The sequence below is a fragment of the Kitasatospora papulosa genome, assembly GCF_000717245.1.
In the GTDB taxonomy this organism is placed as follows: domain Bacteria; phylum Actinomycetota; class Actinomycetes; order Streptomycetales; family Streptomycetaceae; genus Streptomyces; species Streptomyces papulosus.
The window spans coordinates 56,359-114,029 of sequence record NZ_JNYQ01000012.1; the positions used below are offsets into that span (position 1 = coordinate 56,359).

General features: G+C 71.6%; 46 protein-coding genes (1 of these 46 running past the window's edge). 21 read left to right on the forward strand and 25 right to left on the reverse strand.

The genetic code is table 11. The annotated features are described in order from the left end of the window. Positions 1 to 68 precede the first annotated feature (68 nt). The 3 genes from glpK to IA22_RS0125920 form a co-directional block, all read right to left on the reverse strand. A complete protein-coding gene (glpK, locus tag IA22_RS0125910; RefSeq protein ID WP_014152467.1) occupies positions 69 to 1,586 on the reverse strand; it encodes a glycerol kinase GlpK in 1,518 nt (505 codons plus the stop codon). Positions 1,587 to 1,613: 27 nt separating this feature from the next. Beyond that, on the reverse strand, positions 1,614 to 2,459 hold the full coding sequence (locus IA22_RS0125915; protein ID WP_014152466.1) for an MIP/aquaporin family protein: 846 nt from the start codon (positions 2,457 to 2,459) through the stop codon (positions 1,614 to 1,616). 254 nt (positions 2,460 to 2,713) lie between these two features. After that, positions 2,714 to 3,412 (reverse strand): class I SAM-dependent methyltransferase, encoded by a 699-nt coding sequence (locus tag IA22_RS0125920; protein ID WP_030125001.1) that lies wholly within the window; start codon positions 3,410 to 3,412, stop codon positions 2,714 to 2,716. A 177-nt stretch (positions 3,413 to 3,589) separates the two neighbouring features. Here IA22_RS0125920 and IA22_RS0125925 point away from each other — a divergent pair, with 177 nt between their 5' ends. Next, positions 3,590 to 4,693 carry an AI-2E family transporter gene (locus IA22_RS0125925; RefSeq protein WP_386311768.1) on the forward strand — a complete coding sequence of 368 codons (1,104 nt, stop codon included), beginning with the start codon at positions 3,590 to 3,592 and terminating at the stop codon, positions 4,691 to 4,693. 72 nt (positions 4,694 to 4,765) lie between these two features. Beyond that, on the forward strand, positions 4,766 to 5,833 hold the full coding sequence (locus IA22_RS0125930; RefSeq protein WP_245229603.1) for an NtaA/DmoA family FMN-dependent monooxygenase: 1,068 nt from the start codon (positions 4,766 to 4,768) through the stop codon (positions 5,831 to 5,833). Between the two features lie 124 nt (positions 5,834 to 5,957). Here the strand turns inward: IA22_RS0125930 and IA22_RS0125935 are convergent, their stop codons facing one another. After that, a complete protein-coding gene (locus IA22_RS0125935) occupies positions 5,958 to 7,829 on the reverse strand; it encodes a CocE/NonD family hydrolase (protein WP_030125004.1) in 1,872 nt (623 codons plus the stop codon). A 528-nt stretch (positions 7,830 to 8,357) separates the two neighbouring features. Next, complete coding sequence (locus tag IA22_RS0125940) at positions 8,358 to 8,705, reverse strand: VOC family protein (protein WP_030125005.1); 348 nt, start codon at positions 8,703 to 8,705, stop codon at positions 8,358 to 8,360. A 104-nt stretch (positions 8,706 to 8,809) separates the two neighbouring features. On the opposite strand from IA22_RS0125940, the gene IA22_RS0125945 reads away from it, so the two are divergent. Further along, complete coding sequence (locus IA22_RS0125945) at positions 8,810 to 9,247, forward strand: glutaredoxin domain-containing protein (RefSeq protein ID WP_014152461.1); 438 nt, start codon at positions 8,810 to 8,812, stop codon at positions 9,245 to 9,247. A gap of 87 nt (positions 9,248 to 9,334) precedes the next feature. Here the strand turns inward: IA22_RS0125945 and IA22_RS0125950 are convergent, their stop codons facing one another. From IA22_RS0125950 to IA22_RS0125965, 4 genes are all read right to left on the reverse strand, one after another. Continuing rightward, complete coding sequence (locus IA22_RS0125950; RefSeq protein WP_030125006.1) at positions 9,335 to 11,401, reverse strand: iron ABC transporter permease; 2,067 nt, start codon at positions 11,399 to 11,401, stop codon at positions 9,335 to 9,337. A gap of 6 nt (positions 11,402 to 11,407) precedes the next feature. After that, positions 11,408 to 12,391 (reverse strand): ABC transporter substrate-binding protein, encoded by a 984-nt coding sequence (locus tag IA22_RS0125955; RefSeq protein WP_030125007.1) that lies wholly within the window; start codon positions 12,389 to 12,391, stop codon positions 11,408 to 11,410. Further along, a complete protein-coding gene (locus IA22_RS0125960) occupies positions 12,388 to 13,287 on the reverse strand; it encodes an ABC transporter ATP-binding protein (protein WP_030125008.1) in 900 nt (299 codons plus the stop codon). Before IA22_RS0125960 ends, IA22_RS0125955 begins: the two co-directional genes overlap by 4 nt. Positions 13,288 to 13,513: 226 nt before the next feature. Next, positions 13,514 to 14,461: a methionyl-tRNA formyltransferase gene (locus IA22_RS0125965; RefSeq protein WP_030125009.1), complete on the reverse strand. Its 948-nt coding sequence runs from the start codon at positions 14,459 to 14,461 to the stop codon at positions 13,514 to 13,516. 245 nt (positions 14,462 to 14,706) lie between these two features. Here IA22_RS0125965 and IA22_RS0125970 point away from each other — a divergent pair, with 245 nt between their 5' ends. The 8 genes from IA22_RS0125970 (at position 14,707) to IA22_RS0126005 (ending at position 34,897) form a co-directional block, all read left to right on the forward strand. Continuing rightward, positions 14,707 to 16,050 carry a lysine N(6)-hydroxylase/L-ornithine N(5)-oxygenase family protein gene (locus tag IA22_RS0125970; protein ID WP_030125010.1) on the forward strand — a complete coding sequence of 448 codons (1,344 nt, stop codon included), beginning with the start codon at positions 14,707 to 14,709 and terminating at the stop codon, positions 16,048 to 16,050. A 181-nt stretch (positions 16,051 to 16,231) separates the two neighbouring features. Next, complete coding sequence (locus IA22_RS0125975) at positions 16,232 to 17,290, forward strand: FecCD family ABC transporter permease (RefSeq protein ID WP_030125011.1); 1,059 nt, start codon at positions 16,232 to 16,234, stop codon at positions 17,288 to 17,290. Next, positions 17,287 to 18,351 carry a FecCD family ABC transporter permease gene (locus IA22_RS0125980; protein ID WP_030125012.1) on the forward strand — a complete coding sequence of 355 codons (1,065 nt, stop codon included), beginning with the start codon at positions 17,287 to 17,289 and terminating at the stop codon, positions 18,349 to 18,351. Before IA22_RS0125975 ends, IA22_RS0125980 begins: the two co-directional genes overlap by 4 nt. 52 nt (positions 18,352 to 18,403) lie before the next feature. Beyond that, on the forward strand, positions 18,404 to 19,243 hold the full coding sequence (locus IA22_RS0125985) for an ABC transporter ATP-binding protein (protein ID WP_015580054.1): 840 nt from the start codon (positions 18,404 to 18,406) through the stop codon (positions 19,241 to 19,243). Between the two features lie 116 nt (positions 19,244 to 19,359). Then, positions 19,360 to 20,412: an iron-siderophore ABC transporter substrate-binding protein gene (locus IA22_RS0125990; protein ID WP_030125013.1), complete on the forward strand. Its 1,053-nt coding sequence runs from the start codon at positions 19,360 to 19,362 to the stop codon at positions 20,410 to 20,412. Positions 20,413 to 20,455: 43 nt separating this feature from the next. Beyond that, positions 20,456 to 22,246 carry an ABC transporter ATP-binding protein gene (locus IA22_RS0125995; protein ID WP_014152451.1) on the forward strand — a complete coding sequence of 597 codons (1,791 nt, stop codon included), beginning with the start codon at positions 20,456 to 20,458 and terminating at the stop codon, positions 22,244 to 22,246. Positions 22,247 to 22,305: 59 nt separating this feature from the next. Continuing rightward, the gene (locus IA22_RS0126000; RefSeq protein ID WP_030125014.1) at positions 22,306 to 33,210 is read left to right on the forward strand and encodes a non-ribosomal peptide synthetase; all 10,905 of its coding nucleotides are present in this window, start codon (positions 22,306 to 22,308) and stop codon (positions 33,208 to 33,210) included. Further along, entirely contained in the window at positions 33,197 to 34,897 is a 1,701-nt protein-coding gene (locus tag IA22_RS0126005) for an ABC transporter ATP-binding protein (protein WP_030125015.1), read from the forward strand. Before IA22_RS0126000 ends, IA22_RS0126005 begins: the two co-directional genes overlap by 14 nt. Before the next feature lie 42 nt (positions 34,898 to 34,939). Here IA22_RS0126005 and IA22_RS0126010 read toward each other — a convergent pair whose 3' ends face one another. Next, entirely contained in the window at positions 34,940 to 35,734 is a 795-nt protein-coding gene (locus IA22_RS0126010) for a helix-turn-helix transcriptional regulator (protein ID WP_030125016.1), read from the reverse strand. A 70-nt stretch (positions 35,735 to 35,804) separates the two neighbouring features. Here IA22_RS0126010 and IA22_RS0126015 point away from each other — a divergent pair, with 70 nt between their 5' ends. Then, positions 35,805 to 36,623: a phytanoyl-CoA dioxygenase family protein gene (locus tag IA22_RS0126015; protein WP_030125017.1), complete on the forward strand. Its 819-nt coding sequence runs from the start codon at positions 35,805 to 35,807 to the stop codon at positions 36,621 to 36,623. Continuing rightward, positions 36,620 to 36,910 carry a hypothetical protein gene (locus tag IA22_RS0126020; RefSeq protein ID WP_014152445.1) on the forward strand — a complete coding sequence of 97 codons (291 nt, stop codon included), beginning with the start codon at positions 36,620 to 36,622 and terminating at the stop codon, positions 36,908 to 36,910. Before IA22_RS0126015 ends, IA22_RS0126020 begins: the two co-directional genes overlap by 4 nt. A 176-nt stretch (positions 36,911 to 37,086) precedes the next feature. On the opposite strand, the gene IA22_RS0126025 is transcribed toward IA22_RS0126020, so the two are convergent. From IA22_RS0126025 to IA22_RS0126040, 4 genes are all read right to left on the reverse strand, one after another. Next, the gene (locus IA22_RS0126025; protein WP_015580062.1) at positions 37,087 to 37,623 is read right to left on the reverse strand and encodes an NUDIX hydrolase family protein; all 537 of its coding nucleotides are present in this window, start codon (positions 37,621 to 37,623) and stop codon (positions 37,087 to 37,089) included. A gap of 125 nt (positions 37,624 to 37,748) precedes the next feature. Then, on the reverse strand, positions 37,749 to 38,171 hold the full coding sequence (locus IA22_RS0126030) for a DUF6221 family protein (RefSeq protein ID WP_015580063.1): 423 nt from the start codon (positions 38,169 to 38,171) through the stop codon (positions 37,749 to 37,751). Beyond that, positions 38,168 to 38,494 (reverse strand): DUF6221 family protein, encoded by a 327-nt coding sequence (locus tag IA22_RS0126035; protein ID WP_030125018.1) that lies wholly within the window; start codon positions 38,492 to 38,494, stop codon positions 38,168 to 38,170. The genes IA22_RS0126030 and IA22_RS0126035 overlap by 4 nt, the downstream gene beginning before the upstream one ends. Positions 38,495 to 38,805: 311 nt before the next feature. Further along, the gene (locus IA22_RS0126040; RefSeq protein ID WP_030125019.1) at positions 38,806 to 39,903 is read right to left on the reverse strand and encodes an alpha/beta hydrolase-fold protein; all 1,098 of its coding nucleotides are present in this window, start codon (positions 39,901 to 39,903) and stop codon (positions 38,806 to 38,808) included. Positions 39,904 to 40,264: 361 nt separating this feature from the next. Here IA22_RS0126040 and IA22_RS0126045 point away from each other — a divergent pair, with 361 nt between their 5' ends. The 3 genes from IA22_RS0126045 to IA22_RS0126055 all read left to right on the forward strand — a co-directional run bounded on the left by IA22_RS0126045 (position 40,265) and on the right by IA22_RS0126055 (position 43,168). Then, positions 40,265 to 41,023 carry an IclR family transcriptional regulator gene (locus IA22_RS0126045; RefSeq protein WP_030125020.1) on the forward strand — a complete coding sequence of 253 codons (759 nt, stop codon included), beginning with the start codon at positions 40,265 to 40,267 and terminating at the stop codon, positions 41,021 to 41,023. Positions 41,024 to 41,264: 241 nt separating this feature from the next. Then, a complete protein-coding gene (locus tag IA22_RS0126050; RefSeq protein WP_030125021.1) occupies positions 41,265 to 42,188 on the forward strand; it encodes an adenosine kinase in 924 nt (307 codons plus the stop codon). Positions 42,189 to 42,277: 89 nt separating this feature from the next. Further along, the gene (locus IA22_RS0126055) at positions 42,278 to 43,168 is read left to right on the forward strand and encodes an endo alpha-1,4 polygalactosaminidase (protein WP_015580069.1); all 891 of its coding nucleotides are present in this window, start codon (positions 42,278 to 42,280) and stop codon (positions 43,166 to 43,168) included. Between the two features lie 52 nt (positions 43,169 to 43,220). Here IA22_RS0126055 and IA22_RS0126060 read toward each other — a convergent pair whose 3' ends face one another. After that, on the reverse strand, positions 43,221 to 43,964 hold the full coding sequence (locus tag IA22_RS0126060; RefSeq protein WP_038273008.1) for an AraC family transcriptional regulator: 744 nt from the start codon (positions 43,962 to 43,964) through the stop codon (positions 43,221 to 43,223). 54 nt (positions 43,965 to 44,018) lie between these two features. Here IA22_RS0126060 and IA22_RS0126065 point away from each other — a divergent pair, with 54 nt between their 5' ends. Continuing rightward, positions 44,019 to 45,233: an MFS transporter gene (locus IA22_RS0126065; RefSeq protein ID WP_030125022.1), complete on the forward strand. Its 1,215-nt coding sequence runs from the start codon at positions 44,019 to 44,021 to the stop codon at positions 45,231 to 45,233. On the opposite strand, the gene IA22_RS0126070 is transcribed toward IA22_RS0126065, so the two are convergent. Next, on the reverse strand, positions 45,205 to 47,220 hold the full coding sequence (locus IA22_RS0126070) for a heavy metal translocating P-type ATPase (protein ID WP_030125023.1): 2,016 nt from the start codon (positions 47,218 to 47,220) through the stop codon (positions 45,205 to 45,207). The genes IA22_RS0126065 and IA22_RS0126070 overlap by 29 nt on opposite strands. Before the next feature lie 97 nt (positions 47,221 to 47,317). Between IA22_RS0126070 and IA22_RS0126075 the strand changes: the two genes are divergently transcribed. Then, on the forward strand, positions 47,318 to 47,704 hold the full coding sequence (locus tag IA22_RS0126075) for an ArsR/SmtB family transcription factor (RefSeq protein ID WP_030125024.1): 387 nt from the start codon (positions 47,318 to 47,320) through the stop codon (positions 47,702 to 47,704). Between the two features lie 84 nt (positions 47,705 to 47,788). Then, entirely contained in the window at positions 47,789 to 48,796 is a 1,008-nt protein-coding gene (locus IA22_RS0126080; RefSeq protein ID WP_030125025.1) for an LLM class flavin-dependent oxidoreductase, read from the forward strand. A 2-nt stretch (positions 48,797 to 48,798) separates the two neighbouring features. On the opposite strand, the gene IA22_RS0126085 is transcribed toward IA22_RS0126080, so the two are convergent. From IA22_RS0126085 to IA22_RS0126095, 3 genes are all read right to left on the reverse strand, one after another. Next, positions 48,799 to 49,185 (reverse strand): DUF2267 domain-containing protein, encoded by a 387-nt coding sequence (locus tag IA22_RS0126085; RefSeq protein WP_014152433.1) that lies wholly within the window; start codon positions 49,183 to 49,185, stop codon positions 48,799 to 48,801. A 188-nt stretch (positions 49,186 to 49,373) separates the two neighbouring features. Further along, positions 49,374 to 49,565 (reverse strand): DUF6381 family protein, encoded by a 192-nt coding sequence (locus IA22_RS0126090; RefSeq protein ID WP_015580076.1) that lies wholly within the window; start codon positions 49,563 to 49,565, stop codon positions 49,374 to 49,376. A gap of 111 nt (positions 49,566 to 49,676) precedes the next feature. Next, the gene (locus IA22_RS0126095) at positions 49,677 to 50,297 is read right to left on the reverse strand and encodes an L-threonylcarbamoyladenylate synthase (protein ID WP_014152431.1); all 621 of its coding nucleotides are present in this window, start codon (positions 50,295 to 50,297) and stop codon (positions 49,677 to 49,679) included. Between the two features lie 172 nt (positions 50,298 to 50,469). Between IA22_RS0126095 and IA22_RS0126100 the strand changes: the two genes are divergently transcribed. Further along, positions 50,470 to 51,411, forward strand: coding sequence for a hypothetical protein (locus IA22_RS0126100; protein ID WP_030125026.1), 942 nt, complete (start codon positions 50,470 to 50,472; stop codon positions 51,409 to 51,411). 83 nt (positions 51,412 to 51,494) lie between these two features. On the opposite strand, the gene IA22_RS0126105 is transcribed toward IA22_RS0126100, so the two are convergent. From IA22_RS0126105 to IA22_RS0126115, 3 genes are all read right to left on the reverse strand, one after another. Further along, on the reverse strand, positions 51,495 to 52,088 hold the full coding sequence (locus IA22_RS0126105; RefSeq protein WP_030125027.1) for an HAAS signaling domain-containing protein: 594 nt from the start codon (positions 52,086 to 52,088) through the stop codon (positions 51,495 to 51,497). Then, the gene (locus IA22_RS0126110; protein ID WP_015580079.1) at positions 52,085 to 52,459 is read right to left on the reverse strand and encodes a PadR family transcriptional regulator; all 375 of its coding nucleotides are present in this window, start codon (positions 52,457 to 52,459) and stop codon (positions 52,085 to 52,087) included. The genes IA22_RS0126105 and IA22_RS0126110 overlap by 4 nt, the downstream gene beginning before the upstream one ends. A 175-nt stretch (positions 52,460 to 52,634) precedes the next feature. After that, the gene (locus IA22_RS0126115) at positions 52,635 to 53,996 is read right to left on the reverse strand and encodes an FAD-dependent oxidoreductase (RefSeq protein ID WP_030125028.1); all 1,362 of its coding nucleotides are present in this window, start codon (positions 53,994 to 53,996) and stop codon (positions 52,635 to 52,637) included. Positions 53,997 to 54,329: 333 nt separating this feature from the next. Between IA22_RS0126115 and IA22_RS0126120 the strand changes: the two genes are divergently transcribed. After that, entirely contained in the window at positions 54,330 to 54,773 is a 444-nt protein-coding gene (locus IA22_RS0126120) for a nitroreductase family deazaflavin-dependent oxidoreductase (RefSeq protein WP_030125029.1), read from the forward strand. Between the two features lie 125 nt (positions 54,774 to 54,898). Here the strand turns inward: IA22_RS0126120 and IA22_RS0126125 are convergent, their stop codons facing one another. The 3 genes from IA22_RS0126125 to IA22_RS0126135 all read right to left on the reverse strand — a co-directional run. Continuing rightward, the gene (locus IA22_RS0126125; RefSeq protein ID WP_030125030.1) at positions 54,899 to 55,828 is read right to left on the reverse strand and encodes a DUF6807 domain-containing protein; all 930 of its coding nucleotides are present in this window, start codon (positions 55,826 to 55,828) and stop codon (positions 54,899 to 54,901) included. Continuing rightward, complete coding sequence (locus tag IA22_RS0126130; protein WP_038273012.1) at positions 55,825 to 56,988, reverse strand: Gfo/Idh/MocA family protein; 1,164 nt, start codon at positions 56,986 to 56,988, stop codon at positions 55,825 to 55,827. Before IA22_RS0126130 ends, IA22_RS0126125 begins: the two co-directional genes overlap by 4 nt. Before the next feature lie 107 nt (positions 56,989 to 57,095). Then, positions 57,096 to 57,671, reverse strand: the 3' portion of a protein-coding gene (locus IA22_RS0126135; RefSeq protein ID WP_015580085.1) for an acetylxylan esterase. 399 nt of this gene lie beyond the right edge of the window; only the last 576 of its 975 coding nucleotides appear in the window; its start codon lies off the right edge, out of view — the gene reads right to left on this strand; its stop codon occupies positions 57,096 to 57,098.

Here is a 57,671-nt window from a genome sequence, read left to right on the forward strand (position 1 = left end):
GGGCCGGGGACGGCGTCCACGCTGCGTGGTCACCGTCCCCGGCCCGGCGTGGTGCAAGAAGGCGAGGCCTAGGAGACCTTCACCCAGTCGAGGGTGCGTTCCACGGCCTTCTTCCAGCCCGCGTAGCCTTCCTCGCGCTGCTCCTCGGACCACTGCGGAGCCCACCGCTCGGACTCGTGCCACTGGGCGCGCAGTTCGTCGGTGTTCTGCCAGAAGCCCGTCGCCAGCCCCGCCGCATAGGCCGCGCCGAGCGCGGTGGTCTCCGCGACGACCGGGCGGCTGACCGGGACACCGAGGACGTCCGCCTGGATCTGCATGCAGAGATCGTTGGCGGTGACGCCGCCGTCCACCTTGAGCACGTCGAGGTGGACGCCGGAATCCTGCTCCATGGCTTCGACGACGTCACGGCTCTGGTAGCAGATGGACTCCAGGGTCGCCCGCGCCAGGTGGGCGTTGTCGTTGTACCTGGCGAGCCCGACGATCGCGCCGCGTGCGTCGGAGCGCCAGTAGGGGGCGAACAGGCCCGAGAACGCGGGGACGAAGTACATGCCGCCGTTGTCGTCGACCGACCGGGCAAGCACCTCGCTCTCCGCCGCGGTCTTGATGATCTTCATCTGGTCCCGCAGCCACTGCACGGCGGAACCGGTCACGGCGATGGAGCCCTCCAGCGCGTAGACCACCGGGCTGTCGCCGAACTGGTATGCCACCGTGGTGAGCAGCCCGTGCTGGGAACGGACAAGTTCCGTACCCGTGTTGAGGACCAGGAAGTTGCCGGTCCCGTAGGTGTTCTTGGCCTCGCCGGGTGAGAAGCAGACCTGCCCGACGGTGGCGGCCTGCTGGTCGCCGAGGACCCCGCCGATGGGGACGGCCGCGCGCAACGGCCGTGAGGTGCGGGTCGTTCCGTAGGCCTCCGCATGGGAGGAGGGGTTGATGGTGGGCAGCATCGACCGGGGGATGTTGAAGAAGCTCAGCAGCTCCTCGTCCCAGTCGAGGGTCTCCAGGTCCATCAGCATGGTGCGGCTGGCGTTGGTCACGTCGGTGGCGTGGATGCCGCCGTCGGGGCCGCCGGTCAGATTCCACAGGACCCAGGCGTCCGTGTTGCCGAAGATCGCGTGACCGGCCTCGGCGGCTTCCCGTACGCCGTCGACGTTCTCCAGGATCCACTGGATCTTGCCTGCGGAGAAGTAGGTCGCCGGCGGGAGTCCCGCCTTCCGGCGGATGACGTCGCCCCGGCCCGACCGTTCGAGCTCGGCGGCGATGGCGTCCGTACGGGTGTCCTGCCACACGATGGCGTTGTAGTAGGGGCGCCCGTTGCGCGGGTCCCAGATCACCGTTGTCTCACGCTGGTTGGTGATGCCGATCGCCGCCAGGTCACCCGGCGCGATGCCCCCGAACCTCAGGGCGTTCTGCATCACGGAGTTCGTGCGCTCCCAGATCTCCACCGGGTCGTGTTCCACCCAGCCCGAACGCGGCAGGATCTGGGCGTGCTCCAGTTGGTGCTTGGCGACCTCGTTGCCGCCATGGTCGAAGATCATGAATCGTGTGCTGGTGGTCCCCTGATCCACCGCGCCGATGAAGTCCGCCATGATGTACCACCTCTCCGGCCGGTGTGGTCAGTCCTCGGGTGCCGGGACGCGTCCCGGTGGCTCGGGCTCCGCGGACGGCAGGAACCGTCCGACGAATGCCTTGTACAGTCCGGCGCCGAGCAGGCCGCCGACGAGAGGGCCGACGATCGGGACCCAGAAGTAGAGGTTCCCGTACTGATCCCGCCAGGCTCCGTTGTATCCGGTGATGAAGCTCGCCAGCCGGGGGCCGAAGTCCCGGGCCGGGTTGATCGCGTAACCCGCGTTGGTTCCCCATGCCATGCCGATGGCCACCACGACCAGACCGATGATGAACGGGGCCAGGTTCGCGCCCGGCGGCGTGTTCAGCATGTCGGTGATGGCCATGATCAACAGCAGCAGGATGGCGGTGCCGATGACCTGGTCACGGAACGCACCCCACTCGTGCACCGGCAGGGCCGGATTGCCGTTGGCGGGGAGAGTGGAGAACACCGTCTGTGTCTTGGTGGTGTGCCCGGGGTCGGCCTTCGCCAGTGCCTCCGTGTAGTTCCAGCGGACGAGAAGGGCGGCCACGAACGCGCCGGCCGTCTGCGCCAGGAAGTAGGGCGCCACCTTGCTCCACGGGAAGCCCCGGAACGTGGCGAGCGCGAGGGTCACCGCGGGATTGAGGTGGGCGCCACTCAGCCGTGCCGCCACGTAGACACCCAGCGTGACACCGAGCCCCCACGCCCAGGCGATGCTGTCGTGGTCCCCGAGTCCGCCGGGCGGATCGGTCAGGGCTCCGCCGGCCACCACCTGGGCCACCACGCCACAGCCGAAAAGAATGAGGATCATCGTGCCCGCGAACTCGGCGGACAATTCACCGAGCAACCCGGACCGTGTGCTCCGTTTCGCCATGGAAACTCACCCTCCGCCGGCTGACCGGCCATCGACTGCCTGCGATCCCGGTCAGGCTAGGACGACTCGAAGAAAGCCGCATATCAGGATGAAAGGATTTTCTGGGTGCGACGCGCCGCAGAGGGGCACCGGAGCCCCGGCGACGTGCCGGAGCTCCTCGGGGGCGTCGCCGCCGACGCGAGGGCGACTTTGGGCTGTTGGTGGGAAGCGCCCCTCGGACCGGCCGGCCCTGCGTGCGCCTTCCACGCCCTCGATCAGCCCCGACCCGCCTGGCGCCGTGCCTGGATCACCTGCATCACGACCGGACTCCCGGCCTCGGGCGCTTGCAAGAGGTGGGTGGCAGTCACGGTGAAGTGGTGAGCGGCGAGCAACTCCTCCCACAGACCTGGGTCCAGGACCCACATGTGCGTGGCGATGGGTTCCTCGTCACGGAGCCGGATGACCTCCGGACGCGATTCCACCGAACCGGACGGTCCATGGCCATCGCTGTCGGTGTGCAGTGCGGAGAAGACGAGCGGCGCGCCGCCGGTCAGCCCGTCGCGCAGGGCGGGCAGCAGGTGGTGGGGATCGATGCAGCCGAAGGTGCGGACGCCGTAGGCCGCCTCGTAGAGCTCACTCCCGCGCAGGTGAGCGGCGATGTCCGCGCAGAGGAAGCGGACGCCCGGTTCGTCGCGATGAGCTCGCGTGGCGCGCCGGTGCTGGGTCGGCGAGATGTCGACGCCGCATACGAGGGCTCCGTGACCACGCGCCAGGTGGACGGCGTGGTGGCCGGGGCCTGATCCGATGTCGAGCACGCGTCTGCCCCGGATGTCTCCGAGGAGCTCGGCCCCCGGCCCTACGGCCGGCCAGAAGCCCCAGTCGATGCGCTGCGGTACAGGCGGCTGGAAACCATGGTCCAGCTGCCGCTGTCCGTAAAGGGTCCAGGTCTGTTCGTTCTGTCTCTGCGACGTCACCGTGTCTCCGTTCCGCCGGACGGGATATGCCCGTGCCGCCGCAGTTGAATTCCCCGAGGCGTGGATTCGGCTGTCCCGGGCACAGGCATGTGGACTCCTGGAAGCGGGTACCGGCCCGGGGGCGAGAGGTCGGAAGCGTCGCTGCGGGCCAATAGGGTGAATCGCATGTCAGTCACGATGAGCTCAACCAAGACCCGCGCGGCCCTCCGCGTCTCGGCACGCGTCTCAGGCGAATTGCTCCTGGTCCTTGTCATGACCGCAGTGGCGTTGTGGTTGCTGGGGCGCATGTGGTCCGTCGTCTGGCCGCTCGTGGTCGGCCTGCTGCTCACGACCCTGACGTGGCCGCTGACGCGATTGCTGCGCCGGCGCGGATGGCCACCGGCTCTCGCCGCTTCCACCGTGACGGTGCTGTTCCTCCTGGTGGCCGGGGGAGCGGTCGCGTTGATCGCGGTGCCCGTGGCCTCCCAGTCAGGGGAACTGGCCGACGGCGTGGTCGAAGGCATCCAGCGGCTGCGCGAGTGGGCCTCCGGGCCGCCCCTCAACATCGGTGACGACCAGATCACCGGCGCGTTCGACTCCGCGACCGCCCGTGTCCAGGACAGCGTCGGCAGCATGGTCACCACGGTCGTCACCGGCGTGAGCACGGTGGTCAACGGTGTGGTCACCGCAGTCCTGGCCGTCTTCCTCATGTTCTTCATGCTCAAGGACGGCCCCCGGTTCCTGCCGTGGCTCGCGCGTCAGCTGCCCGGCCGGCTCGCCACCGATGTTCCCACCGTGGCGGCGCGTGGCTGGGACACCCTGGGTGAGTTCGTGCGCTCCCAGGCCTACGTCGGCCTGCTCGACGCCGTTCTCATCGGTCTCGGCCTCTGGATCGTGGGTGTGCCTCTGGTGCTGCCTCTGGCCGTGCTGACGTTCGTCTCCGCGTTCGTGCCGATCGTGGGTGCGCTGTTCGCCGGCTTCGTCGCGGTTCTCATCGCCCTGGTGTCGAACGGACTGACCGACGCGCTGATCGTGCTGGCGATCATCGTGGTGGTGCAGCAGCTCGAGGGCAACGTGTTCCAGCCCATGATCCAGAGCCGGGGGCTGGGCCTGCACGCCGCGGTCGTCCTGCTGGCGGTGACGTTGGGCGGCAGCCTGGCCGGCATCGTCGGCAGCCTCCTCGCCGTACCCGCCGCCGCGCTGATCGCCGTCGTCTGGAACTACGTACGTGAGCAGCTCGTGGAACCGGGCGAGGAGCCGGAGGTCCAGACGTCACCCAGCCCTGTCGGTACCCCGTCATGAAGCGTGCCGACGCGTCCGGCCGCCCGGCCTGAGGGTGGGGCGGCCCCGCCTCGGGGGAGTGCCTCACAGCTGGTGGCCACCCAGAACACCACCTACAACTATCCGGCCGACCTGGCCCGCCGGCTGGCCGGCCTGGATCTGTTGTCCGAGGGCCGGGCCGGCTGGAACGTCGTCACGACCGACAACGCCTGGACCGGTGCCAACTTCCGCCGCGGAGGCTGGCTGGAGCACGAACGCCGCTACGAGCGGGCGGGACAGTTCGTCGAAGCGGCCAAGGAACTGTGGTCCTCCTGGGCCCCGGACGCCGTCGCGCCCGACGGCCGCGCCACGAGCTGGGCCAGGCCCGGTGCCGTCACCCCGGTGGAACGCGACACCGACCTCGTGCGCCTGCGTGCCACCGCCACCGTGCCGGGCAGCCGTCAGGGGCGCCCGGTGCTCTTCCAGGCGGGGGACCCGGACGGCGGCCGCGAACCGGCCGCCCGCCACGCGGACGTCGTCTTCTCCGCCAACACCGAGTACGGCAAGGCCGTGGCGTACGCCGCCGACCTCCGGGAGCGGCTGGCCCGACACGGCCGTTCACCGGACTCGCTGCGGATCCTGCCGGGCGCGAGCGTCGTGCTCGGGGACACCACGGCCGACGCGGAGGAGAAGGCCCGCTGGGTACGCGGCGAGCAGGTCAGCGGGCCGCGGTCGATCGCCTTCCTCGAGCAGTACTGGGGCACCGACCTGTCCGCCTACGACCCGGACGGACCGCTGCCCGACATCGAACCCGATGAGCAGGAGCTCGACCCCTCGCGCGGCACGATCTCCGTCGAACGCCGCACCGGCAAGCAGGCACTGATCCGGAAATGGCGAGACCTTGCCACGGAACGCGGTCTGACCATCCGTGAACTGGTGCTCGAAGTGTCCCCGGGACATCCGTCCTTCGTCGGAACACCCTCGTCCGTCGCCGACGAGTGGACGCGCTACGTGCGTACCCGCGCGGTCGACGGCTTCAACCTCCTGCCGCATCTGCTCCCGGCATCCGTCACCGACATCGTCGACACGCTCGTGCCGGCACTCCAGGAGAGGGGCGTCTACCGCACCGCGTACCAGGGCACCACCCTGCGCGAACACCTCGGCCTTCCCTCCCTGGGGTGAGAACGGCAGGGCCCTGAGAGGGCCGGCACCGGTCGGCGGGGGCACGCGCGCGGGCCCGCGCCGTCCGGGGTTCCCGGGGGAGTGGTCCGGGAACCCCGGCGGACGGCGCCGGTCCGCGCGAGCGTCAGAGGCGGCCTCCCGGAACTACCGTGAACGTACCGGGACCGGCCGGCAGCGGAACCGTGTACCGGAGCAGATAGGTGTCCAGATACGGTGACCGGGCCCCTCCCGTGGCGATGTCGTCGGCAGGGTCGTCCAGGGCCAGCCCGAGCCGTGCTCCCTCGACCCGGATCGTCCCGCCGGAAGGAGTGTCACGCCACGAGCCGGTCCGGATCGACCCGATCTCCACCGCCAGGACGTGCCCTGCCGCGAGGGTCCAGTCCGTCGCCTTGAGATCGACGGAGAGCTTCCCCGTCCTCAGCAGCGAGACCTGTTCGTCGAACATGACCGCCGTGCCGTCGGGGGCGACGTCGTACAGCTTGAGCATCACGTTGCCCTCTCCCCGTGCGGTCAGGGAGACGCGCGGGGTGCCGGTGACCCGCACGGCCTTCTCGAGCGCTTCGGACCACACGAAGAAGCTCGACGTGACCGCTCCGGGCCGTGGGAGCCGCGCCTGTTTTTCGGCAAGCCCCTTCGGCGCCGCCGGGTCGATCGCGGGCGCGTTCTCCAGGTCCCAGTCGCCCGAGGGCTCCACACGTTCCCGGGGCGCCTGCCCGTCGGGTCCGACGAGGCCGGCGATCGAGGAGAGGCCGCCGTCGTCCACGTACGATCCGCCACCGAGGGAGATCGACACGGAGCGCTCCACGGCGGGCCAGGTCTTCTGGGCCCGCCACGCGCCGGTGGAGTCCTCGACGGAGTAGGCCGGGTAGCGGACGGCCGGCCTGACGCCCTTGAGGTACTGGTCGTAGAAGGAGAGGGTCTCGTCGTACCAGCCCTCACGTCCCATCGCGAGGCGGCCGTCGCCGGTGCGGTCCCCGCCCCGGACGTGCTCCCACTGGCCGACCCAGCCGCGCTCGGGGCCCTTGTGGTTGTCGAGGTACTCCTGCATCTCCTCGGGCTTGGTGTTGTTCTCGATGAAGCCCTGGGTCACGAAGAGGGGGGTGTCCGTGCCCCTGGCGGCCTTCGCCAGGTCCCGTGAGGTCCAGAACGGGTCGTGCTGGTCGGCGATCCGGTACCCCGCCGAGTTCTCCGTGAGGCACTCGGGATGGGCTTCCTCGTAACGCGAGTTGGCCAGGTAACGCGCGTCGTCGTCCGGCAGCTGGTCCAGCGTGGCGATCGAGTTGTAGGCGTTGGCGGTGCCCGTGACGTTCGGGCGGGGCACGCCGTTCGAGTAGATGTACTGGTACATGTCCCACAGCGGCTCCTGGGCGACGACGGCCTTGAGAGCACGCTGGTCCAGGTTGTTGCCGATGAGGCCCGTCACGGCGTCGTAGGACTTGCCGTACAGGCCCACCGCGCCCGTGGACCAGGGCTGCTTCGCCGCCCAGTCGATCGCCGCCTTCACGTCGGCCTGTTCACCGGGGCCGCCCCAGTCGAGGCAGCCGGTGGAGCCGCCGAAGCCGCGCAGGTCGACCATCACGAAGGCGTAGCCCTGGTCGAACAGGTCGGTGCCCTCGATGAAGTCCTGGAACCGGGCCGAGGGGCCGGTATGTGACCATCCCTCGGCACCTGACTGCCCGGAGTGCCCGAAGTACGGGCCGACGGACAGGATGACGGGCACCTCGGCCTTCCGCGGAAGCCCCTCGGGAAGCAGCACGTCCGCGTGCAGTTCGGTGCCGGAGCGGTCCGAGGACGGGAAGTAGTGCTGCGTCCAGAGCGAGCCCTCCGGGACGCGGTCGTTCTCCTCGTGGGTGACGGGGTCGGTCGCGGTGGCCACCTGGGGACCCCGCGCCGCGGCCGGCCCGGAGGCGGCTGCGGGGGCGGCGAGGAGTCCGGCCGACGCGAGGACGGTGACGAGTGCTGAGGCGGCCCATCCGGCCGTTCGACGTGCTCTCACATGCTTCTCCCGGCTCGGTGGGTACGGGGTTTCGCAGTGGTGCGGGCCGAGCAGCGGCCCCGGCACGTCCGGTGGACGCCAAGCCGGTCGCGTACGTCCGCGGAGCTGGATCACCGCCGCGCACAGGAACCGGAGCCGACGGCGCAGGAGTCTAGGATCACTCCGGCCGCGCTACAACAGCCCGACGTGTCTTCGGTGTTACCGATGTGACCGGCGGGTGCTCCGCGGTGCGCTCGACGGTCCACCCGGTGGTGCCCACCCGGTGGTGCCCGCGCCGTGGCCGCACCACTACGGTGCGCGGATGCGTATGTACCTCTCTTCGTTCCGGACCGGGGACCGGCCGGAGGAAATGCTTGCGCTGCTGACCCGCCCCGCCCCCACGGCCGAGGTCGCCGTCGTCGCCAACGCGGTCGACGCGCTGCCGGCCGAAGAGCGCCGAGCGGCCGTCGAGCGGGAGTCCGCCCCGCGCGACGGCCAGGCCCTCGTGATCGACGGGGACCGCCGCCCCCGCGTGTGCCGAGGCGGGGATCACCGGTGGCTCAGCACATTGACCACGGTGCCGTCGGGGTCAAGGACCAAGAACCGGCGCACCCCCCACTCCTCGTCCCGCAACGGGTACACGATGTCCGCGCCGCTCTCCCGCATCACCGCGTACGCGGCGTCCACGTCGTCGACCTCGATGCTGATGTCGGGCACGACCGGTGCGCTCCGGTCATGGCTCGTCAACGTCACCTGCGCGGTGGGACAGGAGGAGGACGCGAGGGTCATGACCCATCCCTGGTTCATGACCTCCTCGAATCCGAGGAGTCCGTAGAAGTCCCGGCTCTCCTCCATGGCCTCCGAGCGGATGTCGGGCACGACCCGGCGGACGGGCATGGGCGGCTCCTGCGCAGGGGAGGGCGGACGCGTTCGCGGCTGCCCTCGGAACGGTGCGGACGTGAAGACCCGCCGGACCGGCGCCAACGGTAGCCTGTCCGATCATGACGCGTGCCTGGATCCTGCCGATGTCGCTCGTGCTGAGCGGTGTACTCGTCGCGACCGCGCAGGTCCGTGACGGGTCGCCCGTCCTCGCCGTGGTGCTGCTCCTGGTGTTCGCCGTTCTCGCCTGGCTGTACTCACCGCTGGCGTTCCCGCGCTCGATCGGCGCGGTGGAGGCACAACGCCGCAGCGCGGCCGACGGCAGGCCCGTCGTCTACTGGCGGGCCGGGTGCGTGTACTGCCTTCGCCTGCGGATCCGGCTGGGCAGGGACGCCCGCCGGTCGCACTGGGTCGACATCCGGCGCGACCCGGCCGGAGCGGCGGAGGTGAGGGCGGCCAACGGCGGTGACGAGACGGTCCCCACGGTCGTGGTGGCGGGCCGGCCGCACGTCAACCCCGATCCCGCGTGGGTGCGAGGACAGCTGCCGCCGTCCGCCTGAGGGGCGTTCGGATGTCCCGTGTGCCGCCGGGGACGACGGACGCCGGGACGGCCCTCGGTGGGGAACCGAGGGCCGCCCCGACGTTGCTCAACGCCTCGTGCGGACCAGCAGGTAGAGGAAGTACGGCGCACCGATGAGGGCCGTCATCAAGCCCGCACCGAGCTGCGCCGGGGCGATCACCGTACGTCCCGCGAGATCGGCGAGGCACACCAGCGCCGCTCCCAGGAGGAGCGCGACCGGTACCACCCGCACGTGCCGACGGCCGACCAGGGCGCGTGCGGCGTGCGGCGCGACCAGCCCGACGAAGGCGATCGTCCCCGCCGCCGCCACGGCGGTGGCGGCGAGCAGCACGGCCATGACGAGCAGGCCGAGCCGTGCCCGGGGGAGCCCCATACCGAGCAGCCTGGGGGTGTCCTCGTCGAGTGCGACGAGGTCCAGTTCCCGGCGACGGACCACGGCCAGGACGATGCCGACGGCGAGCACGACGGCCACCGGGACCACATCGGGCATGTTCCGCCCGTATGTCGAACCGGACAGCCAGGTGAGGGCCTTCGTCGTGTCGAACGGGTCGCTGAGCACGATGACCAGGCTGATCAGCGCCGCCGCTGCGGCGGAGACCCCGACGCCCAGCAGGACCAGCCTGTTCTGCTGGAAGCCGCCCCGCGCGGCCAGCCCGAACACGAACGTGGCGGTGACCGCGGCACCGCCGAAGGCGGCGCCCGCGATCTCCCACGAGCCGGGGGACTGCACGGTGGTCACCAGGAGGACGGCGCCGAGTCCGGCGCCTCCGGAGACGCCCAGGACACCTGGCTCCGCGAGCGGGTTGCGGGTGACGGCCTGCACCAGGGTGCCGGACAGCGCGAGCGCACCGCCGGCGAGGAGCGCGGCCGACACCCTGGGCACCCGGGTGTCGAGGACGAACGTGACGACCCTGCCGGACCTGCCCTGCGCCCAGTTCATGACGTCGCCGAGCAGCAGCTTCGAGTCGCCCAGCAGGACGGCCGCGAAGAGCACGCCCACCAGGACGACTGCCAGAACGGCCACGGTGACCAGGAACGCCGTCCGGCCGGGGATCCGCAGCCGGTCGGGTGCCTCGGCCGAGGCGGTGTCACGGAGGCGCAACGCCATGACGACGAGGAACACTCCGCCGACCACGGTGGTGACGACCCCGGTCGGTACCTCCACGGCGGTGTCGGCGGGCACGACGGCCCGCAGCAGGACGTCCGAGCCGAGCACGAGCGCGGCACCGACGAGTCCCGTGACCGGGAGGCTCACCCGGGAACGGACGAGCCCCCGGAACCGGCGGGTGAGGGGCCGGACGAGTGCGGGTGCGCAGAGTCCGACGAAGCCGATCGGGCCGGCGAGCGTGACCGCCGCGGCGGAGAGCAGGGTCGCGACCACGACGGTGGTGACCCGGGTCCCGCGCACGGGGACCCCCAGTCCCCGGGCGGCGTCGTCGCCCAGTGTCAGGGCGTCGATGCGGCGGGCGAGGAGCATCAGCCCCGCCAGGCCGGCCACCACGACCGGCGCCATCCGGACGACGGCGTCGAAACCGTTCTGGCCGACGCTTCCCTGGTTCCAGCTGTACAGGCCCTCGGTCTCCTGGGGGAAGAGGAGGAGCAACGCCTCGGTCACCGCGCTGAGTCCGAGGGCGAGCGCGGTGCCCGCCAGGACGAGCCGCACGGTGCCCTTGCCCAGTCCGGACAGGCCGAGCACGACCGCCGCGGCGGCGAGGCCGCCGACGAACGCCGCGCCGGACGAGGCGAGGAGCGGGAGGGAGACGCCGGTGACGGCGACGATCCCGAGTGCCAGGTAGGACCCGGCGTTCACGGCGAGGGTGTCCGGCGAGGCGAGCACGTTGCGGCTGACCGCCTGCAGGGCGGCGCCGGCCGTGCCGAGTGCCACGCCGACGAGGACGGCGGCCACCATCCTCGGGAGCCGGGACGCGATGACGACGGAGGAGTCCCCGGCCGCCGCGTTCCCGGTGAGCGCGTCCCAGACCTCGGACCCGCCGACGTCCGCGGTGCCCTGCGTGATGTCGACGGCGGCGAGGACCACGACCAGCAGCACGAGCGTGGCCGTCACGGCGACCGCGCCCGTCGTGGCCGCGACGGACCGGTCACGGCCGGCCACGGTCTTCTCGATGACGGCCACGGTGTGCTACTTCGTCAGCGCGTCGACGAGGGAGTCGATGTACGCCTCCATGGAGCGGGGACCACCGAACATCCAGACACCGTCGGGCAGTCGGTGCACGTCACCGGCCTTCACGAACGGCAGCGACTTCCACACGGCGTTCTTGGCGAGCGGGCCGGCGAAGGCGTCACCGTCGGCGTCGTTCGCGACGTAGGTGAACTGGACGTCGCCGAGACCCGTGAGGCCCTCGACATCGGTGGTGGCGAGGCCGTAGCTCTCGTCGCCCTTCAGGGTCCAGGCGTTCTTCAGACCGAGCTTCTCGTTGACCGCGCCGAGGAGGGAACCGCCGGTGTAGGCGCGGACGGACACCTGGTTCGACGCGACGTAACCGTCGGCGGAGGCGATCTCGGCGCCGCCGAGGCCGGCGTCCGCGAGGGCCTTCTTCCCCTCGGCCACGCTCGTGTCGAAGTCCTTCTTGAGGGCGGCCGACTCGGACTCCTTGCCCGTGGCCTTCGCGATGAGGTCGAGGCCCTCCGTCATCGTGCCGATCTGGTCGGCGGCGTCGGCCGACGTGATCTCGATGACGGGCGCGACCTTGCGAAGCTGCTTCACGACGGCGGGCGAGAGGTCGCTGGTGGCGACCACGAGATCGGGAGCGAGCGCCGCCACGGTGTCGATGCTCGGCTCGCCGCGGGTACCGATGTCCTTCGGGGACCCGGTGAGCGGTGCCGCGGTGTTCCACGCGGTGTAGCCCTTCACGTCCGCGACGCCCACGGGGTCCACTCCGAGCGCGACCAGGTCCTCGACGACGTTCCACTCGGTGGCGACGACCTTGGTCGCCGGGCCGTCGAGGGTCACCTTCGTGCCCTTGGCGTCGGTCAGGGTGATCTTCTCGGCGGGCTTGCCCGAAGCGGCGGATGCGTCGTCGGAGGACGGCTCGGTGGTCCCGCAGGCGGCCAGGGAGAGGGCGGCGACGGCGACGGCGGCCGTGGTGAGGAGGTGGCGTCTCATGAGGTGGTGCTGAGCCTTTCGGATCTGGAGTGGTGGCGGCCGATCGCGCGGGTGCGCAGGCTGCCGGTGGCGGGGTCGGTGTCCACGTCGATGCGGATGCCGTAGACGTCCGAGAGAAGGCCGGGTGTGAACACGTCCTCGGGCACGCCGTCGGCGACGACGCGTCCCGCGTGCAGCAGCGCGACGCGGTCGGCGACGGCGGCCGCCTGGTCGAGGTCGTGGAGGACGACGCCCACGGCGATCCCGTGGTCGTCGGCGAGATCGCGGATCAGGTCGAGGAGTTCGACCTGGTAACGCAGGTCGAGATAGGTGGTCGGTTCGTCCAGGAGCAGGACGCCTGTCTCCTGCGCGAGACAGCTGGCGAGCCACACCCGTTGGAGCTGGCCACCGGAGAGCTGGTCGACGCCCCGGGCCGCGAGGTCCTCCACACCGGTGAGGCGCAGCGCCCGGTCCACGGCGGCGGTGCCACGGGGATCCGGGCGACCCCAGCGGCCCCGGTGGGGGTAGCGGCCGAAGTCGACCACGTCCCGCACGGTGAGTCCGCCCGGCGTCGACCGCGACTGCGTCAGGAGGGCCACGCGGCGCGCGAACTCGCGGGCGCCGAGCGCGAAGCCGTCCTCGGCCGCGTCCGTTCCGGCGTCGACCGTGAGCGAGCCGGTCCGCGCGCTCTGCAGCCGGGCCAGCGTGCGCAACAGGGTCGACTTCCCGCTGCCGTTGGGGCCCACGAGGGCGGTCACCTCGGCGGGCCGCAGCGTGAGGGCCGCCCCGTGGACGACATCGACGCGGCCGTACGCCACGGTCACGCCGTCGGCGGACAGCCCGTGGCCGCGCCTGGGCGGCCCGACGGCGGACACAGGGGTGCCCACAGCCGTGGAAGTGCTCTCACCAGCTCTCATGGGCATTAGGTTAGCCTGCCCTTACGCGCCTTCGAACCGCGGCCCCGGCCCCGGGAGCCGTCGGGCTCTCCCCGCAGGCACGCGCCGAGGGTGAACGCCCGGCATGCCGATCCGTGGCGACGCCGGTGTGCGTGACGTCCGCGGCGCATACGGATCGTCGGCCTCCCGGGGACGGTCCCGGGAGGCCGACGAGGTGATCCGTGAGGCGAACGCGCCCGCGGGTGTGTCAGGGGCGGCCGGTGAGATAGCCGCCCATGGACGTGAAGTACTCGGTCGCGGGCAGTTCCCGGCCGTCCTCCGTGCGGACACGGGTGACGGCGAGGCCGTGGTTCCGGCCGGTGCGGGCGTCGGACCCGGCGACGATCACCACGCCCTCGCCCTCGCGGTAGAAGACGCGGCCCGGGGTTCCGCCGTACCTGCCCTGGGACACCACCGCGGCGAGGATCTCGACGCGCCTGCCCCGGTGGAAGGTGAAGGCGCTGGGATACGGCTCGGACTGGGCGCGGACCAGGCGTTCGAGGTCTTCGGCCGGCCAGTTCCAGTCGATGCGGATGTCCTCGGCCGCACGCTTGTGGAAGAAGGTCGCCTGGGAGCGGTCCTGCCGGGTGAACTCCGTCTGTCCCGCGGCGATGAGGTCCAGTGCGCCGATCGTGACCGGGCCGATGAGGTCGACGGTCTTGTGGAAGAGGTCGGTCGCGGTGTCCGTGGGGCCGACCGCGACCGCCTCCTGCCGGACGATGTCGCCGGCGTCGAGTTCGTCGTTCATCATGTGCGCGGTGACGCCCACTTCGGACTCGCCGTTGATCAGTGCCCAGATCAGCGGGGAGAAGCCCGCGTACTTCGGCAGCAGGGAGTCGTGGATGTTCAGCGTGCCGTGGCGCGGGAGGCCGAAGATGCGCGGAGGGATCCAGGTCCGCCAGTTGTTGGCCACGATGATGTCCGCGTCGGCCTCCTGGAGGCGCGCGAACAACTCGTCGTCGTCCGGCCGGTTGCGGATCAGCACCGGTACGTCCCGCGCTTCGGCGAGGTCGGCGACGGAGTCGCTCCAGATCTTCTCGTACGCGTGCTCACTCCTGGGGTGTGTCACCACCAGCACCACGTCGTGCTCGGAGTCCAGGAGGGCTTGCAGGGTGCGGTGCCCCCAGGTCTGGTACCCGAACATGACGACCCGCATGTGTTCCTCCTCGGTACAGGCAATGACGAGTACCTAGTAAAGCGAGGCTTGCCTTAGTACGCAACAGGGCTGCCTGATGGCCCTGTTGGGAGGCCTTGTGTCGGGCCGGCGTGTTCCGTGCCCTATCGACAGCCGCGCGAGATGAGCTTAGGCTCACCTAAATTACGGCGGGCCACTCAGTTCGGTGTGCCCGGACTTCGGATACCCCGCGACTTCAGGCGGCTTCCCCGCACGATCGGAGTGACATGTCTCAGGTTCAGCCTGGCGACGCACCTCAGGTCCTCGACCTCATCGGCATCGGCTTCGGTCCGTCCAACGTGGCCATGGCCATCGCGATCAGCGAGCACAACACGGACGCAGCAGCACAACAGTCCGTCTCCGCCCACTTCTTCGAGCAGCAGCCGCGCTTCGGCTGGCACCGCGGGATGCTGATCGACGACGCGACGATGCAGGTGTCCTTCCTCAAGGACCTGGTGACGCTCCGGAACCCGACCAGCGAGTTCAGCTTCCTCTGCTACCTGAAGAGCAGGGGGCGTCTGGTCGACTTCATCAACCACAAGAACCTCTTCCCCCTCAGGGTCGAGTTCCACGACTACTTCGAGTGGGCGGCGGCCAAGGTCGGCGACATGGTCTCCTACCGTCAGGAGGTCGTCGGTGTCACACCCGTCCTGAACGACGGCGGAGCCGTGGAGTACCTGGACGTGACGGTCCGTTCGGACGAAGGGCTGACGGTCCACCGGGCCCGCAACGTCGTCATCGGGACCGGGCTGCGCCCCCTCATGCCGGAAGGCGTGGAACGCGGCGACCGGGTCTGGCACAACTCCGAACTGCTGGCGAAGGTGGAAGGGCTGGAAGGCGCCTCGCCCTCCCGGTTCGTCGTCGTCGGCGCCGGACAGAGTGCCGCCGAGAACGTCGCCTACCTGCACCGCCGCTTCCCCGAGGCCGAGGTCTGCGCGGTCTTCTCCCGCTACGGCTACAGCCCGGCCGACGACAGCAGCTTCGCCAACCGCATCTTCGACCCGGGTGCGGTCGACGAGTACTTCGCCGCGCCCGGCGACGTCAAGCGCAGGCTGATGGACTACCACGGGAACACCAACTACTCCGTGGTGGACATCGACCTGATCGACGACCTCTACCGGCAGATGTACCAGGAGAAGGTCCTCGGCACCGAGCGGCTGCGCTTCCTCAACGTCTCCAGGCTCGCCGCCGTCGAGGAGAAGCCGGACACGGTCCACGCCACGGTGACGAACCTCGTCACGGGGGAGGAGGCCGTCCTGGACGCCGACATCGTGGTGTTCGCCACCGGTTACAGCCCCGTCGACCCGCTCGGCCTCCTCGGTGAGGCAGCCGGAAGCTGCCTGCGCGACGAGGAGGGCCGCGTGCGCGTCGAGCGCGACTACCGCATCGCCACCGAGGCCGGCCTGAGCTGTGGCATCTATCTCCAGGGCGGCACGGAACACACGCACGGCATCACCTCGGCCCTGCTCTCCAACACCGCGATCCGGGTCGGCGAGATCCTGGACTCGCTGCTCGCCCGTGGGGTGAAGGCCACGTCCGACGAGGCCCGGCCGCTGGCGGACGCCTCCTAGGAAGTCCGGGCTCTCCCGCACGTCCCGGCTCCCGCCGTCCCCGAGTTCCGCCGGGACGGGCACGCGGCGCCCGGCCCGGTGAGCGGACCCGGCGGCGGTCCCGCGGGTGCTTCCCGACAGGAGCCGGATTCCCCAACTGCCCCTGAAGCACCGGATGATCAAAGGGATATCGTACGTCGACATGAGCACGAGCGCAGTGGAGCGCCCCGTCATCAGGGGCGCGGCAGAAGCCCGTCGAAGGCGGGCGGTGGGCCTGGGCGCGCTGGTGGCGGTCCTGGTGGCCGGAGTGGTCGCGTCCCTGGCCGTCGGCGCGCGCGCGTTGAGTCCTGCCGAGGTCTGGCACGGGCTGTTCGCCGCGCCGGACTCCGATCAGCGACTCACCGAGATCAGGCTCATCGTGCAGACGGTGCGGGTGCCCCGGACGGTGCTCGCGGTCGTCGCGGGTATCGCCCTGGGTGTCGGCGGGGCGCTGATCCAGGGCTACACACGGAACCCGATCGCGGACACCGGCCTGCTGGGCGTGAACTCCGGTGCCTCCTTCGCCGTCGTGACGGTCATCGCCGTGTTCGGCCCCACCTCCCCGTTCCAGTACGTCTGGTTCGCGTTCCTGGGGGCCGGGGCCGCCGGCGTCGTCGTGTTCGGGCTGTCCAGCATCGGGCGGGGCGCCGGCAACCCGCTGACGCTAGCTCTGGCCGGTCAGGGGGTCACGGTGTTCCTCGCGGCGATGACCATGGCGATCGCGCTGTCGGACCTGAAGGCGCTGGACGCGCTGCGCTTCTGGAACGCCGGTTCGGTGGCCGGAGTCGGCTTCGACGTCATCGGGCCGGTCGGCGCGTTCGTCGCGGTCGGGGTACTGCTCGCGCTGACCACCCTGCCGTCGCTCAACCTGCTCAACCTGGGGGACGACGTGGCGCGCGGGCTGGGTGTCAACATCGCCCTGAGCCGCACCGTGGGCATCGTCGCCATCACGCTGCTGGCCGGCGCGGCGACCGCCGCATGCGGCCCCATCGCGTTCCTCGGGCTGATGGTCGCCCATGTGGCCCGCTATCTGACCGGGCCGGACTACCGCTGGCTGGTGCCGTACGCGGGTCTCCTCGGAGCCGTCGTGCTGCTGGTCTGCGACATCGTGGGGCGTCTCGTGGTGCGGCCGGGCGAGCTGGACGCGGGTGTGGTCGTCGCCCTGCTCGGCGCCCCGTTCTTCGCGGCGCTCGTCTGGCGAGGAAAGTTCAGGAGCGCATGAACGGCACGGATGTGAAGCGGCCCGTGGTGCCCGGCGTACGGCTGGGCAGCATGTCCTTCGTCTGGCGGCCCTGGCTCGTGTCCGTCACGGTACTGCTGGCCGGGGCCACCTTCCTGGTGTTCTGCGTGTCCATCGGGGTCGGGGACTTCCCCATCGGCGTCCCACGCGTGGTCGCCACGATCTTCGGACACGGCGAGCAGGTCGACGAGTTCGTCATCATGGACCTGCGGATGCCGAGAGCCCTGGCCGGGCTCCTCGTGGGCCTCGCCCTGGGGGTCTCCGGGGCCCTCACGCAGTCCATCGCCCGCAACCCGCTGGCCAGTCCGGACATCCTGGGGATCACCGGTGGAGCGGGTGTCGTCGCGGTGTTCCTGGTGACGGCCTCGGGCGGGGCGGCCGCGGCGGTCGTCAGCACCGTGGGCCTGTCCGCGGCGGCACTCGCCGGCGGCCTCGGGGCGGGCCTGCTGGTGTACTTCCTGGCGTGGCGGCGGGGAATCGACGGATTCCGGCTCATCCTCATCGGCATCTCGGTGACCGCCGTGACCGAGGCGCTCACGACGTGGCTGCTCGCCACCGCCGACATCAGGGACGTGGCACGGGCCCAGGCATGGCTGGTCGGTTCCCTGGACAACCGTTCCTGGGACGAGGTCCGGGTGGTGTTCTGGTGCTCGCTCGTCCTCCTGGCGGTCGTGACGGCCGCCGCGTTCCAGTTCAGGCCCCTGCACCTCGGTGACGAGGTCGCCGCCGGGCTCGGCGTCCGGTTCTCGAGGGTGCGGGCGGTCCTGCTGCTGTGCGCGGTCCTGCTGGCCGCCGCGGCGGTCAGTGCCGCGGGCCCCGTCCCCTTCGTGGCCCTGGTGGCCCCACAGGTGGCGATGCGGCTGGCCCGGCACCCCACGCCACCCCTGGTGGCCTCCGGGCTGGTGGGCGCCCTGCTGCTGCTCGGCGCGGACCTGGTCGCGCGGGCGGCGCTGCCGATCACCCTTCCGGTCGGCGTGGTCACCGCGGCGATCGGTGGCCCGTTCCTTGTATATCTGCTGGTGCGGTCGAACCTCAGACAGTGACGGCGCACGGCTGGACGAAGACGACTGTACGAACCGGACGACGGGGGACCCTGTGGGCGCTCAGCACGGCACGACGAAGCATTCCGCGGCCTCGGACGAAGCGCGGCTCGCCGCCAGAGGTGTCACGGTCGGATACGGCGGACGGACCGTCATCGACGGGCTCGACGTGACGGTGCCGTCAGGGCTGATCACCACGATCATCGGCCCCAACGGCTGTGGCAAGTCCACCCTGTTGCGCACCCTGACGCGGCTGCTCAAGCCCGCCTCGGGAGCGGTCGTCCTGGACGGCGAGGACATCGCCGGGCTCAGGACCAGGGACGTGGCGAAGAAGCTCGGCCTCCTGCCGCAGGCCCCGGTCGCGCCGGAGGGCCTGACGGTGGCCGACCTGGTCGCACGCGGGCGCCACCCGCACCAGAGCTGGCTGCGGCAGTGGTCCTCGGACGACGCATCCGTCGTGGAGCGGGCCCTGGCCATGACCGGGGTGTCCGAACTGGCCGACCGTCCGGTGGACTCGTTGTCGGGAGGGCAGCGCCAGCGCGTCTGGATATCGATGACGCTTGCTCAGGGCACCGACCTGCTGCTGCTGGACGAGCCGACCACGTATCTCGACCTGGCGCACGCGATCGACGTCCTCGACCTGGTGGACGACCTGCACGAGTCCGGCCGCACCGTGGTCATGGTGCTGCACGACCTCAACCTCGCCACCCGGTACAGCGACAACCTCGTCGTCATGCGGGCGGGTTCGATCCTGGCGCAGGGGCACCCGCGCGACGTGATCACGGCCGAGCTGCTGCACGAGGCGTTCGGGCTGAACGCCAAGGTGATCGACGATCCGGTGGGGGACCGGCCGCTCATCGTGCCCATCGGGCGGACCCATGTGCAGCTCAACTGAGCTTTTCGTAAAGGAAATCGCTATAGTTAGGCTAGGCTAACCTCACTCCGTATGGATAAGGTTTGGCTGCCCTCGCACGGGGTGTAGCGGACAGCGCGAAAGCAGGGGATTGACGGATGCTCTTCCACAGATCGACGTTTCCGAAGCCGGGGCGGCGGCTGGCGGCGGCCCTCGCCGCAGTGACGCTCGGCGTCGGCCTCCTCGCGGGGTGCGGTTCCGACAGCGAGGACGGGACGAGCGACAAGGCCCCCGCGGCCGCGTCCGGGGCCTTTCCGGTGACCGTGGAGCACGCCTTCGGATCCATCGAGGTCACCAAGGCTCCCGAGCGGGTCGTCTCCGTCGGCTACACCGACGACCAGGCCGTCCTCGCGCTCGGCATCAAGCCGGTCGGCATGGTCGACCAGTACCCGAACCCGGCCGGCACGTCCCCCGACATCAACACGCAGTGGCCCTGGGTGAAGGACAAGTGGGGCGACACCCGCCCCGAGGTCGTGATGAGCAACGGCGACTCCGGCCCCAACTACGAGAAGATCGCAGCCCTCAGGCCCGACCTGATCATCGCGGTCTACTCCGAGATCGACCGGGCCGCCTACGACAAGCTCTCCAAGATCGCCCCGACCGTGGGCCGCACCAAGGCCGAGAAGGAGCTCTTCAGCGCCCCCTGGCAGGACAACGCGGTCCACATCGCCAAGGCGCTGGGCAAGGAGGACGAGGGCACCGCGCTGGTGAAGGGCATCCAGGAGAAGCTGGACGCCGCGAGTGAGGCGCACCCGGAGTTCGCCGACCAGACGGCGGTCGCGCTGTCCTGGTACGAGGACTCGGTCGCGCCGTTCACCACGACCGACGTACGCGGGCGGCTGGTGACGGGCATCGGCTTCAAGGGAGCGACGAAGATCGACGAGATCGCCGGCGACTCGTTCTACACCAAGCTCTCCCCCGAGCGCATGGACCTGGTCGACGTCGACCGCCTCTTCGTCATCAACGACAAGGCCGACCAGGACGCGCTCAAGAAGTTCGAGCTGTTCACCAACCTCTCCGCCGTCAAGGCCGGAAAGGTGTCGTACATGCTCGACAGCGAGGGTCCGGCGGTCGGTGCGGCCATGTCCCAGGGCACCCTCCTGTCCCTGCCGTACGCGATCGACGAGCTCGTCAAGTCGGTCGAGCAGTGAGGCCCGTCGCCCGCGCCCGCCGTCGGCCCGGTCCGGTTCCCGAGTGAGCGGCACGGACACCCGCGTCGCCCCCGCCGCCACCCTGCGCACGGCGGCCGGAGGCGAGTCCACCCGGTGGGTCGCCGCGCGCTGCCGTGAGGTGCCCTGGCTGACGGCCGCCACCGTGTTCACCACGGTGGCGGGGGCCGCGCTCCAGGTGCTTCCGGTGCTCCTGCTGGGCCGGGTGGTCGACGGTGTGGTCGAGGGCGACGGGCGCTCGGTCCTGGTCACGACCGGGATCCTGATGGCAGCCGCCGCGCTGCTCGGCGCGGCGGCCACCGCGGTCTCGACGTACCTGATCGGACGGCTCGGCGCGGATCTCCTCGCGCAGCTGCGGGAGGCCGCCGTCCGGGCCGTGCTCGGGATGCCCAGCGCACGGATCGAGCAGGTGGGCCGCGGAGACGTGCTGTCCCGGGTCGGCGACGACGTGGCCGTGCTCTCCCGAGGCATCCGCACGGCCATCCCCACGGTCTTCTCGGCGGGCGTGCTGGTCGCCATCGCCACGGTGGGCATGTTCGGGCTCGACTGGCGACTCGGGCTGGCGGGCGCCGGAGCCCTGCCCGCCTACGCACTCGCCCTGCGCTGGTACCTGCCCCGGTCGGCCCCGCTGTACCAGCAGCAGAGGGTGGCCCAGGCAGACCGCGCACAGGCGCTGATCAGCGGCCTGAACGGGATCGACACCGTCCGGGCCTACCGCCTGGAGGGTGCCTTCCGTGAGCAGGTCACCGACAAGTCCTGGCGCGTGCGCGAGCTCGGTATCCAGGTCTTCCGGATCTTCGGCCGCTTCGTCGGCAGGGAGAACCGCGCCGAGTTCATCGGGCTGGTCCTGATCCTCGTGGTGGGCTACGTCCTGCTGGAGACCGGCGCCGCGACCCTGGGCGACGTCTCGGCGGCGCCCCTCATGTTCCACCGGCTGTTCACCCCGCTCGGCGCCATCATGTTCACCTTCGACGAGGCGCAGAAGTCCGGCGCGAGCCTCACCCGGCTGGTCGGCGTGCTGGGGGAGTCCTCCGAGCGGCGACTGGTGGGCGACGCTCCCGTGGCCTCCGGTGGGCCCGTGCCCCACGCGGTGACGGTGGAAGGACTGACCTTCGGCTATCCCGGAGCCGAGGAACCGGTCCTACGGGACGTCAGCCTGTCGATCCCGGCCGGCGGATCGCTCGCCCTGGTGGGAGCGACGGGCGCGGGCAAGTCCACGCTGGCCGCGCTGATCGCCGGCATCGGTACCCCGCAGGCGGGATCGGTCCGTATCGGGCCGCACGACCTCGCCGGCCTGGACGAAGCGGGCGCGCGGGCGCTGGTGAGCATCCTGACGCAGGAGACGCACGTGTTCTCCGGTCCGCTCGCCGAGGACCTGAGGCTGTCCGCGCCTGCGGCGACGGACACCGAACTGATGGACGCGCTGCGCGTCGTGGGAGCCCGTCCCTGGGCCGAGGAACTCCCCGACGGGCTCGACACCACGGTCGGTGAGGGCGGCGAACGCCTGGACGTCACGAAGGTCGCCCAGATCGCCCTGGCCCGGCTGGTACTGAACCAGGCGGGGGTGGTGGTGCTCGACGAGTCGACCGCGGAGGCCGGCAGCGAGGGCGCCGCCGAGCTGGAGAAGTCCGTGCGGGCCGCGTGCTCCGGCCGGACCACGCTGTTCGTGGCGCACCGGCTCACCCAGGCGATGGCGGCGGACCGCATCGCCGTGCTGGACGCGGGACGCGTGGTGGAGCAGGGAACCCACGAGGAACTGGTCGCCCTGGGCGGCCGGTACGCGCGCCTGTGGCGCGCCTGGCGCGAGGGCAGTTAGGCACACCCTGGGTGGGAGATCCTCCCACTCTCCTACGCTGGAAGGACGACGAGTCTCCGATGACGGATCCCACTGCTCGCACCGTGCTGCTCTCCGCCGCCGGTCTGGACGACGTACGCAGGCGGACCGGGGACCACTCCGACCGTACGATCACCGAGGCGTGCGCCATCGGGCTGTCGTACTGGGCGACGGGCACCAGCCCCGACGGGATCGACCTCACCCCGTCCACCCTGTTCGCCGACGTGCTCCGGTGGGTCGGCGAGGGCGGCACCGCGCCCGCCGGCTGGGAGGTCGGGGCGGACGGCCGCAGCATCCGGGCCTCCGCGGACGTGATGCCGCCCGACGCGCAGCTCGCCCTGGACGACCTGACCGACTTCCCCGACCGGCCGTTGGGCACCATCGCCCCCGTCGGCGCGGAGGCGCGGCTCAAGGCCCTGGACGAGTGGAACGACACCGGGGCCGACCGGCTCCGCCCCACCGTCGTCGAGATGTTCCAGGAGCAGGCACGGTCGCGTCCCGACGCCGTCGCGATCGTCGACGAGCACCGGTCGCTGACGTACCGGGAGACGGCGGAGCTCTCGGCACAGCTGGCGCACCATCTGATCGAGCGCGGGCTCACCTCCGAACAGGTCGTCGGGATATCGCTGGGCCGGTCGGCGGACATGGTCGTCGGGCTGCTCGGGGTGCTGCAGGCCGGATGCGCGTTCGTCCCGCTCGACCCGGCCTGGCCCGCCGAGCGCCGGGCCGTCGTCGTCGAGGACGCCCGCATCGTGCTGCAGCTCAACGACTCGGGCGAGCACCGGGACGGCGAACCGCCCGCCGCGGCCGTCGACCTCGGCGCCTGGCGGTACGCCTCCTGCCCGGCGGGGCCGACGGGCGTCACCGTCCCCGGAGCCGCCCTCGCCTATGTGATCTTCACGTCCGGCTCGACCGGCCGCCCCAAGGGCGCGATGATCCGTCACGAGGCCATCAGCGAGCGCCTGTTGTGGCAGTCGCAGGAGATCCTCGGCTTCGGCCACGACGACGCCTCCCTGTTCAAGGCACCACTGTCCTTCGACATCTCCATCAACGAGATCTTCCTGCCGCTCGTCCGCGGCGGCCGGCTCGTCGTCCTGCGTCCCGGCGGCGAACGCGATCCCCAGCACCTGCTCAGCGTGCTGTCCGAACAGCGCGTCACGTTCACCTACCTCGTGTCCTCCATGCTGGACGTCCTGCTGGAGATGACCGGCGACTCCGGCCGGCTGGACAGCCTGCGGCACGTCTGGTGCGGCGGTGAGGTCCTGACCCCTGAGCTGTACGAGCGCTTCCGGACCCGCCTCGACATCCCGATGTACCACGGCTACGGCCCGGCCGAGACGACGATCGGCGTCTCGCACGTCATCTACCGCGGCGAGGCGGAACGCCTGTCGACGTCGATCGGCAAGGCCAACCCCAACACCCAGCTGTACGTGCTCGACGACGAACTGCGCCCGGTCCCCGTCGGAGTGGGCGGCGAACTGTACGTAGGAGGGTTCCTCCTGGGGCGCGGCTACGTCAACGCCCCCGGCCTGACGGCCTCCCGGTTCGTCGCGAACCCCTTCGCGGGGGACGGGTCCCGGCTGTACCGGACCGGTGACCTCGCACGCTTCGCCCCGGACGGGTCGCTGGACTTCCTCGGCCGGGCCGACAACCAGATCAAGATCCGCGGAATGCGGCTGGAGACCGAGGACGTCGAGGCGGGGCTCGGGGAGCACCCCTCCGTCCGGCACACCTGCGTCGTCGCGAAGAAGAACACTGCGGGCGGCACCTACCTGGTGGGGTACGTCATCCCCGTCACCGGCAGCGAGGCGCTGCGGGGCGACGAGGTCACGGCGTGGGCGGCCGAGCACATGGTGGACTACATGGTGCCCGCCCACATCGTCGTGCTGAAGGAGTTCCCGCTCACCGCGAACGGCAAGATCGACCGGGCGGCGCTCCCGGAGCCCCGCGTCGGGGCCGGCCCGTTCGTCCCGCCCTCCACCGAGAACGAGCGCGCGGTGTGCGAGGCGGTCGCGACCGTCCTGAGACTCGACGAGGTCGGGGTCGACCAGGACTTCTTCCGGCTCGGAGGGGACAGCATCCTGGCGATCTCGCTGCTGAGCGCACTGCGCGCCGCGGGCCTCCACGTCACGGCACGGCAGATCTTCACCCACAGCGTCGTGGGGGCGCTCGCCGCGGTCGTGTCCCGTGAGGACGTCTCCACGCTGGGACACGACGACGTGGCCACCGGACCGGTCGTCGGATCGCCCGTCGTCCAGTGGCTCGGCGAGACCACGGACGCCGTCGACGGCTTCGTGCAGTCGGTCGTGCTGAACACCCCGGCGGACCTGACCGCCGGCGCCCTCGACGCGATCCTCGGCGCGGTGACCGCGCGGCACGACATGCTGCGCGCCCGGCTGGTCCGCGGCGACCGCTGGAGCTTCGACATCCCGCAGGCCGGCCGCGCCGCCGTGGGATGGCAGGAAAGCGGTCTGCCACTCGACGCCTGCGTGGCGCTCGCCACGGACGGGCTCGACCCCGAGAACGGCACGATGCTGCGCGCCGTCTGGCGCCGCGAGGCACGCGAACTCGTCGTGGTCGTCCACCACGTGGTCGTCGACGGGGTGTCCTGGCGGATCCTGATGGAGGATCTGGCCACCGCCTGGCAGCAGTTCGCGTCCGGGACACCCATCGAGCTCCCTCCGGTGGGCACCTCCTTCCGGCGCTGGACACAGCTGCTGGAGGGCGCCGACTTCGAGGCGGACCGTGCCGTCTTCGAGCGCCCCCTGCCCGGGGCCGACCACCCGGTGGGCCGGCGCGCGCTGTCGGCGGCCGACACTGTCGCCCGCGAACGCACCCGGACCGTCACCGTGGGCCCGGAGGTCACCGCGGCCCTGCTGGGGGAGATACCCGCGAAGTTCCATGCCGGCGTCAACGACGTGCTGCTGACCGGGCTCGCCGTCGCCCTCGCCCGGTGGCGCCGTGACCTCGGGCAGGACCAGACGTTCGCACACGTCGAACTCGAAGGACACGGCCGCGAAGCGCGGTTCGTCGCGGACGGCGCCGGCTTCGAGCCGGAACTCTCCCGGACCTTCGGCTGGTTCACCACCCTCTTCCCGGTGGTCGTGGACCCCGGTGCGACGGCCGACCCCACCGACCCCGCGTACCTGGCCGCCGCGCTGAAGGCCGTCAAGGACGACCTCGCCCGGGTGCCGGGCAACGGTCTTCCCTACGGCGTCCTGAGGTACCTGACCGACACCGGGCTCGACACCCCCGCCCCCCAGGTGCTGTTCAACTACCTGGGCCGCTTCGACTCGGGCACGGCCGGGGACTGGCAGTTCGCCGGCGCCGCGGGCCAACTGGGCGAGAAGCGCGACCCGATGATGCGCCTGCCGCGGGCCCTGGAGTTCAACGCGATCGCCGAACCCGCCACGGACGGCGCGTACGAGCTCGTCACCACCGTCTCCTGGCCCGACGGAATGTTCACCCACGAGGACACCGCGGCCATCTGCTCCTACCTGTACGAAGCCCTCACCGGGCTGGCCGCCCTCGAACAGGGCGGCCACTCGGCCGGCGACTTCCCCCTGGTGCCGCTCACCCAGGGCGACGTGGACGCGCTGGACGGACCGGCGCTGCTGGACATCCTCCCGCTGACCCCGCTGCAGGAGGGCCTCTACTTCCACTCGGTCTTCGACGACGACTCCGCGGGCAGCTACGTCGAGCAGCAACTCCTCACGCTGGAGGGTGAGGTGGACGCGGACAGGCTCGCAGCGGCGGCGACCCGGCTGCTCACCCTCTACCCGAACCTGGCCGCACGCTTCGTCGCCCTCGCCGACGGCCGGGTGGTCTCCGTACTGGAGAGCGGGGTGGAGGCGCCCTTCACCACACTCGACCGACCCGGCATCACCGAAGCCGGGATCCGCGAGCACGCCGAGCGGGACCGGCGGGCCGGGTTCGACCTCGCCACCGGCCCGCTCATGCGGTACACGCTCATCCGCGGCGGTTCCGGAGCTTCCGGACGGGCCGTGCTGGTGCAGACCGTGCACCACATCGTCGCCGACGGCTGGTCCGTCCCCCCGATGCTCCGTGCCCTGCTGGCCGAGTACCACGCACCGGGCAGCCGGTATCCGCTCGGCGGCTTCCCCGACCACGTACGCCGCCTCGCCGGGATCGACGACGAGGAGAGCGACCGGGTCTGGCGTGAACAGCTCGCCGGCCTGCCCGGCCCCTCCCTGGTCGCCGACGGCCACACCCCCTCCGACCGGTTCGCCGACACCGCGGTGGTCCCGGAGGACGACATCGACGCGGCGGTCCGCTCGGCCGGCGTGCCGCTGAGCGTGGCGGTGCACAGCGCCTGGGCCGTGACGCTGGGAGGCATCCTGCAGGGCAGGGACGTGGTGTTCGGTTCCACCGTGTCCGGCCGTGACGCGGAGCTGCCCGGTATCGAGGACATGGTGGGCCTCTTCATCAACACCATCCCGCTGCGAGCCCGTTGGGACGCGACCACCCGTGCCCGCGACCTCTTCACCTCGGTGCGGGAACACCAGAGCGCGGTGCTGGCGCACCAGCACGTCTCCCTGGCGAGGACCGGCCGCCAGCCGGGCGGGGGCGCCCTGTTCGACACCCTGGTCGTCTTCGACGTCGCGACCGATGTGGACGCACTGCGTCGGCCCGGCGACGAGTTCGCCGTCACCCGCATCGTGAACGAGGGAGCCCCCCACTACCCGCTGACCCTGGTCGTGGAACGCACCCCCGACGGCCGGGCGCGCTTCAACCTGATCTACGACGAGGAGCTGCTGCGCGAAGCAGGCGCCCGGTCCGTCCTCGACACGTTCGCCCGCACCTTCACCGGCCTGCTCGCACGGCCGGACGCCCTCGTCGACGACCTGGCGCCCGACGCCGGCCGCAGCCCCGCGCCCTTCGCCCCGACGACGCTGGGCGCCCTGTTCGACGCCGCGGCAGGACGCGACCCCGCGGCCACCGCCGTCACCCACTGCACCCTCGACGGCGCAACCCGGTCCCTGACCTACGGCGAACTGGCCTCCGCGAAGAACGAGCTGGCCTCGGCCCTGCGCGCGGCCGGTGTCGGTCCCGGCAGCCGCGTCGCCGTCGCCGTCCCACGCTCCCTGGACCAGGTGGTCGCCCTGGTGGCGATCGTCAGCGCGGGCGGGGCGTACGTACCCCTGGACCTCGCGTACCCGGACCAGCGGCTGGAGTACATCCTGACCGACGCCGCCCCGCAGGTGGTCCTCGTCGACCGTGACCAGCGGGACCGCTTCACGGCGCTGCTGGACCGGGAGGCAGGACCCTCGGCCCGTGTGCTCGTCCTGGGTGAGGAGCTTCCCCAGGAGGACGGAACCCCGACCGGAACCCCGGTGGCCGGATGGCACGATCCCGCCTACGTGATCTACACGTCAGGATCGACCGGCCGCCCCAAGGGCGTCGTCGTCCCGCACGCCGCCGTGGTGTCGCTGCTCAGGAACACGCAGCCCGACATGGGCTTCGGTCCGCACGACGTGTGGGTGCAGTTCCACTCCTACTCCTTCGACTTCGCGGTCTGGGAGCTGTGGGGCGCCCTCGCGCACGGCGGTGAACTGCTCGTCCCGGACTACGCCCTGACCCGCTCCCCGGTGGACTTCCACCGGCTGGTCCGCGAGCGCGGAGTGACCGTGCTCAACCAGACGCCCTCGGCCTTCTACCGGTTCGTCGAGGCCGACCGGCACGCCGGGGAGCCCGTGGGCACGCTGCGCCGGATCATCTTCGGCGGCGAGGCACTGGACCTCGCGCGGCTGCGCGGCTGGGTCGAGCGGCACGGCGCCGCCTCGCCCGAACTGGTCAACATGTACGGCATCACGGAGACCACCGTCCACGTCACCCACCGGGTCCTCACCGACGAGGACTTCGCGGGCGACGCCAGCCCCATCGGCGGTCCGGTTCCCGGCCTGACCACCTATGTGCTGGACGACCGGCTCCGCCCCGTGCCGCCGGGCCGCGCGGGCGCCATCTACGTCGCGGGCGACCAGGTCTCACTCGGCTACCTGGGCCGGCCCGGGCTCACCGCCGGCCGGTTCGTCGCGAACCCCTTCACGGCCGACGGATCCCGCATGTACCACACCGGTGATCTCGCCCGCCGCACCCTCGACGGGGAGCTGGAGTTCGTGGGCCGCGCCGACGACCAGGTGCAGCTCAAGGGGTTCCGCATCGAGCTCGGCGAGGTGGAGTCCGCGATCAGGGAGTTCGACGGCGTCGTCGACGCGGCCGTCACGGTGGCCGACAGCGAGGACCACCTGGTCGCGCACGTCGTGGGCCGGGTGCCCGACGACCTCCCGGACCGCCTGTCCCGGAAGCTGCCCGTGCACATGGTGCCTGGCCGTGTGATCGAGGCCGAGGCCCTGCCGCTGACGGTCAACGGAAAGCTGGACCGCGAGGCGCTCACCGAGCGTGCCGCGCGCGAGAGCGCACCGGTGGGGACGGACGACTCCGCGCTCCCCGTCCTCGTCGACATCTTCGCCGGGACGCTGCCCGGCGACATCGCCGTCGACGCTGACACCGACTTCTTCATGGCCGGCGGCGACAGCATCGTCGCCATCACCGTGATCAACAGGGCCAGGGCGCTGGGCCTGTCGATCGCTCCGCGGGACGTGTTCCTCCACAGGACACCGCGCGCGCTCGCCGAGCACCTCGCCTCGCGCGCACCGCGGTCCGTCACGCCCGCGTCCGCCCCCGCGACCCGGGAGGACGGGCCGCTGGCACCTACGCCGATCATGCTGCGCCAGCGCGAACTGGGCGGCTCCCTGATCGGGTTCGCCCAGGCCAGGACCGTCGAGGTGCCCGAGGGCACCGGGTTCGCGGAGGCCGGCCGCGCGGCGCGGGCAGTCGTCGCGGCGCACCCGGCACTCCGGCTGCGGCTCGGCGTGGAGCACGGCGTGTGGTCGCTGCGCACCGAGCCCGCCCGTGAGGTCACCGTCGTCCGGACGGACAGCGCGGACGCGACGGCCGTCGCGAACGACGCGGCCGGCCGCCTGGACCCGGAGTCGGGCGACGTCATCGCGTTCTCCTGGCTGGAGCCGAGCCGCACCCTGGTGGTCACCGTGCACCACCTCGCCGTCGACTCCGTGTCCTGGCTGATTCTGCTCGACGACCTGGACACCCTTCTGCGCGGCGGGACCCTCCCCGCGCCGACCACGTCCTACGCCGAGTACGCCGAAGCCCTGACCGTCCGCGCCACGCAGGTCACCGACGACCTGGACCACTGGGTGACCACACTCAGGGCGCCCGGGCTGCTGCCCGCGATCGGCGGGATCCGTGAGACCACGGTCGTGGTCACGCCCGAGGTGAGCGACCGGCTGACGCGCACCGCGCCCGCCGCCCTCGGGATCGGCCCGACCGAACTGCTCTGCGGCGCGCTCAGGACCGCCCTGACACACGTCCAGGCCTCGCCCACCGACCTCGCCGTCGAACTGGAACGGCACGGCCGGGTCCCCGCGCTGGACCACCACGACTACTCCCGCACCGTCGGCTGGTTCACCTCCATCGCCCCCCTGCGGCTCACCGCCCACACCGACCCCCTGGCAGCCGCACGCGAGGTCGCGGAACGCCGGCCCGACGAGGCCGGACACGTCGCCTACGGCCAGCTCCGCCACCTCAACCCGCAGACTGCCCCCCTGCTGACGGTCCGTCCGCAGGTGCTGTTCAACTACCTCGGCCGGGGCAGCGAGTCCCAGGCGCTGCACCTCACCGGCCCGGACCAGGACAGCCCGTACGCCGTCGAGGTCAACGCGTGGACCGACGACGCCGGAAGCCTGCGCGCCGTCTTCTCCCTCGCCGACGGCATCCCCGACGCGATCACCGAGCACTGGCGCGACGCCCTGCACCGCCTCGCGGAGGTCTCCGCGACGGCCGAACGCACGGCTCCGGTCACCCCGCTCCAGCGCGGCCTGTTCTTCCAGGCACAGATGGCCGGCACGGCCGGGCACTACGTCGCGCAGAGCTACTTCACCTTCGACCGGCCGCTGGACACCGACGCGCTGGCCGAGGCGATGGCGTACGTCATCGCGCGGCACCCCGTCGTCGGTGCCGGCTTCGCCACCGACGACGACGGGAACCCCGTCCAGCTCCTCGCTGCCGGCCGCCGCGTGGACGTCCGTACGGTCGAGGCGTCGACGGAGGCGGACGTCGAAGCCCTGCGCGCCAGGGACCGCGACACCGGATTCGACCCGGGCGAGCCGCCCCTGGTCCGGATGACCGTCGTCCGGCTGCCCGGCGGACAGGACGGCCTGCTGCTGAGCTACCACCTGCTGCTGTGGGACGGCTGGTCCCGGGAGATCCTGCTCCGCGACCTGTTCGGCGCCTACCACGCGGTCCTGGCGGGCGAGACGCCCGACCCGGTCCCGGCGACACCGGGCTTCGAGGGCTACGCCCGTGCCCTGGACGCCCTGGACCCCGCGGTGTCGGAGCGCTTCTGGGCGGAACACCTGGCCGGACTCACCGGACCCACCCTCCTCGCCGGGCCGGAGCCGTCCCTGACCCAGGAGCTGCCGCGCGCCCTCGTGCACACCCTGTCCGCCGAGGGGTCCGACCTCCTGCGGGCGGCGGCCAGGACCCACGGGGTCACCCTGAACACCGTCCTCACCGGCGCGTTCGGCCTCCTGCTGGGCGCGCACACGGGCCGTACCGACGCCGTGTTCGGCGTGACCGTGTCCGGGCGGGAGGGCGAAGGTCTCTCCGACATCGTCGGCGTGCTCCTCAACACCGTGCCGATGTGGACGCGGGCACGGCCCGCGGACACCGTCCGGGAGTACCTCTCGTCCGTACAGGCGGCCAGGGTCGAGGCCATGGAGCACGAGCACCTGGGCCTCGGCGAGATCCAGCGGGCCGCCGGGCACGGGAACCTGTTCGACAACCTCTTCGTGCTCCAGAACTTCCTGGACATGGACGCGTTCGCCGAGATGAACGCCCGGCACGGGATCACCTCGGTGAAGGCCGACGACTCGACGCACTACCCGTTCACCTGGGTCGTCACCCCCGGCGAGCGGCTCACCGTCAAGCTGGAGCACCGCGACGACGACAGCGCGAACGCCCGCCGCCTCCTCGACGACTACCTGCGCGTGCTCGACGACCTGGCCCGCTCCACCGGACCGGTCGGCGCACTGAGCGGACTCGGACCGGAGCCGGAGCTCTCCGCGCGCACCGACATCGGCACGGACACCGTGGTCGACCGGTTCGACCGGGCGGCCGACCTGGACCCGCAGCGGGTCGCTCTCGTCGCCCAGGGCTCGGCCATGACGTTCGCGCAGCTCCGTGACCGCAGCCGCGCGGTGGCCGGTGTGCTCGTCGGACGGGGCATCGGACCGGAGACGACCGTGGGTCTCGCGCTCCCGCGCTCCCTCGACTCGATCGTGGCGCTGTTCGCCGTGCTGCGGACCGGCGCCGCCTACGTGCCGCTGGAGCTCGACCACCCGGACGAGCGGATCGCCGCCATCGTCGACGCCGCCCGTCCGGACGTGATCCTCACGGTCAGCTCGGTGTCACCCCGGCTGAGCGGTGACCTCATCGAGCTCGACCGGCCGCTCCCGGAGACCGAACCGTACGTGACGTTCGCACCGGACTCCCCGGACCGCCTGCGGCACCCCGCGTACACGATCTACACCTCGGGATCGACCGGGAAGCCCAAGGGCGTCGTCACCGAGTACGCCGGCCTCACCAACATGCTGATCAACCATCAGCGCCGCATCTTCGGACCGGTCCTCGCGGAGCACGGGCACCGCACCTTCCGCGTCGCGCACACCGTGTCGTTCGCGTTCGACATGTCGTGGGAGGAACTGCTGTGGCTCGCCGACGGCCACGAGGTGCACATCTGCGACGAGGAACTGCGCCGTGACGCCCCCCGGCTGGTCGAGTACTGCGCGGAGCACGGGATCGACGTCATCAACGTGACTCCCACCTACGCGCAGCAACTCGTCGCCGAGGGCCTCCTCGACGACCCCGCGCGGCGGCCGGCCCTGGTGCTGCTGGGCGGCGAGGCCGTCACCCCGACGCTGTGGCGACGGCTCGCCGAGACCGAGGGGACCGTCGGCTACAACCTCTACGGACCGACCGAGTACACCATCAACACCCTCGGCGTCGGCACCTTCGAATGCCAGGACCCCGTGGTCGGCGTCGCGATCGACAACACGGACGTGTACGTCCTCGACCCGTGGCTGCGGCCCCTTCCCGACGGAGTCCCCGGCGAGCTGTACGTGTCGGGCATCGGCATCGCCCGCGGCTACCTCGGGCAGCCCGCCCAGACCGCGGACCGGTTCGTCGCGTGCCCGTTCGGCGAGCCCGGCGGGCGTATGTACCGCACCGGGGACCTGGTGTCCCGAAGGCCCGACGGGAACCTGGTCTACCTCGGCCGCACCGACCAGCAGGTCAAGATCCGGGGACACCGGGTCGAACTGGGCGAGGTGGAGGCCGCGTTCGCCGCCCACCCGGCCGTCCGGTTCGTCGCCGCGGTCGCCCAGCCCGACCCCCAGGTCGACGGCTCCCATCGGCTGGCCGCCTACCTCGTGCTGAGCGGCTCCGACCTGGCGGCCGTCGCCGCCGAGGCCGGCGGCGGGCTGCCGGACTTCCTGCGCCCGACGCACTACGCCCAGGTCGACAGCATCCCCCTGACCGTGAACGGGAAGGCCGACACCAAGGCGCTGCCCGAGGCCAGGCCACTCGGCGTACTGACCACAGTGGACGAACGCGGCCCCCGCACCGGGACGGAAGAGGTGGTCTGCGAGTTCTTCGCCGAGGCGCTCGACCTGGACGACGACGAGGTGAGCGCGGTCAGCGACTTCGTGGCCCTCGGCGGACACTCCATGCTGGCCGTGCGGCTCATCGGACTGCTCCGCCGGGAGTACGGTCCTGTGGTCACCATCCGTGACCTGCTCACCCTTCGAACCCCGGAAGCGATTGCCCGCCACCTTGATGACAACTCCTGATATGCAGCGCGGCCGCCCCGGCGCGGGCATCCTCCGCACCGCCCTGCGCCGCAACTCCGGCGCGGTCGCCCGGGGGACCGTCCTCATGGGCCTCTACCAGGCGGGCGAGACCGCCTTCCCCATCGCGCTCGGCCTGATCGTCGAGCACACGATGCAGGACCGGAGCCTCGGATCGCTCGGTCTGTCGATCGCGGCACTGGCCGTGATCATCACGACCGTGTCGCTGTCGTGGCGGTTCGGGATGCGTGTGCTGCAGAAGGCCAACACGACCGAGGCGCACCGCTGGCGCGTCAAGGTGGCGGCCTGCGGTCTCCAGCCGGTGGCCAGGGACGTCGACCTGAAGTCCGGCGAGGTCCTGACCATCGCCACCGAGGACGCCGACCAGACCGCCGACATCGTCGAGGTGGTCCCGCTGCTGATCAGCTCGCTGGTCGCGGTGGTGGTGGCGGCCGTCGCCCTGGGCATGGCCGACCTCCGGCTCGGACTGCTGGTGATCGTGGGGACCGTCGCGATCCTCTCCGTCCTGAGCGTGATGTCCCGACGGATCGGCTCCAGCACACGTGAGCAGCAGGCCCGCGTGGCACGGGCGGGCGCCAAGGTCGCCGACCTGATCACCGGGCTGCGCCCGCTGCACGGCTTCGGCGGGAACCACGCCGCCTTCCTCTCCTACCGGAAGGTCAGCACCGAGGCGAAGCACCAGGCGATCACCGTCGCCCGGGTGAACGGCGTCTACGCGGGCACTGCGCTGGCCCTCAACGCGGTGCTCGCCGCCGCCGTGACCCTGACGGCGGGATGGCTGGCGTACGGAGGCCGGATCACCATCGGAGAACTCGTCATGGCCGTCGGGCTGGCGCAGTTCATCATGGAACCGCTCAAGATGTTCTCCGAGATGCCCAAGTACGTGATGATGGCGCGCGCCTCGGCCGACCGGATGGCCCTCGTGCTCGCCGCACCGCCGTCGGCATCCCCCGGACGCGACCGCCCGGCCGCCGGGGGAGACCTCGAGGTCGACGGTGTGCACCACGGGGCCCTGCACGGACTCCGGTTCAAGGTCCACGCGGGCGAGTTCGTGGCCGTCGCCGCCTACCAGCCGCGCGCGGGCGCCGACCTCGCCGCGCTCCTGGGCGCCAACGTCCCGCCCCAGGCGTACGAGGGCGTGGTGCGGGTCAGCGGCCGGGAGATCAAGGACCTGTCGGTCGAGGCCCTTCGTGAGCACCTCCTGGTGAACCCCTACGACGGGGAGATCTTCGAGGGCAGCCTCCGCACGAACATCGACCCGTCGGGAACCAGCGGGCTGGTTCCCGAGGCCGTGGAGGCGTCACTCCTGACCGACGTCGTAGCCCTCCACCGGGAGGGACTCGACCACGCCGTACGCGATCGTGGCGCGAACCTCTCCGGGGGCCAGCGCCAACGGCTCTCGCTGGCCCGTGCCCTCGCCGCGGACTCCGACGTCCTGGTCCTGCACGACCCGACCACCGCGGTCGACGCGGTCACCGAACAGCTCATCGCACGGAACATCGCGAAACTCCGCAAGGGCCGCACCACCCTCGTGATCACCAGCAGCCCCGCTCTGCTCGACGCCGCCGACCGTGTCCTCGTCCTGGACGACGGCGCCGTCACCGCCGAGGACACGCACCGCCGCCTCCTCGCCACGGACGAGGACTACTGCAGGGCCGTGGCCCGGTGACGTGCCGGGCGGGCGGTGGCTCCGGCCGGGGGCGCTGCCGTGTCAGCCCGGTCCGGCCGCGTCTCCGGGCAGGAGCCGGCCGCGGATCGCCCGGGGAGATCCGCCGAGTTCGCGGTGGCACGCCTTGTTGAAGGCCTGGAGGTCGCTGATGCCCACCGAGCAGGCGATCGCCTGGACCGACATCGTCGACTCGCGCAGCAGGTGCCCGGCGTGCTCCAGACGGCGGGCCCGGATGTAGGCCGCCACCGTCGAGCCCGTCTCGGAGCGGAAGAGCCGGGTCAGATGGCTGTGGGAGACTCCGCTGCGGCGCGCGATCTCCGGCACCGTCAACGGAGCGGCGAGATGGGCCTCGATATGGGCCATGGCCGCGGCGACCGCCCCGTGGGCACCACCCGGTCGCTCACGCCCCGCGAGCCCCGCGACCCGCCACAGCGCCGTCCACATCTCGGCCGTCGCCTGGGCCGGCGCTCCCGGCATGGCGGCCAGCGCTCGCTTCAACAGCCCCGAGACGAGCGGGGCTTCCGTCCCCGCGTCCTGCACGACGGGCACGAGGCGACGCTCCCCGGCGTCCGCCACACGCAGATGCGCGTACAGATGCTCCGACCGGCCGCGGTAGTCGAAGGCGGCCTCGGTTCCCGGCGGGACGAGGCTGACCCGTCCCGGACCGATGGCGTGCCGGCTGCCGCCGACGGTGAGATGCCCGGTCCAGTCGTACAGGTGCAGCTGCCAGAGACCGGGCAACCGGAAGACGTCACGCGGACCGCTGACGCCGTGCACGCCGACTCCGATGTTCACCACGACCGGGGGCTCGGCCAGCGAGAGCGAGACCTGATCCATGACGAAAATCTACCAGCGGTCGATGAAAAGAACCCATGTCCTGAGCGGCGGGAGCTCATAGCGTTGCCCCATGACGACCAGAGAACACTTGCTGACCTCGGTCCAGGTCGCCCGCTTCGTCGCGAGCGGTTCCCTGCGCCTGGACGCGGTGGTCCCGCCCGGGATGAACGAGCAGGCGGTCGCGGTCCTGGACGCGGGGATACCGCCGGTTCCCTACGGGACACCGCTCGCCGAGGCGTTCGCCCCCGGATCCTTCGCCCAGCGGCTGACGTCCCTGCCGACCGTGGCCGGGGCGATCCGGAGCCTCGTCGGCCCGGGACCCACCGTCGACCACCACGCCGTGCACGTACGGGAACCCCACCAGGGCTCCGCCCAGCCGCTGCACGGCGACGCCATCATCGACGTACGGCCGGACGCCTTCGACATCCAGCTCATGTACTACCCGCACGAGGTCACCGCCGACATGGGCGGCACCCTGAGCGTTCCCGGCAGCCACCTGCGCCGCACCAACGAGACCGACACCGGCCGCTACCAGAACCTCCGCGGCCAGACCCGGCTCGTCTGCCCGGCAGGGACGGTCGTCCTCCTCCACCACGGCATCTGGCACGGCGGGCGCAGGAACGACAGCGACACACCCCGGTACATGTTCAAGATCCGGCTCAACCCCACGGTTCCTCAGGTCCGGCTGTGGAACACCGATGACCTCGGCGACCCGCGGGTCGGAGACGAACTGCGGACGGTCTTCGACTGGTACGAGCCGGCCGCGGGCCGGCTGGAGGTCCACAACCGGGTGCTGCTCTGGCGGGCGCTCACCGGCGACGACACCTTCGACGTCGACCACTGGGTCACCCGCGTCAACAACCGGCCGGCCCTGGGGAGCAACGCATGAGGCAGCAGGTACTGATCCTCTTCCTCGCCAACTCGGCGCTCGACGCGGAAGTGATCGGCTGGTCCTCCTACGACGGCACCGGCCGCACCCGCCCGACCACGGGTGACGGCGACGAACCCCCCTACGGGACGGGACTGGACGCCCTGTTGGACGGCTGGCGGCTGATCCAGGCCTCCCAGCTGATCCCGCCGCACCCGGGACACGAGTACGACACGTCGTTCCTCAAGCACGAGTTCATCTTCGAGAAGCTGCACGAGGAGAAGGGCGCCGCGGTGACCGACGCCTGAGGCGAGCGCTGCACGGGCGGACCGGGACCCGGTGCGGTCGGGGCAAGGAGAGGGGGCGGCAGCGCGGGGCGCGGCCGCACGGACGGGGGCCCGACCGAGACCGTGCTCCGGATCTCAGGCGGGCCCCCTCGGCTGCGGCGCGGTCCCTGGTCGAGCGCCCGCCACCCCGACGTCTTTCAGTAGATGTGCCCCATGTGGGCCAGAGCCTGCTTGAGGAGCGCTCCGTGCCCGCCCGGCATCTCGTTCTGCACGGCCGGTGAGGCCGCCTCCTGCGGGCTGAACCAGACCAGGTCCAAGGCGTCCTGCCGTGGACGGCAGTCACCGGCCACCGGCACGACGTAGGCGAGGGACACCGCGTGCTGGCGAGGGTCGTGGAACGGTGTGACGCCCGTGGTGGGGAAGTACTCCGCGACGGTGAAGGGCTGCAGCGAAGCCGGGACACGCGGCAGGGCCACCGAACCGAGGTCCTTCTCCAGATGGCGCAGCAGGGCGTCCCGGACGCGCTCGTGGTGCAGGACGCGCCCGGACACGAGGGCGCGGCTGATCGTTCCGTCGGTTCCGATCCGGAGGAGCAGCCCGATGCCCGTGACGTCGCCGGTCTCGTCCACCCGCACGGGGACGGCCTCGACGTACAGGACGGGCATCCGGGCTCTGGCCATGCCCAGTTCGTCTTCGGTGAGCCAGCCGGGCGTGGTTTCCGTCATGTCAGACATTGCTTGATCGTACTTACCCGGGCGCCTTTCTGGTGAGGGCGTGCGGAGTTTGATCTCTCCGCAGCGGAACACGCCGTGGTCGAAAGCCTCGATGCCGAGAGACGCGGGGTCGTGGTGCGTGCGTCCTACGGCCGCCACTCGGGCCGGTAGTCCGGGTGGCGGGCGTGCGCCCGCGCGAGGTGCCGCACCGCCGTCTCGACGGCCGGGCGTCGCGTGCCGGCCGTGCGGTGACCGATCCCGTCCGGAAGCCCTTCACCCGCCTCCGGTGCCGTGTACTGCTCCAGCAGACTCCGGATGGCCTCGACGTCGCGCAACACCTGTGCCGGGTCGTGCAGGGCGATGTGTGCGGCGCGGGCGGCGTCCTCGTCGGACCCGCCGACCTCGGGGCCGGTGGTGACCAGCGGCGGGACGTCGTCGTCCGGTGAGGACGTGGCGTAGATGCCCGTCCCCCATGCCTGCCAGTCCTCACCCGCGCCACCGGCGGCGACGGCGGCCGCCTCCCGCTCGTCCAGACGGGCCCGGACGAAGGCCACCAGCGCGGCGGTCATGCGGGGCTCCCGGGCCGGCGGGCGGAAACGTCGTCGTGCGGGTAGTCCCGGTGCTCGACGTAGGGCGCGGCGAGCAGTCGGAGCTGGAACTCCGCGTTCCGGCCGCCCGGCCCCGCGGTTCCCAGGTACGGAACCACGGTGTCGTCGAGCAGCACCATCCGGGCTTCGGCGGCGGCGACGGAGAAGCGGGCGTGCTCGGCGGCTTCCTCGGGGCCGACGCCGAAGCGTTCGGGCCGGCTGCCCACCACGTTCCCGGCGAAGCGGGCCTTCTCCAGCTCCTCGTTGAAACGAGCCCGGACGAAAGCCACCAGTCCGGCGGTCATGAGCCGCTCCTCGACGCGCTGAACCCGGCCGGCCCATGGGGCGGGCAGCCCGGATCCGTGCGGGCGACCCGCACGGTGTGGTCCTTCTCGATCATCCGGAACTCCTGGTCCGTCGTCTTCTTCGTCCGTCACGGCCGCGTCGGCTTCGACAGCAAGGGTGGCCGTCTGCGGCACGGTCGGCAAATCCGGCGTACGACGCCCCGCCCCGGCCTCCCGGAGTTGCGGCTGCGCGCCGCCGGCCGCCTTTCAGGCCCGGGCGTGCAGCCGCCGTCACGGCGCCATCGTCCGCCGAGGGAGCCTCGCGGCCGCGGTCAGGCGAGTGCCCAGGCGACGTCCCGCAGGAGGGCATGGCGCCAGCCCGCCCGGTCATGGCCCGAGGCCGACCGTGAGACGCGCACGCTCGCACCGGCCTGTTCGGCCAGGCTCTCCACGAGTGCGCAGTGAGGAAGCATGCGCGTCTCGTGTTCCCCCACGTCGAACGCGACCCGCAGCCCGGACAGGTCGGGGCGCTCGCGCAGTCGCCCGGCGATGCTGCCGCCTACCGGACCGTCGAGGGGGTCCGCCCGGTCCAGGGCGTCGGGTGTCCACCAGAAGGACGGTGACTGACAGGCCACCCGGGACACCAGTTCCGGGAACTCCAGGGCGGCGTACATCGCGCTCAGTCCTCCCAAGCTCTGCCCGGCGACGACCAGCCGGTCCGGATCCGCGTGCACACCGGACTCCACCACGAGCGGCAGCAGTTCGTCCCGCACCGCCTGCCAGAGCTCCCGGCCGCACCCGAACTCGGCCGCCCGGTCCTTGGACGGCAGGAAGACCAGGGTGACCGGCGGCATGTCGCCTGTCTCCACGGCCGATTCGAACGCGGTCATCGCCGGATGGAGGTACAGCCAGTCGTCCCCGTCGAGCAGCAGGACCACCGGCCCGCCGCCGCCCACCGGGTGGACCCGCACGGTGCGCCGCCCTCCGAGCAGGCCGCTCGCCCAACGGATCCGTGTGCTCGGGACGGGCAGGACGTCGTCGGCGCCGAAGGCGGGCCAGTGCGGCTGCCGCGGAGCGTCCGGAGTGGCGAAGACGGACCGGTCGCCACCCGCTCCCTCCGGGTTGAACGGGTCCCCGTACTCCCCTCTGTCCGCGAGGAACCGGTAGGTCACGCGGAGCCGAGGCGGCATGGGCACCTCCGCGTACCAGCAGTCCGTGTCCTCCCACCGGTGCAGGGGCACGGACTCCGACCAGCTCTCGAAGCTCACGCTCGCCGGAGACCCCCGCCACAGGAACAAGGTCGTCCAGCCCCCGCCGTCGGCGGCCACCGACGCGGGTGACCCGGCCGTCGCCCAGAACGCGTCGCTACCGGGCGTGCCCGACAGCCCGAACCGGGCCGCGAAGGCGGCCTGTTCCGTCACGCTGCGCATGAACGTCTCCTTGTGAGAGCGAGGGCGACGCACTGACGGTGCGTCGATTAGGTAACCCTAACTGGAGCGCCGGTGTCCCCACCACGGCGCCGTGACGCCCGGTCGCGGGAGGCGGAGGTCCTCACGGCGTGACATGCGGGAAGGGCGGCCGTACCACGGTGCGGGCAGAGGGTGCTGTCCCAATGCGCCGCCACAGGGCGGGTGTTACGCCGCACCCCCGTCACGGTTTCCTGGAGGTGGGCGACGTCCGGTACCGGCACCGTCGTGGACGGCGGTTGCTCCGCAGTCCGGCCGGCCCGGAATCATGGGTCCGGGGCGCCGCGCCAGGAACACGCCCCGGAGACACGACCGGGAGGACCCCGTGGCCGATCCCAAGAACTACATCATCGAGTCGTTGGACACCGGACTGCGCCTGATGCGCCTCTTCCTCACCCATGACACCCTCTCCGTCACCGACGCCGCCAGGGAACTGGACGTGGCGCGTTCCACCGCGCACCGCGTGCTCAGCACCCTGGAGTCGCGGGGCTTCGCCACCCGGGACGCTTCCGGCAGGGGGTACTCCGCAGGGCCCGAACTGGTCACGCTGGGCCGCCCGGCCGGCTACGGCCCCGAGATCAGGACCCGCCTGCAGATTGTGCTGGACGCGGCGGCCGCCGCCACCGGAGAGACCGTCAGCACCGCCGCGCTCATCGGCGACCAGGTGATCATCACGGACGGCCGGGAGTCCGCGCATCCTGTCCGCGCCGTGCTGGAGACCGGTCGCGCACATCCCGCGCACGCCACCTCGGCCGGCAAGGTGCTGCTCGCCCAGCTGACCACCGAACAGGTCTGTGCCCTCTACCCGGAGGAGCGGCTGCCCGACGTCAGCGGCACCACCCCGACGTCCCGTTCGGACCTGCTCTCCTCCCTGGCCGCCGTCCGCACCCTCGGCCGCGCCGACAGTGCCGGTGAGTCGGTGCGGGGGATGAACACCGTCGCCGTGCCCCTCGCCGGCACCAGCTGGCGTGACCGGCTGGCGCTGATGGCGTCCATGCCGGCCGACCGGGGTGATGAATCCCGACGCGGGCGGCACGCGCTGGCCTTGCAGGCCGCCGCGGGGCTGCTGCCGCCACCCTCCTGATCCGCTCGCGCACCGGCGGTGGCCCCGGCGACAGGCCGTGATTGCGGCACCGGTGACGGCACATCGCCTTGCGCAAGAATCTGAAAGAGCTTGCAGAATTCCTTGACGACCGCCCGGGGGAGCGGCAGGCTCCCAGACGTTCCCCCCACGGCAGCCTGGTGCGTGGCTGTCTTCGAGGGCACAGCCACGAAGACACGAGGATCCGGGCAGAGGATCCGAACCGAGAGGCACGAAGACCTTCATGCACCAGCAGACCGACGTGCTCGTCGTGGGCGGCGCAGGCGTCGACATCGTCGTCCACGTCCCCGAACTGCCGCTCCCGTACGCCGACAGCTACATGATCCGGCCCGGCATCGAGACCCGTGCCGGGCAGAGCGGTGACTTCGTCGCTCTCGGGCTGCACGCCCTCGGCCTGCGTACCCACCACCTCGACATGATCGGCGACGACCACGAGGGGGACCTGGTGCGCGCCCTCCACCGCGACCGGGGCATTCCCCTGACCGAGGCACACCAGGCGAGCGGCACGAAGCGCGCCGTCAACCTCGTCGCCCCGGACGGACGGCGGCTGTCCCTGTACGACGCCTCCCGCGGCGACGACGCGGGCCGGTTCGACGAGACGGCCGTCCGCCGGCTCGCCGCAGCGACCCGGCACGCCCACGTCGTCATCACACAGCCGTGCGCCCTCACGCTTCCCGTGCTGCGCGAGGCCGGTGTGACCATCTCCACCGATCTGCACGACTGGGACGGTGTCGACGGCTACCACGAGACGTTCGCCCTCCAGGCGGACATCGTGTTCCTGTCCACCACCGCACTGACCGATCCCGAACGCACCATGCGTGACATCGCCGGACGAGGCAGGGCCCGGATCGTCGTCGCGACCGCGGGTGCCGACGGTTCGTACCTTCTCCACGACGACGAGCTGACGCACACGCCGGCCGCCACACCGCCCGCTCCTGTGGTGGATTCCAACGGTGCCGGCGACGCCTTCGCCTCCGGCTTCCTCCTCGGGCTGCTGAGCGGTGAACACCCCCTGCGCTGCGCTCTCCACGGGACGGTGGCCGGTGCCTACGCCTGCACCGTCCCCTCGACCGGCACGGCCGCCATCGGCCGGGAGGAACTGCTCGCCCGGGTGGCCGAGCTCGAGAAGGAGCGGGCGGCCGGCTGACCCGCGGCCCCGGCTGCCCGGGCTCCGCGGTGGTGACGGAGGATATGCGGTGGATCATCCTTCCCGATCACTGACACCTGGAGATACGTGTGGCCGGCCGTGCCCTGTCCCTGCCCTCTTCCCGCCGTCGCGCGGTCGCCGGAGCGGCGGCGTTCCTCGCCTCCGTCCTCGGCGCGGGCCTGCTCGCCGGGTGCGCGGGCGACGCCGCGGCGTCCGGCGGTGACGAACCCACACGAGCGACCAGGACCGCCGACGTGCTCCTGCCGACGCCCGGGGCGGGTTTCGACTACCAGATCGGCGGCGGCTACACGCCCCCCGAGGGGGTGCGTGCGCTCTCCCGGGACCGCGAGGACGATCCGGCTCCCGGCCTGTACAACGTCTGCTACGTGAACGCCTTCCAGACCCAGCCCGGCGCCCTGAAGTGGTGGCAGGACACCCACCCGGACCTGCTGCTGCGGGACGGGGACGGGGAGTTGATCATCGACGAGGGCTGGGACGAGGTGCTCCTGGACACCTCCACGGCCGCCCGGCGCACCCAGCTGGAGAAGATCGTCGGGGAATGGATCGACGGCTGCGCAGAGAGCGGCTTCCAGGCGGTGGAGCCGGACAACCTCGACTCCTTCGAGCGGTCGAAGGGCAGGCTGACGCAGGAACACAACGCCGCCTTCGCACAGGCACTGGCGGAGCGGGCGCACGGCGACGGCCTGGCGATCGGGCAGAAGAACACCACCGATCTGCTCGACCGGCACGAGGAGATCGGTTTCGACTTCGCCGTGGCCGAGGAATGCGCCCAGTTCGACGAGTGCGACGCCTACGCCGACGCGTACGACGGCCGTGTGTTCGCCATCGAGTACGAGGGCGAGGGCGATGTGGGCTTCGACGAGAGCTGCGATCGCTGGGGCGACCGGATCTCCCTCGTCCTGCGCGACCTCGACGTGCTCCCCGCCGGTGAGAAGGGGTACGTCTTCCGGACCTGCTGAGCGGTCCGGGCAAGGCCCGGCCAGCCTGTTCCGGACCGGGGCGTACGTACCGTCATTCGGCCGGACGGCAGCCCGGGGTGTGTCCGAACGCGCGGCGGAAGGCGTCGATGAAGGCGCTCGCCGAGGACCAGCCGCATCGGTGCGCGACCGTGGTCACCGGTGTCCGCCCGGTCAGGAGGATCAGGGCGTGATGGAGGCGCAGTTGGGTGCGCCACTGAGGGAAGGTCATGCCGAGGTCGCTGCGGAACAGCCGGGACAGGGTGCGGTCGCTGGCTCCGACCTCACGGCCGAGCTCGGAGAGCGTACGGCTGTCGCCCGGGTCGGCGATCAGGATGTCGTACACGGCGCGCAACAGGGGCGTGGCCGGAGTGGGCAGATGGAGCGGCTGCTGGGGTGACGCCCGCAGCTGGTCGAGGAGGACGGCGCGCAGCCGGGCACGTTCGGGGCCGGCGTCGTCCTCGGTGCGCGTGTAGGCGATGATCAGTTCGCGCAGCAGGGGACCGACGGCCAGTACGGTCGGCGCGCCGAGTCCGAGGGGGTTCTCGGTGGCGGCCAGTCCCACCAGGTGCAGGTCGAGTTCGCCGTAGGCCCGGTGCGCGTGCACGGTCCCGGCGGGCACCCAGATGGCGCGTGTGCCGGGAGCCACCCAGGACCCCTCGCTCGTCGTGACGGACAGGACCCCGCGGCCCGCGTAGACGATCTGATGGTCGTCGTGCCGGTGGGCGTCGATCGCGGCGCCGGACGCCAGCCACTGGGTACGGGTGGGGGCCACGGGATCGTGGCGGATTTCCGTCATCAAGTGGCAGTTTATCGAAAGTGCGACACGGTGCCGGACGCCGAACATGGCGGGATGCGAAGGAACAGCTCGATCGTCCTGCTCTCCCTCGGCCACGCGTGTGTCGACGTCCACCAAGGTGCCGTGGCCGCTCTGGTGCCGTTCTTCGCCGCCGAGCGTGCCTACACCTACGCGGTCGCCTCGGGTGTGGTGCTGGCCGCCTCGCTGCTGTCCTCGGTGGTGCAGCCGGTGTTCGGCGCGCTCACCGACCGGTGGCCCATGCCCTGGCTCTTGCCGGCCGCCACCCTGCTCAGCGGTGCCGGCATCGGGGTGAGCGGACTGAGCGGCTCCTACGCGCTCACACTCGTGTGCGTCGCGGTGTCGGGTCTCGGCGTCGCCGCCTACCACCCGGAATCGGCCCGCGTCGCCCGGATCGTCGCCCGTGGCAGCCATCGGGCCATGGGCTGGTTCTCCACCGGCGGGAACATCGGCTTCGCGCTCGCCCCGCTGATGGTCGGAACCGTGGTGGGAGCCGGAGGACTGCACAGGACGCCGCTCCTGGCGCTCCCCGCCCTCGCCGGCGCCGCGATGTGCCTGCCCGTGGTGCACGCCCTGCGGCGGGAGCGGGCGGGCGGCTCGCACACGGCGCCGCCCACCGGGAACGACGACGTCCCCTCCTTCCTGAAGCTGTCCCTGGCCGTGGTCTTCCGGTCGATCGCGTTCGTCGGCCTGAGCACCTTCATCTCGCTGTACGCCCGACAGCGGCTGGGCGGCAGCGCGGCCGCGGGAACCGCGGCCCTGTCCGTGTTCTACCTCGGCGGTGCGGTCGGCTCGGTGCTGGGCGGTTCCCTCGCGAGCCGCTGGGACCGCGTGAGGGTCTCTCGCTGCTCGTACGTGCTCACGGCGGTGGCGGTCACGGGTGTCGTGTGGGTGCCGGGCCCGGCGATCCACGTCTTCGTCGCGCTGGCCTCCGTCGGCCTGTACGTCCCCTTCTCGCTGCAGGTCACGCTCGGCCAGGACTACCTGCCCTCCCGGGTCGGCACGGCGAGCGGGATCACCCTGGGCCTGACCGTCAGCATCGGCGGCCTCGCCGCTCCCGCCCTCGGTGCTCTCGCCGACGCCACGTCCCTGCGGACCGCCCTCGCACCCCTTGCCCTGATGCCCCTGCTGAGCTGGCTGCTGTTCCGCGCTCTGCCCGAACCTGCCGCCCCGAAGGCGTCGGCACCGCCGCCTGCGGCGGGAGACGGGGGCGGAGCCGCCGTCAGTCCCGCCGCCGGCGAACGCTCTTGACGCCCCGCCCCTGCTCCGCCGCGCGCCGCCAGGCCGCTTCGCGCAGCAGGCGGAGCCCGTTGAGACCCACGATGACGGTCGAGCCCTCGTGTCCGAGGACACCGAGCGGGAGCGGCAGATGACCGACCAGGTCCCAGACGACGAGTACCGAGATGAAGACGCCGGCGACGACCAGGTTCTGCACGACCAGTCGGCGGGTCGCCCGGGACAGTGCCACCACCGTGGGCACGGCGGCCAGTTCGTCACGGATCACGACGGCGTCCGCCGCCTCCACGGCGAGATCGGAGCCGGCACGCCCCATCGCGATGCCGACGTGCGCGGCGGCGAGAGCGGGGGCGTCGTTGACGCCGTCGCCCACCACCAGCACCCTGCGCCCGGCCTGCTCCTGTTCCCGGACAGCCGCCGCCTTGTCCTGGGGAAGAAGTCCCGCCCGGACGTCGGTGATGCCCGCCTCGGCGGCCAGCCGTGCGGCGGCGCGTGCGTGGTCGCCGGTCAGCAGCATAGGCGGGACGTCGGTCAGCCCGGCCATCGCGGCGACGGTCGCCGCCGCGTCGTGCCGCATACGGTCGGCGACACCCAGTACGCCCACCGGCTCGCCGTCGCGCAGGACGAGAACGGCGGTGCTCCCGGCCTCCTCCAGGACGGCGGCCGAGGCCGTGGCATCGGCCGACGCGGATGCGGCGACGTCCCGCAGGAGGCGAACGGGGGAGCCCACCGTGATCACCCGGCCGTCCACGGTGGCGGTCACTCCGGTACCCGGCGCCGAGTCGAACTCCGAGACCGGGGACAGGCGCAGCCCCCGCTCCTGGGCCGCCTTCACGACAGCGCGCGCCAGGGGGTGTTCGCTGGGGTGCTCCGCCGCGGCGGCCAGGGCCAGCAGCGCGTCGCCGGTCAGCCCGGACCCGGCCAGGGGGTGGACGCGGGTGACGCGCGGGGTGCCCTCGGTGAGCGTGCCGGTCTTGTCCAGCGCCACCGCGTCGGCCTGGCCGAGGCGTTCCATCACGACCGCGGACTTGACGAGGACACCGTGGCGGCCCGCGTTGGCCATGGCGGAGAGCAGGGGCGGCATGGTCGCCAGCACCACGGCGCAGGGCGAGGCCACGATCATGAACGTCATGGCACGCAGCAGGCTGCCGGTCACGTCGTCGCCGAAGGCCAGGGGGACGAGGAAGACGGCCAGGGTGGCCACGACCATGCCGAGCGAGTAGCGCTGCTCGACCTTCTCGATGAACAGCTGGGTCGGAGCCTTGGTACGGGCCGCCTCCTCGGTCATGGCCACGATCCGGGCGATGACCGACCCCGAAGCGTCCCGCTCGACGGCGACCCTGAGCGTGCCCGTGCCGTTCAGCGTCCCGGCGAACACCTCGTCCCCCGGCTCCTTCGCGGTGGGCAGGGGTTCACCGGTGATGGTGGCCTGGTCGACCTCGCTCGCGCCGTCGAGGACCCGTCCGTCGGCGCCGACGCGCTCGCCCGGCCGGATCCTGATGACATCGCCGACCGTGAGATCCCCGGTGGCGACGCTCTCCTCGGATCCGTCCGCGGTCAGGCGGGAGGCGGTCGCCGGGGCCAGGTCGAGAAGGCCGCGGACCGCGTCCTGGGTGCGCGCGGTGGCCAGCGCCTCCAGCGCGCCGGACGTCGCGAAGATCACGATCAGCAGGGCCCCGTCCATGACCTGGCCGATGGAGGCCGCGCCGAGCGCGGCCACGATCATCAGCAGATCCACGTCCAGGACCTTCTCCCGGAGCTCCCGCAGCCCCGACAGGGCCGGTTCCCAGCCTCCGGCGACGTAGACGAGGGCGTACAGCGGGCCCCAGGCCCAGCCCGGCGCTCCGGTGAGGTGCAGCGGGAGGGCGAGCAGGAAGAGCGCCAGGGCCGCCGCCGCCCAGCGGGCCTCGGCGAGCGCCAGGACCCGGGTGCGACGTCGGGGCGCCTCACCTCTGCCGGGGGAGGCGAGGCGCGTGGGGGGCGGGATGACGGCAGCGGGCATGGGTGGACGACCCCTCACGGGCAGCGGCGACGACGACGCGCCCACCGTACAGGAATACCTGAACAGGTGTTCATGTGTCATCCGTAGAATGGCGGCCATGGGCCACGGACGCGACGAGCAGACCAGCGCAACCACACGCGAGCGCCTGGACGCGGTGGGCGCGGCGGGTGTCGCGGCGACTCTCCAGGCGCTCGCCACCCCCTCCCGGCTGCGCATTCTGGCGCGCCTGCAGGAAGGGCCCTGTGCGGTCGGCGACCTCGCCGAAGCGGTGGAGATGGAGCCCTCCGCGTGCTCCCATCAGCTGCGTCTGCTGAGGAATCTGGGACTGGTCGCCGGTGAACGCCAGGGGCGTTCCATCGTGTACGCCCTCTACGACCACCACGTCGCAGAGCTGCTCGACCAGGCTCTGTACCACGTCGAGCACCTGCGCCTCGGCCTGCGGGACGCCCCCGCCGAGATCGCCGCGACGGCCACGGGGCACTGAACCGGGAGCCGGTGCGGAGGCCGGCAGGCCCCGTTCGACTGCCGGCTGCGGGAATCCCGGCGGGCCCGCGGCGTTGAAGGGGGAGTGACTTCTCCCATCGCCTCGACCCGGTTCTCCTTCCTCGACCGTTCCCGGACCCGCGAGGGGCACGACGCCCCGCAGGCCCTGCGGGACACCGTCGCGCTGGCGGGCACGGCCGAGGCCCTCGGCTACCACCGCTTCTGGGTGTCGGAGCACCACGGCGTGCCCGGCGTCGCGGGATCGGCGCCGACGGTGCTGGCGGCCGCCGTGGCGGCGGCCACCTCCACCATCCGGGTCGGGACGGGCGGGGTGATGCTCCCGAACCATCAGCCCTTCGTCGTGGCCGAGCAGTTCGGCGTGCTCGCCTCCCTCTTCCCCGGCCGGATCGACATGGGCCTGGGGCGGTCGGCGGGCTTCACCGACGGGATCCGCAGAGCGCTCGGCAGGGACAAGCAGGACCCCGAGGCGTTCGCCGGACAGCTGGCCGAACTCCTCGGATGGCTCGACGGCACCCAGCAGGCCCATCCCCAGGTGCACGCCCGTCCCGCCGAAGGACTGCTCGTCCCCCCGTACGTCCTGGCCACCGGTGAAGGCGCCACCGTCGCCGCGGCGGCCGGGCTGCCCCTCGTCGTGGGTGATCTGCGCGGCCGCGACAGGCTGGTCCGGGCGGTGGAGGCGTACCGCAGCGGATTCCGTCCCTCCGCGTGGGGCTCCGAGCCCTATGTGATCGTGGCCGGCACCGTCGCGGTCGCCGCGAGTCAGGAGGAGGCGCGGCGTCTCCTGGTACCCGAGGCATGGTCCATGGCCTACGCGCGTACCCACGGTTCGTTCCCGCCCCTGATGCCTGCCGAGCGGATCGAGGCGTCGGCCATGACGGAGAAGGAGCGCGCGCTTTTCGAGGAGGGGCTGCGCGGACATCTCGCGGGCACCGACGAGGCGGTGGAGGAAGGGCTCGCGGAGGTGCTCGAAGAGACCGGTGCGGACGAGATCCTGGTCACCACCAGCACGTACGACCGTGGGGCACTGGTGGACTCGATGCGCAGGCTCGCACGGATCGCGGGCCTCGGCTGAGGTCAGCCCCCGGGGTGGCCGAACAAGAGGTCGTATCCCGGGGGGAGTTGCAGCAGAAGGCGCTCCAGCAGCTCCTCGCCCGAGGCGTCGGCCACCACGCTGAGCACCGCACCGGTGTCCCAGGCGGCCGTCCGCTCGGTCGCGCCCTCGATCCACGCGGAGACCGCGCGCACGAATCTTTCGGAGCTGAGCGGCTCGGCGGCTTGCAGGGGGTTCAGGAGGATCAGCGCGAACGTCTCCGGAAGCCGGGCGGCCAGCTCGTTCCGTTCCTCGCCGACCAGATGCGCCCCGAGCAACGCCAGCACCACGCGTGAGGCCCGCTCCGCCTCCGCGACCGAGGGATAGTCGCCGCGTTCCTGGACGGCCTCGAGGAAGGGCCGCCACCTCATGTACGTCACCGGGATTCCCTTCGCGGGCGCGAGCGCATGCGCGGGCGGAGAGCGGGGCGGGGGAGGGGAAGCCCGTGCCCCGCCCTCCGCGTATCCACCGCAAGCCACCTCAGTCCCGGGATAACACGTCCCCCGGGTGGCGGCAAACGCAGCCCCCGGCCGCCGCACCCGGAGTCGAACCGCCCGCTCTACTCCATCGGGTAGATGTCCCCGCTCGCCATGCCGCTGACCTGCACACTCTGGGATTCGAGCCGGTGCGCCTCGTCCTGGAGACGGCGGCGTTCCGAAGGATCGGAAGCCTGCTCGGCGGCCTTCTCGAGATCTTCGGCCTGACCGCGCATACGCCGGAGACGGGCCCGTACGTCCTCTGACTCGCTCATGATCACTCCCTGCCACTGGGCGGAGCGGACCCCTCCACCGAACCAGGCGCCCAGGGGTGCGCGCATCTCGGCGGAGGGGCGGCAGGGGCGGAGTCACCGGCCGGAGCGGTCCTACTCGAACCGGCTCACGTCGCCCGCTCCCCGGCGTACGACCTCCAGCTCGCCTCCGGAGAAGTCGATGACGGTGGTCGGCTCGGTGCCGCAGTCGCCGGAGTCGAGTACGACGTCCACGACGTGCTCGAGGCGCTCCTTGATCTCCCAGCCCTGCGTCAGAGGCTCCTCCTCGTCCGGCAGGAGCAGCGTGCTGGACAGCAACGGCTCACCGAGCTCGGTGAGCAGCGCCTGGGTGACGACGTGATCCGGGATCCGGACGCCCACGGTCTTCTTCTTGGGGTGCAGCAACTGCCTCGGCACCTCCTTGGTGGCGGGCAGGATGAAGGTGTAACTCCCTGGTGTCGCCGCCTTGATCGCGCGGAAGACGTCGTTGTCGACCTGGACGAACTGGCCGAGCTGCGCGAAGTTCTGGCACACGAGGGTGAAGTGGTGGCGGTCGTCGAGGTTCCGGATCGACCGGATGCGGTCGATCCCGTCGCGGCTGCCCAGCTGGCATCCCAGGGCGTAGCAGGAGTCGGTGGGGTAGGCGACGAGTGCGCCGGACCGGATGCTCTCGGCCACGTTGGTGATGGTGCGGCGCTGGGGGTTCTCGGGGTGCACGTCGAAGTACTTGGCCATCCGCCGAGTCTACGGCCTCGCTCCGCTCGCGTTCCGGGGACCACGCCTGCGTCCGGGCAGGCAGGGAGGCGGTTCACCGCCTTCCTGCCCGGCGATTGCACGATGGTTCCACCCGGTCGACACTGGGACGTGAAGTTGCTGGACGGGGGTCGATCGAGGATGTGCTCGCATCATGCCCAGCCCGGACCGCGCCGACCGCGGGCGGCAGAACCCGGAAGACGGACGCGAGGTCGCGGTCCCGCCGGACCGGGGGCCCGGTGAGAGCCGGTCGGACGTCTTCCTGGACGTTCCCGCTCTCCATGTCGACGAACTGAACCTGGAGGTCGACGACCTCGAAGCCCATGTCTCCCTGCAGGCGGAGGTGTTGGACCTCCTCAAGCTGAACGTCGGGGCGGACGTGCGCCTCGGGCGGGTCGAACTGGACATCGAGGGGGTGGACGTCCAGGCGCAGCTCAGGGTGCGGCTCCACAACATCGCCGCCATCGTCACCCGGCTGCTGAGCACGGTGGACCGCAACCCGCAGATCCTCGAGCAGTTGACCCGTGGCGTGGGTGAAGCGGTCGAGAACGTCGGGGCCGGAGCCGGCACGGCGGTGGAGCGACTGGGTGAGGGGACGAGTACGGCCGTGAGTGATGTCGGGCGCGGTGCCGGGGAGGCGGTTGAGTCCGTCGCCGCCGATGCCGGCACGGCGGTGAAGGGGATCGGCGAAGGCGCGGGGGAGGCCGTCGAGGATGTGGGCCGGAGCGGGGCCCGGGCGGTGGAGGGTGCGGACGACGCGGTCGGCGAGATCACCGGGGACGTCGTCGGGAGCACTCGGGACGATGAGGGGCCCGGCGCCGCGAAGAAAACGGAATCCGGCAGGAAACCGCGGGCCAGGGGCGCACCCGCGTCAAAGGACGATGCGCCGGCGAAGAAGTCCCGTGCGAAGAAGGCACCTGCCAGGAAGGCCGCGGCCGGAAAGGCTTCTGCGAGGAAGGCCGCTCCTGCACGGAAGGCCGCGGCCGACGCAGGAGTGGCGGCGAAGCCCGCTGCGAAGAAGGCCGCCGGTGTCGCGCGGCGGTCGGGCGGCAAGGTCACCGGCGGCGCGGCAGGTCGCCGCCGGCGCCCGGCCTGAACGCGTCCCCCGCCCCACGACCGGCCGCGCGAACGGGTACCGCTGAGGGCGTACCCGGTCTGCCCGGACCGTGTGACGGTACGTCAGGCGCGCCGGCTCCGCCACAGCCATACCGCTGTGCCGGTCATCAGGGCCAGCATCCCCAGGTTCCCCACGAGAGCCGGGGTGTCACCCGCCGGGCCGCCGCTGGACAGGTTCCAGCTGGCTATGACGACGGTCGGCACGACACCGGCGAGCAGTACGCCGGTGGTCTTCCGGACGGTGGTCCAGTGCACCGAGGTGCAGAGGAGCACCACGCCGGCGATGCGGAACAGCAAGCCGAAAAGCGGGCCGGGGGACTCGGAGAACACCATCACGAAGGGCAGGGAAAGGGTGAGCATCAGGAGTGGCACCAGGGGGTGCACCTTGCCGCGCCGGGCGGGATCACCGGCACCGCCCTCGGCCGGGATCCCTGGCGCTCTGCCCGCCTCGGCCAGGGCCGTCGCCGCGATCGTGCGAGGGTCACCCAGTTCCGCCAGGATCTCGCCGGGCGTGGCGTCGGGGCGTTCGGCGCGTGTCACCTCCACGTGCTCCGCGAGATCGGCGACGAGCTCCTGGCGGCGGTCGGCAGGGAGCGCCGAGGCTTCGCGCTCGACGGCACGGAGGTAGTCGCGTACGGGATCGGCAGGGGTCTTCATGCGTGGTCTCCGGTGGAGGGGGGCGGGGTGGACAGGAAGGTGTCGACGGCGTCACGGAAGCCGGGCCAGACGCGGGTGAACTCGTCGAGCGCGGCCCGACCGCTGTCGGTGAGCGCGTAGTAGCGGCGAGGTGGTCCGGAGGCGGACTCCTGCCAGGTGGTGGTGACCAGGTCGTCCCGCCGGAGCCGGGAGAGCAGGGGGTAGACGGTGCCCTGGCTCGTTGCCAGGGCACCGGAGTCCTCCAGGGCCTGGAGAAGTTCCACGCCGTAGCGCGGGCGGTCCCGCATCAGGGCGAGCACGCAGTACTCCAGGACACCCTTGCGCAGCTGGGCGGCTGCCCGGGCCTGCTTGGTCGAATCACCAGGTTCCATGCGATGCAAGATACCTGGTCGCGCAAGAGCGTGCTCGGCGGGGTCGCCCTTCACCGTTCCGACTCTGCGGCCGTCCCCGCAATCCCTCGGACTGCTCCGAGGCCGCTCACCGGACAGCGCTGCGCCCCGGAACCCTCCGTCGAGGAGGGTTCCGGGGCGCAGTCGTCAGCGGTTGTCAGGCTCCGGACGCGTCCAGCATGGCCGCGCGCTCGACGACCTTGACGCGCTCGCGCCCCTGCTCCGCGCCGAGCGCCTGCTCGTGGGCGTCCAGGCGGTGCCAGCCCTCCTTGGTGGTGTACCGGACACCGCGCTGCTCCAGGAAGTCGACGACCGCGTCGGTGTCGGGCTGTGCGGGGGCGGGCAGCCGCCCGGCGACGTGGTCCTCCAGCAGGCAGGCGACGGTCTCGTTGGCGTCACCCTTGGTGTGCCCGATCAGGCCGATGGGGCCGCGCTTGATCCATCCGGTGACGTACACCGAGGGCATCGGCTCGTCACCGGCCAGCACACGTCCCGCCGCGTGCGGGACGGTTCCGGAGACCACGTCGAAGGGGAGCTTCGGGAGCTCCTCCGAGTAGTAGCCGACCGCACGGTAGACGCTCTGGACGTCCCAGTCGGTGTGGCGGCCCGTGCCCTTGACGTTGCCCGTCCCGTCCAGCTCCGTGCGCTCGGTGCGCAGGGCGACGACCCGGCCGTCCTCGCCGACGACCTCCACCGGGGACTCGAAGAAGTGGAGGAAGAGCTTGTGGGGGCGGTCGCCGACGTCGCGGATCGCCCAGTTCTCCAGCGTGGAGGCGACCATGTTGGCCTGCTTGTTCTCCCGCCGGGTGGCGATCGAACCCTCGTCGTAGTCGATGTCCTCGGGGTTGACGATGACCTCGATGTTCGGCGAGTGGTCCAGCTCGCGCAGCTCCATCGGGCTGAACTTCGCCTGAGCCGGCCCGCGTCGACCGAAGACGTGCACCTCCAGCGCCTTGTTCGCCTTGAGGCCGTCGTAGACGTTCGCGGGAATCTCGGTCGGGAGCAGCTCGTCCGCCGTCTTGGCGAGGATGCGCGCGACGTCGAGGGCCACGTTGCCGACACCGAGCACGGCGACCTTCTCCGCCTCCAGCGGCCAGGTGCGAGGAACCTCGGGGTGCCCGTCGTACCAGGCGACGAACTCGGCCGCGCCGTACGAGCCGTCGAGCTCGATCCCCGGTATGTCGAGAGCGCGGTCCGCGTCGGCGCCGGTCGAGAAGATCACGGCGTCGTAGAAGGACCGCAGGTCGTCCAGGCCGATGTCGTTCGGGTAGTCGACGTTGCCGAACAGCCGCAGCTGGGGCTTGTCCAGCACCTGGTGCAGCGCCTTGACGATTCCCTTGATCCGCGGGTGGTCGGGCGCCACGCCGTAGCGGATCAGGCCGAACGGGGCGGGCATGCGCTCGAACAGGTCGATCGATACGCCCGGCTCCTGGGCGGCCTCGGACTTGAGGAGCGCGTCCGCTGCGTAGATTCCGGCGGGACCGGCTCCGACGATGGCGACGCGGACGGGGCGTGTCATGGAGTGTTGTTCCTTAGGGCGGACGAGCGCGGGCAGAGTGCAGCGGGGTAAGGCATGGCTTACTCCGCTTCCCCCACGGTACGGCCTGTGCTCGGGAACCCCAGGAGCAGGGTGGGGTGATATTTCGGTAATAAATGGACGTACGTGTCTTAAGAGGTTCGGAATCTGTGAGCTTCTGTGCGCGGATCGCTCCCCAGTCGTCTCACGTCGGTCCAGGGAATGAGACGGAGATCGGCGGGCAGGCTGTACGACGGTGTCCTTCCGTGATCCCGGCCCGCGCCGGATCCATGATGGGCAGGCCACCGCAGCTGTCCGACGAGAGGAGCATGTGCCATGCCGATGGAAGGCGAGTACGAGCCGAGCCCGACGACGTGGGTCCGTGAACAGGTCGAACTCATCGAAAGCTCCGGCGGGACCCAGGGGACCACCATGCGTGGCATGCCCGTCATCCTCCTGACGACGCGCGGCGCCAAGAGCGGCAAGCTCCGCAAGACCCCGCTGATGCGGGTCGAGCACGACGGGCAGTACGCCGTCGTGGCCTCTCTCGGCGGTGCCCCCAAGCACCCCGTCTGGTACTACAACGTGCTGGCCGACCCCGAGGTGGAGCTGCGGGACGGGACCGTGCGGCAGGACATGACCGCCCGCGAGATCACCGGCGAGGAGAAGGCCCTGTGGTGGAGCCGCGCGGTCGAGGCGTTCCCCGACTACGCCGAGTACCAGACCAAGACCGACCGGGAGATCCCCGTGTTCGTCCTCTCCCCGTCCGGTAAGCGCTGAGGCGACATCCGTGACGGGGCCGGCCGGCCCCGTCACGGAACAGGACGGGAGCGGGACGGGCGGCCCCGCGCGGCCCCCGGGCCCACCGCTCCGGTCCTGCGCCCCGTGCGCGGCGTTGCGGGCCGCTACCAGCTGAGCCGGCCGACCGCCGAGGCGATCCGGTTCCGGTCCCAGGCGCCGTCGGCGACCAGCACCCGGTACCTGCGGGCCAGGGTCGCCCCCGGATCCAGCACCAGCTCCTCGTGGAAGGCGAACGACGGGGCGACAGCGGCGAACGGGGTGTTGCGCACGAACCAGTGGGCCGGGTGCGCACCGCCCGCGCCGGTGTGGTCGTTCCCGGGGGAGTGGACGAAGACGAGCGTCGCGTGCCCGTCGGACTCGTCGTGCTCACCGCTGTACGCGAGCCACGGGGCCTGCTGTCCCATGAGGTCCGGGCCCTCGGCCTCCGGCGAGATGATCCGCCCGTCCCGGAAGGCGCGCGGCCCGCGCCAGAACAGCCCGGTGTACCCGGCGTTCGGCCGGCCGTGGGTCGTCGGGCTGCCGAACCGCAGCGGCTCGTCGCGCCGGTTGGTGATCGCGGAAGACCAGGTAAGAGCCCAGCTGCCGGTCACCTCGTCCACGTCGTGCACCTCGACGCGGCGCGTCTCCTGCGCCCAGAGCCCGCCGTCGTGCGGATGCCAGGTCAGCCGCTCCGTGAACCGGACCCCGCCGTCGTGCACGGACACCTCGTCGAAACCGGCGTGCGCCATCGACCCGACGCGCTCCGGCAGGGCGAGATACCCCTCGCCGTCCACATAGCTGTTGCCGCCCCACAGGTTCGCCCCCGAGAGGTGCGAGGCGGTCATCTGCAGACCCTTGTGCCAACGGTGGTCGTTGGGCCGGTAGCCGGTCACCACCCGGCCGGACAGCGTGCGCAGGGGGTGGATGTACGGCTTCGGCGCCTCCCACGCGTCCTCCGCCCGGTAGACGTACCGCAGCAGTTCCACCCCGCTCCCCGCCGCCGTGACGGAGAGGTGGTCACCGTGCCGGTGGACGAGTTCCGCGGTCCTCGTCATGCCACCGCTCCCTCGGCGCGGTCCACGTTCCGCGGCGCCCAGTCGGGGACGTCGCCGTGCAGCGCCCCGTAGAAGGGGTCGCCGGGCCCGATCTCACCCGCGCGTACCGTTGATCCGGTGAAGGCGGCCTTGTAGAGCGCAGCGACCAGTTCGAGGCTCTTGCGGCCGTCCGGGCCGCTGCTGCGCGGTCGGCGTCCGGCCCGCAGATCCCCCAGCAGGCCCGTGAGCTGCGCCTCGTGCGAGCTGGGCACGTCGGCTCCGAAGACCCGCCAGGCGTCCGCCTCTTCGGACGTCACGCCAGGAGCCGGGGTGATGCGCCAGTCCGTGTTGCGGTGGCCGTACAGATGCGTGAGCTCGACCGTCGCGCGCTCGCAGTCGATCCGGATCCGGCTGACCTCGTCCGGGCTGAGCACACTGTTGACCACGGTGGCCATCGCACCGTTCTCGAAGCGGATGAGCGCGGTGGACACGTCCTCCGTCTCGACGTCGTGCACCAGGCGTCCGGCCATCGCCCGGATCTCCGCCCACGGTCCGAGCAGATCGAGCAGCAGATCCATCTGATGGATGCCGTGCCCCATCGAGGGCCCGCCGCCCTCGCTGCTCCAGGTTCCGCGCCAGGGGACGGCGTAGTAGGCCTCGTCCCGGTACCAGGTGGTCTGGCAGTGGGCCACCAGCGGCCTGCCCATGGCGTGTCCGGCCAGAAGGGCCCGTACGTGCCGCGCGCCCGATCCGAAGCGGTGCTGGAACACGATCGCCGCGTACGGCCCCTGGCCCGAGGGGCCCTCCGCCGCCTCGATGGCGTCGAAGTCCTCCAGGGAGGGGCAGGGCGGCTTCTCGCACCACACCCACGCCCCGGCGCGCAGCGCGGCGACGGTCTGGTCGCGGTGGAACCGGGGCGGGGTGGCGAGCGTGACCAGGTCCGGGCGTTGCTCGGCGAGCATCCGGTCGAGGTCGGTGTACGCGTGGGCGATGCCCGCCTCGGCGCAGAACGCCTCGACCGACGCCGCGTCGACGTCGACCGCGGCGATGATCTCCAGCGGTTGTCCGGCGGCGAGAGCGGTCAGCGCGGGCAGATGGCTGCCGCGCGCGATCGCACCCGTGCCGACGATCGCGACCCGGACCGGCTCCCGGCGCGAGGGATTGCTGGTCGTGACAAACACCCCTTCGGACGGAGACAGGTGCGCCCACTGGACAGCAAGCGCTTTCTCCACGGGAAACCTAGGCTTCGTCGCGAGGTGGGTCAAGGGGGTCCGGGCCGCGGTGCCCGTCAGGCCTTCAGCAGTCGCGGCAGCCGCGCGAGCTGGGCCGCGTGCTGGAAGGGACCGCCGCCCTCGTGGTCGTTGTACTCGTACACCTCGATCTCCTTGTCGGCGTGCGCGTAGGCGTTGTACGCGGCGAACACCGAGGACGGCGGGCAGGTCTGGTCCTCCAGGGCCACGGAGAAGAGCGCGGGTGCGCTGCCCCTGGCCGCGAAGTGGACCCCGTCGAAGTAGGAGAGCGTCCTGAACGCCTTCTCGGCGCGGCCGCGGTGGGTCTTGAGGTAGTCGATGATCTCGCGGTACGGCTTGCGGTCGGTGACCCGGGTGGCACGGGGGAAGTCGCAGAGGAACGGCACGTCCGGCGCGAGGGCCGCCAGGTCCGTCACCAGCCCGCCGACCGCGAGGGCGAGGCCGCCGCCCTGACTCGCACCGATCGCGGCGGTGCGGGACGCGTCGGCCAGCGGGTGGGAGCGGGCCGCTTCCACCGCGCGTACCGCGTCCGTGATCACTCTGCGGAAGTAGTAGGTGGCCGGATCCTCGATGCCCTGGGTCATGAATCCCGCCAGCGAGGGGCCGGACCCCAC

Coding starts and splice junctions, on each gene's coding strand:
- IA22_RS0126120 (WP_030125029.1), top strand. CDS start 54,330: ATGCCGATGGAAGGCGAGTACGAGCCGAGCCCGACGACGTGGGTCCGT.
- IA22_RS0126065 (WP_030125022.1), top strand. CDS start 44,019: ATGCGAAGGAACAGCTCGATCGTCCTGCTCTCCCTCGGCCACGCGTGT.
- IA22_RS0126115 (WP_030125028.1), bottom strand. CDS start 53,996: ATGACACGCCCCGTCCGCGTCGCCATCGTCGGAGCCGGTCCCGCCGGA.
- IA22_RS0126070 (WP_030125023.1), bottom strand. CDS start 47,220: ATGCCCGCTGCCGTCATCCCGCCCCCCACGCGCCTCGCCTCCCCCGGC.
- IA22_RS0125940 (WP_030125005.1), bottom strand. CDS start 8,705: ATGCCCGTCCGCCGGGTCGTGCCCGACATCCGCTCGGAGGCCATGGAG.
- IA22_RS0126005 (WP_030125015.1), top strand. CDS start 33,197: ATGACAACTCCTGATATGCAGCGCGGCCGCCCCGGCGCGGGCATCCTC.
- IA22_RS0126060 (WP_038273008.1), bottom strand. CDS start 43,964: ATGACGGAAATCCGCCACGATCCCGTGGCCCCCACCCGTACCCAGTGG.
- IA22_RS0125990 (WP_030125013.1), top strand. CDS start 19,360: ATGCTCTTCCACAGATCGACGTTTCCGAAGCCGGGGCGGCGGCTGGCG.
- IA22_RS0126105 (WP_030125027.1), bottom strand. CDS start 52,088: ATGAAGACCCCTGCCGATCCCGTACGCGACTACCTCCGTGCCGTCGAG.
- IA22_RS0126000 (WP_030125014.1), top strand. CDS start 22,306: ATGACGGATCCCACTGCTCGCACCGTGCTGCTCTCCGCCGCCGGTCTG.
- IA22_RS0126125 (WP_030125030.1), bottom strand. CDS start 55,828: ATGACGAGGACCGCGGAACTCGTCCACCGGCACGGTGACCACCTCTCC.
- IA22_RS0125970 (WP_030125010.1), top strand. CDS start 14,707: ATGTCTCAGGTTCAGCCTGGCGACGCACCTCAGGTCCTCGACCTCATC.
- IA22_RS0125925 (WP_386311768.1), top strand. CDS start 3,590: ATGAGCTCAACCAAGACCCGCGCGGCCCTCCGCGTCTCGGCACGCGTC.
- IA22_RS0126075 (WP_030125024.1), top strand. CDS start 47,318: ATGGGCCACGGACGCGACGAGCAGACCAGCGCAACCACACGCGAGCGC.
- IA22_RS0126110 (WP_015580079.1), bottom strand. CDS start 52,459: ATGGAACCTGGTGATTCGACCAAGCAGGCCCGGGCAGCCGCCCAGCTG.
- IA22_RS0126085 (WP_014152433.1), bottom strand. CDS start 49,185: ATGAGGTGGCGGCCCTTCCTCGAGGCCGTCCAGGAACGCGGCGACTAT.
- IA22_RS0125945 (WP_014152461.1), top strand. CDS start 8,810: ATGACGCGTGCCTGGATCCTGCCGATGTCGCTCGTGCTGAGCGGTGTA.
- IA22_RS0126090 (WP_015580076.1), bottom strand. CDS start 49,565: ATGAGCGAGTCAGAGGACGTACGGGCCCGTCTCCGGCGTATGCGCGGT.
- IA22_RS0125975 (WP_030125011.1), top strand. CDS start 16,232: ATGAGCACGAGCGCAGTGGAGCGCCCCGTCATCAGGGGCGCGGCAGAA.
- IA22_RS0126050 (WP_030125021.1), top strand. CDS start 41,265: ATGCACCAGCAGACCGACGTGCTCGTCGTGGGCGGCGCAGGCGTCGAC.
- IA22_RS0126025 (WP_015580062.1), bottom strand. CDS start 37,623: ATGTCTGACATGACGGAAACCACGCCCGGCTGGCTCACCGAAGACGAA.
- IA22_RS0125980 (WP_030125012.1), top strand. CDS start 17,287: ATGAACGGCACGGATGTGAAGCGGCCCGTGGTGCCCGGCGTACGGCTG.
- IA22_RS0125915 (WP_014152466.1), bottom strand. CDS start 2,459: ATGGCGAAACGGAGCACACGGTCCGGGTTGCTCGGTGAATTGTCCGCC.
- IA22_RS0126015 (WP_030125017.1), top strand. CDS start 35,805: ATGACGACCAGAGAACACTTGCTGACCTCGGTCCAGGTCGCCCGCTTC.
- IA22_RS0126100 (WP_030125026.1), top strand. CDS start 50,470: ATGCCCAGCCCGGACCGCGCCGACCGCGGGCGGCAGAACCCGGAAGAC.
- IA22_RS0125960 (WP_030125008.1), bottom strand. CDS start 13,287: ATGAGAGCTGGTGAGAGCACTTCCACGGCTGTGGGCACCCCTGTGTCC.
- IA22_RS0125965 (WP_030125009.1), bottom strand. CDS start 14,461: ATGCGGGTCGTCATGTTCGGGTACCAGACCTGGGGGCACCGCACCCTG.
- IA22_RS0126040 (WP_030125019.1), bottom strand. CDS start 39,903: ATGCGCAGCGTGACGGAACAGGCCGCCTTCGCGGCCCGGTTCGGGCTG.
- IA22_RS0126010 (WP_030125016.1), bottom strand. CDS start 35,734: ATGGATCAGGTCTCGCTCTCGCTGGCCGAGCCCCCGGTCGTGGTGAAC.
- IA22_RS0126020 (WP_014152445.1), top strand. CDS start 36,620: ATGAGGCAGCAGGTACTGATCCTCTTCCTCGCCAACTCGGCGCTCGAC.
- IA22_RS0126035 (WP_030125018.1), bottom strand. CDS start 38,494: ATGACCGCCGGACTGGTGGCTTTCGTCCGGGCTCGTTTCAACGAGGAG.
- IA22_RS0126095 (WP_014152431.1), bottom strand. CDS start 50,297: ATGGCCAAGTACTTCGACGTGCACCCCGAGAACCCCCAGCGCCGCACC.
- IA22_RS0125955 (WP_030125007.1), bottom strand. CDS start 12,391: ATGAGACGCCACCTCCTCACCACGGCCGCCGTCGCCGTCGCCGCCCTC.
- glpK (WP_014152467.1), bottom strand. CDS start 1,586: ATGGCGGACTTCATCGGCGCGGTGGATCAGGGGACCACCAGCACACGA.
- IA22_RS0126030 (WP_015580063.1), bottom strand. CDS start 38,171: ATGACCGCCGCGCTGGTGGCCTTCGTCCGGGCCCGTCTGGACGAGCGG.